This window comes from Bradyrhizobium sp. (genome assembly GCF_035935975.1).
In the GTDB taxonomy this organism is placed as follows: domain Bacteria; phylum Pseudomonadota; class Alphaproteobacteria; order Rhizobiales; family Xanthobacteraceae; genus Bradyrhizobium.
Genome location: NZ_DASYWN010000005.1, coordinates 1 through 56,661, shown reverse-complemented (window position 1 = coordinate 56,661; position 56,661 = coordinate 1). Strand labels below are relative to the sequence as shown.

50 protein-coding genes and 1 pseudogene (1 of these 51 only partly in view) are annotated in these 56,661 nt (G+C 66.1%); 23 read left to right on the top strand and 28 right to left on the bottom strand.

Annotated elements, in window-relative coordinates; translation table 11 throughout:
- Together VGR99_RS00915 and VGR99_RS00910 are read left to right on the top strand one after the other, a co-directional pair.
- Positions 1 to 568, top strand: partial view of a CoA transferase gene (locus VGR99_RS00915; protein ID WP_326896415.1) — the end only. It extends 638 nt beyond the left edge of the window; only the last 568 of its 1,206 coding nucleotides appear in the window; its start codon lies beyond the left edge, outside the window; the stop codon is at positions 566 to 568.
- 156 nt (positions 569 to 724) lie between these two features.
- Complete coding sequence (locus VGR99_RS00910; RefSeq protein ID WP_326896414.1) at positions 725 to 1,372, top strand: glutathione S-transferase family protein; 648 nt, start codon at positions 725 to 727, stop codon at positions 1,370 to 1,372.
- A gap of 3 nt (positions 1,373 to 1,375) precedes the next feature.
- Here the strand turns inward: VGR99_RS00910 and VGR99_RS00905 are convergent, their stop codons facing one another.
- The 6 genes from VGR99_RS00905 to VGR99_RS00880 form a co-directional block, all read right to left on the bottom strand.
- On the bottom strand, positions 1,376 to 1,540 hold the full coding sequence (locus VGR99_RS00905; RefSeq protein WP_326896413.1) for a hypothetical protein: 165 nt from the start codon (positions 1,538 to 1,540) through the stop codon (positions 1,376 to 1,378).
- Between the two features lie 28 nt (positions 1,541 to 1,568).
- Entirely contained in the window at positions 1,569 to 3,095 is a 1,527-nt protein-coding gene (locus tag VGR99_RS00900; protein WP_326896412.1) for a hypothetical protein, read from the bottom strand.
- A 154-nt stretch (positions 3,096 to 3,249) separates the two neighbouring features.
- Positions 3,250 to 4,254, bottom strand: coding sequence for a hypothetical protein (locus VGR99_RS00895; protein WP_326896411.1), 1,005 nt, complete (start codon positions 4,252 to 4,254; stop codon positions 3,250 to 3,252).
- Between the two features lie 354 nt (positions 4,255 to 4,608).
- Complete coding sequence (locus VGR99_RS00890; protein ID WP_326896410.1) at positions 4,609 to 5,106, bottom strand: TPM domain-containing protein; 498 nt, start codon at positions 5,104 to 5,106, stop codon at positions 4,609 to 4,611.
- A gap of 5 nt (positions 5,107 to 5,111) precedes the next feature.
- Positions 5,112 to 6,005 (bottom strand): YgcG family protein, encoded by an 894-nt coding sequence (locus VGR99_RS00885; RefSeq protein WP_326896409.1) that lies wholly within the window; start codon positions 6,003 to 6,005, stop codon positions 5,112 to 5,114.
- Between the two features lie 204 nt (positions 6,006 to 6,209).
- Positions 6,210 to 6,818 (bottom strand): LemA family protein, encoded by a 609-nt coding sequence (locus VGR99_RS00880; protein ID WP_326896408.1) that lies wholly within the window; start codon positions 6,816 to 6,818, stop codon positions 6,210 to 6,212.
- 145 nt (positions 6,819 to 6,963) lie between these two features.
- Here VGR99_RS00880 and VGR99_RS00875 point away from each other — a divergent pair, with 145 nt between their 5' ends.
- Genes VGR99_RS00875 through VGR99_RS00865 form a run of 3 tightly spaced genes read left to right on the top strand, consistent with a single transcriptional unit; the run spans position 6,964 to position 10,180 of the window.
- Positions 6,964 to 7,818: an enoyl-CoA hydratase gene (locus VGR99_RS00875; RefSeq protein WP_326896407.1), complete on the top strand. Its 855-nt coding sequence runs from the start codon at positions 6,964 to 6,966 to the stop codon at positions 7,816 to 7,818.
- Positions 7,819 to 7,821: 3 nt separating this feature from the next.
- Complete coding sequence (locus tag VGR99_RS00870; RefSeq protein ID WP_326896406.1) at positions 7,822 to 8,970, top strand: acyl-CoA dehydrogenase; 1,149 nt, start codon at positions 7,822 to 7,824, stop codon at positions 8,968 to 8,970.
- 13 nt (positions 8,971 to 8,983) lie between these two features.
- The gene (locus VGR99_RS00865; protein ID WP_326896405.1) at positions 8,984 to 10,180 is read left to right on the top strand and encodes an acyl-CoA dehydrogenase family protein; all 1,197 of its coding nucleotides are present in this window, start codon (positions 8,984 to 8,986) and stop codon (positions 10,178 to 10,180) included.
- Between the two features lie 103 nt (positions 10,181 to 10,283).
- On the opposite strand, the gene VGR99_RS00860 is transcribed toward VGR99_RS00865, so the two are convergent.
- Entirely contained in the window at positions 10,284 to 12,608 is a 2,325-nt protein-coding gene (locus VGR99_RS00860) for a xanthine dehydrogenase family protein molybdopterin-binding subunit (protein WP_326896404.1), read from the bottom strand.
- A 156-nt stretch (positions 12,609 to 12,764) separates the two neighbouring features.
- On the bottom strand, positions 12,765 to 13,640 hold the full coding sequence (locus VGR99_RS00855) for a dihydrodipicolinate synthase family protein (RefSeq protein WP_326896403.1): 876 nt from the start codon (positions 13,638 to 13,640) through the stop codon (positions 12,765 to 12,767).
- A gap of 204 nt (positions 13,641 to 13,844) precedes the next feature.
- Here VGR99_RS00855 and VGR99_RS00850 point away from each other — a divergent pair, with 204 nt between their 5' ends.
- A complete protein-coding gene (locus VGR99_RS00850) occupies positions 13,845 to 14,045 on the top strand; it encodes a hypothetical protein (RefSeq protein WP_326896402.1) in 201 nt (66 codons plus the stop codon).
- Positions 14,046 to 14,130: 85 nt separating this feature from the next.
- Positions 14,131 to 15,261, top strand: coding sequence for a diguanylate cyclase domain-containing protein (locus tag VGR99_RS00845; protein ID WP_326896401.1), 1,131 nt, complete (start codon positions 14,131 to 14,133; stop codon positions 15,259 to 15,261).
- Positions 15,262 to 15,284: 23 nt separating this feature from the next.
- Here VGR99_RS00845 and VGR99_RS00840 read toward each other — a convergent pair whose 3' ends face one another.
- Positions 15,285 to 16,250: a VOC family protein gene (locus VGR99_RS00840; RefSeq protein WP_326896400.1), complete on the bottom strand. Its 966-nt coding sequence runs from the start codon at positions 16,248 to 16,250 to the stop codon at positions 15,285 to 15,287.
- Between the two features lie 213 nt (positions 16,251 to 16,463).
- On the opposite strand from VGR99_RS00840, the gene VGR99_RS00835 reads away from it, so the two are divergent.
- Both VGR99_RS00835 and VGR99_RS00830 read left to right on the top strand, forming a co-directional pair.
- Positions 16,464 to 17,330 carry a S1C family serine protease gene (locus tag VGR99_RS00835; RefSeq protein WP_326896399.1) on the top strand — a complete coding sequence of 289 codons (867 nt, stop codon included), beginning with the start codon at positions 16,464 to 16,466 and terminating at the stop codon, positions 17,328 to 17,330.
- Positions 17,327 to 17,692 carry a helix-turn-helix transcriptional regulator gene (locus tag VGR99_RS00830; protein ID WP_326896398.1) on the top strand — a complete coding sequence of 122 codons (366 nt, stop codon included), beginning with the start codon at positions 17,327 to 17,329 and terminating at the stop codon, positions 17,690 to 17,692. The genes VGR99_RS00835 and VGR99_RS00830 overlap by 4 nt, the downstream gene beginning before the upstream one ends.
- On the opposite strand, the gene VGR99_RS00825 is transcribed toward VGR99_RS00830, so the two are convergent.
- The 4 genes from VGR99_RS00825 to VGR99_RS00810 form a co-directional block, all read right to left on the bottom strand.
- Positions 17,687 to 18,757, bottom strand: a complete 1,071-nt coding sequence (locus VGR99_RS00825) for a HAMP domain-containing sensor histidine kinase (RefSeq protein ID WP_326896397.1) — start codon at positions 18,755 to 18,757, stop codon at positions 17,687 to 17,689. The two genes, VGR99_RS00830 and VGR99_RS00825, sit on opposite strands and share 6 nt — an antisense overlap.
- On the bottom strand, positions 18,744 to 19,436 hold the full coding sequence (locus VGR99_RS00820; protein WP_326896396.1) for a response regulator transcription factor: 693 nt from the start codon (positions 19,434 to 19,436) through the stop codon (positions 18,744 to 18,746). Before VGR99_RS00820 ends, VGR99_RS00825 begins: the two co-directional genes overlap by 14 nt.
- Before the next feature lie 100 nt (positions 19,437 to 19,536).
- On the bottom strand, positions 19,537 to 20,088 hold the full coding sequence (locus VGR99_RS00815) for a hypothetical protein (protein ID WP_326896395.1): 552 nt from the start codon (positions 20,086 to 20,088) through the stop codon (positions 19,537 to 19,539).
- A 174-nt stretch (positions 20,089 to 20,262) separates the two neighbouring features.
- Complete coding sequence (locus tag VGR99_RS00810; protein ID WP_326896394.1) at positions 20,263 to 22,599, bottom strand: Tex family protein; 2,337 nt, start codon at positions 22,597 to 22,599, stop codon at positions 20,263 to 20,265.
- A 1,243-nt stretch (positions 22,600 to 23,842) separates the two neighbouring features.
- Here VGR99_RS00810 and VGR99_RS00805 point away from each other — a divergent pair.
- Together VGR99_RS00805 and VGR99_RS00800 are read left to right on the top strand one after the other, a co-directional pair.
- A complete protein-coding gene (locus tag VGR99_RS00805; protein ID WP_326896393.1) occupies positions 23,843 to 24,949 on the top strand; it encodes a ring-opening amidohydrolase in 1,107 nt (368 codons plus the stop codon).
- Positions 24,950 to 25,159: 210 nt separating this feature from the next.
- The gene (locus VGR99_RS00800) at positions 25,160 to 26,629 is read left to right on the top strand and encodes an amidase (RefSeq protein ID WP_326896392.1); all 1,470 of its coding nucleotides are present in this window, start codon (positions 25,160 to 25,162) and stop codon (positions 26,627 to 26,629) included.
- A 15-nt stretch (positions 26,630 to 26,644) separates the two neighbouring features.
- Here VGR99_RS00800 and VGR99_RS00795 read toward each other — a convergent pair whose 3' ends face one another.
- Positions 26,645 to 27,859: an LON peptidase substrate-binding domain-containing protein gene (locus VGR99_RS00795; RefSeq protein WP_326896391.1), complete on the bottom strand. Its 1,215-nt coding sequence runs from the start codon at positions 27,857 to 27,859 to the stop codon at positions 26,645 to 26,647.
- 184 nt (positions 27,860 to 28,043) lie between these two features.
- The gene (locus tag VGR99_RS00790) at positions 28,044 to 28,361 is read right to left on the bottom strand and encodes a hypothetical protein (protein WP_326896390.1); all 318 of its coding nucleotides are present in this window, start codon (positions 28,359 to 28,361) and stop codon (positions 28,044 to 28,046) included.
- A 144-nt stretch (positions 28,362 to 28,505) separates the two neighbouring features.
- On the opposite strand from VGR99_RS00790, the gene VGR99_RS00785 reads away from it, so the two are divergent.
- Both VGR99_RS00785 and VGR99_RS00780 read left to right on the top strand, forming a co-directional pair.
- A complete protein-coding gene (locus VGR99_RS00785; RefSeq protein WP_326896389.1) occupies positions 28,506 to 29,414 on the top strand; it encodes a PaaI family thioesterase in 909 nt (302 codons plus the stop codon).
- Between the two features lie 68 nt (positions 29,415 to 29,482).
- Positions 29,483 to 29,848, top strand: coding sequence for a hypothetical protein (locus tag VGR99_RS00780; RefSeq protein WP_326896388.1), 366 nt, complete (start codon positions 29,483 to 29,485; stop codon positions 29,846 to 29,848).
- Positions 29,849 to 30,136: 288 nt separating this feature from the next.
- Here VGR99_RS00780 and poxB read toward each other — a convergent pair whose 3' ends face one another.
- The 3 genes from poxB to VGR99_RS00765 form a co-directional block, all read right to left on the bottom strand.
- Positions 30,137 to 31,873 carry a ubiquinone-dependent pyruvate dehydrogenase gene (gene poxB / locus VGR99_RS00775; RefSeq protein ID WP_326896387.1) on the bottom strand — a complete coding sequence of 579 codons (1,737 nt, stop codon included), beginning with the start codon at positions 31,871 to 31,873 and terminating at the stop codon, positions 30,137 to 30,139.
- A gap of 80 nt (positions 31,874 to 31,953) precedes the next feature.
- Complete coding sequence (locus VGR99_RS00770) at positions 31,954 to 32,586, bottom strand: 2-dehydro-3-deoxy-6-phosphogalactonate aldolase (protein ID WP_326896386.1); 633 nt, start codon at positions 32,584 to 32,586, stop codon at positions 31,954 to 31,956.
- Positions 32,587 to 32,599: 13 nt separating this feature from the next.
- Positions 32,600 to 33,514 (bottom strand): 2-dehydro-3-deoxygalactonokinase, encoded by a 915-nt coding sequence (locus VGR99_RS00765; RefSeq protein ID WP_326896385.1) that lies wholly within the window; start codon positions 33,512 to 33,514, stop codon positions 32,600 to 32,602.
- Between the two features lie 219 nt (positions 33,515 to 33,733).
- On the opposite strand from VGR99_RS00765, the gene VGR99_RS00760 reads away from it, so the two are divergent.
- Complete coding sequence (locus VGR99_RS00760) at positions 33,734 to 34,831, top strand: LLM class flavin-dependent oxidoreductase (protein ID WP_326896384.1); 1,098 nt, start codon at positions 33,734 to 33,736, stop codon at positions 34,829 to 34,831.
- Positions 34,832 to 34,889: 58 nt separating this feature from the next.
- Positions 34,890 to 35,459, top strand: coding sequence for a flavin reductase family protein (locus VGR99_RS00755; protein WP_326896383.1), 570 nt, complete (start codon positions 34,890 to 34,892; stop codon positions 35,457 to 35,459).
- A 5-nt stretch (positions 35,460 to 35,464) separates the two neighbouring features.
- Here the strand turns inward: VGR99_RS00755 and VGR99_RS00750 are convergent, their stop codons facing one another.
- From VGR99_RS00750 to VGR99_RS00730, 5 genes are all read right to left on the bottom strand, one after another.
- Positions 35,465 to 37,315, bottom strand: coding sequence for a sigma-54-dependent Fis family transcriptional regulator (locus VGR99_RS00750; protein WP_326896382.1), 1,851 nt, complete (start codon positions 37,313 to 37,315; stop codon positions 35,465 to 35,467).
- Positions 37,316 to 37,459: 144 nt separating this feature from the next.
- Positions 37,460 to 40,765 (bottom strand): acetyl-CoA carboxylase family protein, encoded by a 3,306-nt coding sequence (locus tag VGR99_RS00745; protein WP_326896381.1) that lies wholly within the window; start codon positions 40,763 to 40,765, stop codon positions 37,460 to 37,462.
- A gap of 12 nt (positions 40,766 to 40,777) precedes the next feature.
- Positions 40,778 to 42,499 (bottom strand): AMP-binding protein, encoded by a 1,722-nt coding sequence (locus tag VGR99_RS00740; protein ID WP_326896380.1) that lies wholly within the window; start codon positions 42,497 to 42,499, stop codon positions 40,778 to 40,780.
- A 138-nt stretch (positions 42,500 to 42,637) separates the two neighbouring features.
- Positions 42,638 to 43,294: an aspartate/glutamate racemase family protein gene (locus VGR99_RS00735; RefSeq protein ID WP_326896379.1), complete on the bottom strand. Its 657-nt coding sequence runs from the start codon at positions 43,292 to 43,294 to the stop codon at positions 42,638 to 42,640.
- A 1-nt stretch (position 43,295) separates the two neighbouring features.
- Positions 43,296 to 44,066, bottom strand: coding sequence for a GntR family transcriptional regulator (locus VGR99_RS00730; protein WP_326896378.1), 771 nt, complete (start codon positions 44,064 to 44,066; stop codon positions 43,296 to 43,298).
- A 199-nt stretch (positions 44,067 to 44,265) separates the two neighbouring features.
- Here VGR99_RS00730 and VGR99_RS00725 point away from each other — a divergent pair, with 199 nt between their 5' ends.
- Genes VGR99_RS00725 through VGR99_RS00705 form a run of 5 tightly spaced genes read left to right on the top strand, consistent with a single transcriptional unit; the run spans position 44,266 to position 49,000 of the window.
- Positions 44,266 to 45,390 carry an ABC transporter ATP-binding protein gene (locus VGR99_RS00725; protein ID WP_414645077.1) on the top strand — a complete coding sequence of 375 codons (1,125 nt, stop codon included), beginning with the start codon at positions 44,266 to 44,268 and terminating at the stop codon, positions 45,388 to 45,390.
- 1 nt (position 45,391) lies between these two features.
- Positions 45,392 to 46,441, top strand: a complete 1,050-nt coding sequence (locus VGR99_RS00720; RefSeq protein WP_326896377.1) for an extracellular solute-binding protein — start codon at positions 45,392 to 45,394, stop codon at positions 46,439 to 46,441.
- Positions 46,442 to 47,299: an ABC transporter permease gene (locus VGR99_RS00715; protein ID WP_326896376.1), complete on the top strand. Its 858-nt coding sequence runs from the start codon at positions 46,442 to 46,444 to the stop codon at positions 47,297 to 47,299.
- Positions 47,289 to 48,098 carry an ABC transporter permease gene (locus tag VGR99_RS00710; protein ID WP_326896375.1) on the top strand — a complete coding sequence of 270 codons (810 nt, stop codon included), beginning with the start codon at positions 47,289 to 47,291 and terminating at the stop codon, positions 48,096 to 48,098. The genes VGR99_RS00715 and VGR99_RS00710 overlap by 11 nt, the downstream gene beginning before the upstream one ends.
- A gap of 2 nt (positions 48,099 to 48,100) precedes the next feature.
- Positions 48,101 to 49,000, top strand: coding sequence for a polysaccharide deacetylase family protein (locus VGR99_RS00705; protein ID WP_326896374.1), 900 nt, complete (start codon positions 48,101 to 48,103; stop codon positions 48,998 to 49,000).
- On the opposite strand, the gene VGR99_RS00700 is transcribed toward VGR99_RS00705, so the two are convergent.
- Entirely contained in the window at positions 48,997 to 50,679 is a 1,683-nt protein-coding gene (locus VGR99_RS00700; protein WP_326896373.1) for a methyl-accepting chemotaxis protein, read from the bottom strand. The two genes, VGR99_RS00705 and VGR99_RS00700, sit on opposite strands and share 4 nt — an antisense overlap.
- 337 nt (positions 50,680 to 51,016) lie before the next feature.
- Between VGR99_RS00700 and VGR99_RS00695 the strand changes: the two genes are divergently transcribed.
- Entirely contained in the window at positions 51,017 to 51,517 is a 501-nt protein-coding gene (locus VGR99_RS00695) for a hypothetical protein (protein ID WP_326896372.1), read from the top strand.
- Positions 51,518 to 51,528: 11 nt separating this feature from the next.
- Positions 51,529 to 52,002, top strand: a complete 474-nt coding sequence (locus tag VGR99_RS00690; protein WP_326896371.1) for a hypothetical protein — start codon at positions 51,529 to 51,531, stop codon at positions 52,000 to 52,002.
- Positions 52,003 to 52,144: 142 nt separating this feature from the next.
- On the opposite strand, the gene VGR99_RS00685 is transcribed toward VGR99_RS00690, so the two are convergent.
- Positions 52,145 to 52,744: a TetR/AcrR family transcriptional regulator gene (locus VGR99_RS00685; RefSeq protein WP_326896370.1), complete on the bottom strand. Its 600-nt coding sequence runs from the start codon at positions 52,742 to 52,744 to the stop codon at positions 52,145 to 52,147.
- 166 nt (positions 52,745 to 52,910) lie between these two features.
- Here VGR99_RS00685 and VGR99_RS00680 point away from each other — a divergent pair, with 166 nt between their 5' ends.
- Entirely contained in the window at positions 52,911 to 53,288 is a 378-nt protein-coding gene (locus VGR99_RS00680) for a tautomerase family protein (RefSeq protein ID WP_326896369.1), read from the top strand.
- A gap of 13 nt (positions 53,289 to 53,301) precedes the next feature.
- Here the strand turns inward: VGR99_RS00680 and VGR99_RS00675 are convergent, their stop codons facing one another.
- From VGR99_RS00675 to VGR99_RS00665, 3 genes and pseudogenes are all read right to left on the bottom strand, one after another.
- Entirely contained in the window at positions 53,302 to 54,228 is a 927-nt protein-coding gene (locus VGR99_RS00675; protein WP_326896368.1) for a GTP-binding protein, read from the bottom strand.
- 3 nt (positions 54,229 to 54,231) lie between these two features.
- Positions 54,232 to 55,722, bottom strand: a complete 1,491-nt coding sequence (locus VGR99_RS00670; protein ID WP_326896367.1) for an amidohydrolase family protein — start codon at positions 55,720 to 55,722, stop codon at positions 54,232 to 54,234.
- A gap of 617 nt (positions 55,723 to 56,339) precedes the next feature.
- Positions 56,340 to 56,661 (bottom strand): annotated as a pseudogene (locus VGR99_RS00665) (hypothetical protein); the annotation flags it as partial.

Genomic DNA, 56,661 nt, shown 5'->3' with positions numbered 1-56,661 from the left:
GGCGAGCGTGCTGGCCCAGGCCAAGCTCTGTGGCGCCAAATTCGCCGAGAGACGGCCCCGCGAGCGCGCGCTCAACGCCGTCGCCAACCACTATCAGTGCAAGGATGGCCGCTGGCTGATCCTGTCGCTGCTGAGCGAGGAGAAGCAGTTCCCGACGCTGGCCAAGTGCCTGGGACGCGAGGACCTCATCACCGATCCGCGCTTCGCCACCAAGGCCGACCGCCACGCCCGCTCGGTGGAGCTGATCAAGATCTTCGACGAGACGTTTGCCACCAGGGACCTCGCCGAATGGCGCAAGATTCTCGACGGCAACGGCCTCGTGTTCGGCATCGTCGGCATCCTCGACGACATCCCCAACGACAAGCAGATGCTCGACAACGAGGTGCTGGTGCCGTTCGAGAACGACACCATGCTCACCATCTCCAGCCCGATCTGGATCGACGGCGCCAGGAAAGTCCAGCCGCGCAAGCCGCCCGCCGTCGGCGAGCACAGTGACGAGATTTTGCGCTTGGCGGGATACGACGAGAAGGCGATCAAGCAGCTGCGGTCGTCGGGGGCTGTGGGGTAAGGTAGAGCCGCCCCAACCTCCGTCATTGCGAGCGCAGCGAAGCAATCCAGACTGTATCCGCGGATGCATTGCTGGATTGCTTCGCTGCGCTCGCAATGACGGGGAGGGACCATCTCGTTATAACAATCGGCAAACACCAAATGCCGCGAGATCCCCATGCCCAGCTATCGCCTGCACTACTTCCCGGAATCCGGTAACAGCTACAAGCTGGCGCTGATGCTCACGCTGTGCGGCGAGACGTTCGAGCCGGTGTGGACCGATTTCGGCGGCGGCGTCACGCGCACGGCGGAGTGGCGCAAGGCCGTGAACGAGATGGGCGAGATCCCCGTGCTCGAGGTCGACGGCGTGAAGATGACACAGACGGCGCCGCTGCTGCTCAAGCTTGCCGAGCAATACGGCCGCTTCGGCGCCGAGACGGAGGCCGAAAAATTCGAGCTGCTGCGCTGGCTGTTCTGGGACAACCAGAAGCTCACCGGCTATATGGCGACCTATCGTTTCATGCGGGCCTTCACCGAGAAAAACGACCCGCAGGTGCTAAAACATTTTCGCCGGCGGCTCGACGACTTCCTCGGCATTCTCGACGGCCATCTCCAGCACAACACTTTTGCGATCGGCAGCAAGCCAACCGTCGCCGATATCTCGATGATGGCCTATCTGCACTATCCGAGCGACGAGCACGGTTTTGATTTCGCCGCGAGCCATCCCGCGATCCACGCCTGGCTCCGCCGCATGGCCGCGCTGCCCGGCTGGAAGCCGGCCTACGAGCTGTTGCCCGGCAAGCGGATGACGAATTACGCGAAGTGAGGGCTACCTCAGCGCCAGCCAGCCGAGCGTGAACAGGATGCCGCCGACGATGACGACCACCGCGACCGCCCAGGTGCTGACGCGGATGCTGCCGGCGACCTGCTTGGCTTCCTCATTGCGCGCGATCTCGCGATTGCGCTCCTTGTTGGCTTCGCTCGTGTCCGTCATGGGTCATCCGAACCTGTTGAGGGCGGGCCTAACGCGTCTTGATGAAGCACATGCCGATGCGGCTCGAGGCCGCGGCAGCCTGACAGGTCAAACCCTTAGCACAGCTCCATGACGTAAAACTCCTGTCGGGCGTTCCCGATCCCGCAATTTGCAGGGAACAATGCGCGCCCCAGCCGTCCTGATATTCGGTGCCGGCGAGCTCCTGGCTGCCGCGGGTCTGGGGCCGGCTGGCGAATCCGCGCGAGAAATCAGGACGTTTGCCTGCGGCGAACGCGGTCAGGATGTCGCGGCGGCGGACCTGGTCGCCGAAGAAATGCGGCGAGGCCGGCACGATGGTGGAATTGGACGGCTTGTCCGCCAGCCAGTCGACACCGGGGAAATGGAAGCCGCCGATGCCGCGGGTCTGGTGGCAGCCGGCGCAGGTGACGTCGTTGAGACGGCGCTGGAAACCCGCGACCGAACGGATGTTCTGCAAGTCCCCACGCGCGGCGGCCTGCTTCAGCGCGCCGACCACGTCGTCGTCGGAGAACACCGGCTCGCCCTTTGCTTCTCCTTGCATCATGCCGAATTCCGGCTGCATCGCCGACGCATCGAGACCGGCGGGGGTCGGCACCAAGGCGGCTTTGGCCAGGAATTTCTCGGGGATCAGCACGGTGCCGCGATCGAACGCGCGCAGATTGTCCGGCGCAAGCAGCCAGGCCTTGAAATCGCGCCGGAGCGCGTCGTCCGCGACAATGCGGTCACGATCGATCTGGTTCTCCAGCGTCGATTCCTCAAAGGTCTTCGTCGCGGCATTGTACTTGAACACCTTGAGCAGATAGTCGGAGCGGAAATCGTGCAGCGCCGATTTCGGCGCGATCGAGATCTGGATGTTGGTCTCGATGCGGTCGAGCATCGCATCGGAGCTGCTGCCGATCAGGCCCTGCCAGTCGCCATTGTCGAGCCAGCGCCGTGCGACCTCGGCGCAGGTGACCGGCTTGCCGTTTGCATCGGTCTGGCGTGCATCCCGCGCCTTCATCACCAGATTGAACGTCATCGGCAGGCGCGCTGCGGTCTTGCCGCCGTCCGGCCTGTTCTCGAAACGCGCGAGACGGTAGATCAGCCGGATCTCGCCGCAGGGCTCTTCCGAGACATAGGCGCGGTCCATGCGGTTGACGATGCCGGCAAGCACGAAGCGCGTGTCGGGGGATTTCAAGTTGGCGCGGTCGAACAGCTGCACGTCAAAGCCTTCACCGACGCCGATGGTCTCGGTCGGATAGGCCGCCTTCTGACGGGCAACGTAACGGTCGAACTCCGCATCGATCGCGGGCTGGATCTCCTTGAGTTGCGGCAGGGATGCGAACAGCAGATCGGTCGTCAGCGGAGTGTTCGCGCTGCGCTCCGGCCATAGCAGGCGCGAGATCGTGAGCGTGTCGTTCTGGTCGAGCTTGCGCAGCAGATCGGGATCGGTGATCGCGGTGCCGCGCGTCAGCGGCACGCTCTCCGCTGCGAACAGCGAGACGGTGCCGCCCAGCAAGACGGCGGCAGCAATTAGAATTCGCAACGCGCGGCTCATGCCTTCAGTAACACCGCACGCGCGCGCCTATTCAAGCAAAAAGGCGCTTCACATGGTGGTGAAGCGCCTCCTTGAAGATCGGATGTGAGCCGCTCAGGCTACTGTTTGAGCATGATCTTTTCGGAAAACCGCTTCGCACTTTTCCGGATCATGCTCAGCGCGCCGTGATCAGGCCCTTGCTGGTGACGACCACCCAGCGGCCGTCCTGGCGGCGGATCGCGTCGACGCGGCCGACGCCGGGGATGGGATCGCCGGCATAGACCTCATAGAGGCCGTCGCGGCCCTCGATCAGTGCGCCGCCATTGGAGACGTCGCGCAGCCTCCAGCCTTCGATCGTCGGCAGGCGGCCGACCTCGGTCTTGGGCGCGGCGGATACCGGTGCGGCGGCAGCGGTCGCAACCTGGGTCGGCGCGATCGAGCCGGTGGCTTCCTTGGACGCAGCAGCGGCGGCCTGTGCCGGGGCGGCGGGCGGCGTGGCGCGGAGCTTGTCGACGGTCTCCGACAGCTTTGCGATCTTGGCCATCGGCTCGGCCTGCGCCTTCTCGAGCTTGTCGAGGCGGTCGTTTGCGCGGTTGAACTGGCTGAGGCCGGTCTTGGAGGTGTGCTCGACATTCGCCTTGAGCGCGACGACGTCGGCATCGATCCGGGCCACCGAGGATTCCAGCGCGCTGGTGTCGGCGACCTGCGCCGGCGCGGCGGCCGGCGCGGCGAAATGCATCATGCCGGCGGTCGCGAGCGCGCCGCTGATCGCACCGACGCCGGCGGCGATCGCCACCACCGCGGCCATTGCCGACAGGCGGCGCTTGCTGCCGGTCTCGCGCACTTCGTCCGCCTTCACATGCGGGGCAAACTCTTCGCGATCCCAGGAGCGCTCCGAGGGCGCCATGACGATGAGCTTGCCGGGCTTCGGCTCGGGCTTGGTCTCGGCCTTGATCTCGGCTTTCGGCTCAACCTTGGCTTCGAACTTCGGCACCTCGATCCGCGGTGGCTCGATCTTGGGAGCTTCGACCTTGGGGACCTCGGCCTTCACCGGATCGGCCTTGGGCAGCGTCTCGTGGTCGGGGGCAATCGAGGGAGCCTCGATGCCGGCAGCCTCGACAGCCTGCGGCGCGGTCGCGGCGGCGTCGACGCTGTTATCCTGGGCAGCCTGCTCAGCCATTGGTTCGCTCACAGTTCAAATACTCCACGCTGGATTGACCTTTTGGTAACTTTCATTGCTTGCGAAATCCTTACCTCGGGACCCGCTTACCGAAATTTTAGGAAGTTATCCGGGGCCGAATTTGGCCGGGAAAGTGGAACCGGTGTGGCGGGCGTGAAACAATTTGTCACTGCGAAGATGAACGGCGGCGCAACGGCCAGGCCGGCGCGCATCTCCATCGTCATTGCGAGGAGCGAAGCGACGAAGCAATCCAGACTACTTCCACGGAGAGATTCTGGATTGCTTCGCTTCCGCCGTCGCTCTTCGAGCTATGGCGGACAAGCCGCTCGCAATGACGGCGGCTAGAATGGAGGACTACATCACCACCGGCGCATCCGGCAGCTCGTTCGGTTGCGGGCCGCTTGGCGGGAAGTGGCGTGCCAGCTCGCGCGACACCGCGGCGATGCCGCTGGTGACGCCATGCTCGAACCGGCCCGACCTGAACTCGGCTTCCATGGCGCGGCAGATGGTTTCCCAGCCCGCAGGCCCCACCTTGGCGTCGATGCCGCGGTCGGCGATGATCTCGACGTCGCGATCGGCAAGCAGGAGATAGATCAGGACGCCGTTGTTGTGCGCGGTGTCCCAGATCCGTAAGTGCGAGAACACGTCGAGCGCCCGCGCGCGCGCCGGCTGGTTGCTGAACAGCGGACGGCCGTCGAGCGCACCTTCGACGACGAAACGCACTTGACCGGAATGGGTGCTCTCACCCTGCCTGATCGCCTGTTCGATACGGCCGAGCACCGCCGGCGGAAAGATCTGTTTCGCCCGCCAATGATGCTGCACGAGATGTCTGGCAATGCGCTTGATGCTCATGACCGCTACCAGCTCCCCGAGGCGCCGCCGCCGCCGAAACTGCCACCGCCGCCGCTGAAGCCGCCGCTGTCGCTCGACGATCCGCTGCTCCAGCCGCCGCCCGACGAGCCGCTCGACCACGAGCCGCGGCGCGACGATCCCGTGCTTGGCGTCATCGCTGCAAACAGATCCGCGACGAACCCGATGATGAAGCCGACGGCGCCGAGGGCCAGCGCCAGCGCGAACGAGCCGAGAATGATCCAGCTCAGCACCGCGATGATGCCGCCGGTCGCCAATGATCCGACCAGCCGCCCCAGCATGGCGCGGAAGAATCCGCCGACGCCGATGGCGGCGAACAGCGTGACGATGAAGAGCGGCGCGAGATCGTCCAGATTGCCGAAATTCACGGTGGGTGAAGGAACCGGCAGCGGCTCGCCGTCGATGACGCGGATCATGCGGTCGACGCCGTCCGAGATACCGCCGGCAAAATCGCCCGTCCTGAATTTCGGCGTGATGATCTCGTCGATGATCCGCCGCGAGGTGACGTCGGTGAGCGCGCCTTCGAGACCATAGCCGACCTCGATGCGCAGATGCCGGTCGTTCTTGGCGACGACGAGGATCGCGCCGTCGTCGACCTTCTTCCGGCCGATCTTCCAGGCCTCTCCAACACGGATCGAGAACTGCTCGATCGTCTCCGGCTGCGTGGTCGGCACGATCAGGACAGCAATTTGGCTACCCTTGCGCGTCTCGAAATCGCGCAGCTTTTGCGACAGCGCGGCGATGTCGCCGCTGGACAGCGTGCCGGTCTGGTCGACGACGCGGCCGGTGAGCTGTGGGACTGCGACATCGGCGAAGGCGGGGGCGACGAAGGTGAGGAGGAATGCGAATACAACAAGCGCCCGCGACAACCTCGCTGTCATCGCCCGGCTCGACCGGGCGATCCAGTATTCCAGAGACGTTCGTGGCCTACGGAAAGGCCGCGGCGTACTGGATTCCCCGCTTGCCGCCTGCGCTAAAGCTTCGGCGCGCCCAAGACCGAAACCTCGGCGAAGCCTTGGCGTAGCCGGGTCGCGGGGAATGACAGCGGTGGGTGGGGTGAAGCCCATGCGCAAAACAACGCGCGCTTACTTCGACGGCGCGGGCGCCGGGTTGAAATCGACCTTCGGCGCGGTCGAGATCTCCTTCTCGTTCTCGACCGTGAAATTCGGCTTCTCCTTGTAGCCGAACACCATCGCGGTGAGATTGCTCGGGAACGAGCGGACGGTGACGTTATAGTCCTGCACCGCCTTGATGTAGCGGTTGCGCGCTACCGTGATGCGATTCTCAGTGCCCTCGAGCTGCGACATCAGATCCTTGAACAGCGCATCCGACTTGAGCTGCGGGTAGTTTTCCGTGACCACAAGCAGGCGCGAGAGCGCGCTGGACAGCTCGCCCTGGGCGGCCTGGAATTTCTGGAAGGCCGCGGGATCATTCAGCACCTCCGGTGTCGCCTGGATGCTGCCGACCTTGGCGCGCGCATTGGTGACGCCGAGCAGCACGTCCTTCTCCTGCTGCGCAAAGCCCTTCACCGAATTGACGAGGTTGGGCACGAGATCGGCGCGGCGCTGATACTGGTTCACCACCTCGGACCAGTTCGACTTGATCTGCTCGTCCTCGCTCTGGATCGCGTTGTATCCGCAATTAGTCAGGCTGAGCGACGCCAGCGCCGCCAGCACGGTCAGGATCTTGCGCATCAAATTTCTCCCGGTGGAATCGGAAGCAACCTATCAGATTGGGCGCGAAAAGCAGCCGATTTACGCAAGCCTCTTGCCTATCCCTGGCCGACATAGTCAACTCGACGGAACAACAAGACGAATTGGAAACGCCAGGGGGAACGCGATGTCCTCGTTCGAGACCATCCTCGTGGAGCGGCCGGAGCCGACGATCGTCCGGATCGTGATGAACCGGCCCGAGGCGCGCAACGCACAAAACCTGCAGATGACCTACGACCTCAACGCCGCCTTCGACGAAGCGGTGCAGGACGACGCGGTCAAGGTCGTCATCCTTGCCGGCAACGGGCCGCACTTCTCATCGGGCCATGACCTGCGCCCCGGCGGCAAAAATGCCGCAGGCACGGATTTTCCGCCGATAGGAAATTGGGGCGGATTTGCCGAGCCGAATGCGCACGGCCGCTTCGCTCGCGAGCAGGAAATTTATCTCCAGATCACGCGGCGCTGGCGCAATCTCGCCAAGCCCACGATTGCCGAGGTACACGGCAAGTGCATCGCCGGCGGACTGATGCTGGCCTGGGCCTGCGACCTCATCGTCGCCAGCGACGACGCGCAGTTCTGCGACCCCGTGGTGACGATGGGCGTCTGCGGCGTCGAATGGTTCGTCCATCCCTGGGAGCTCGGCCCGCGCAAGGCCAAGGAATTTCTGTTCACCGCCGATAGCTGGAGCGCGCAGGAGGCGCATCAGCTCGGCATGGTCAACCAGGTGGTGCCGCGCGCGGAGCTGTCATCGCGCGTGCTGGAGCTGGCGCGCCGGATCGCATCGAAGCCCTCCTTCGCGCTGAAGCTGACCAAGGAGGCCGTGAACCGCTCGGTCGACGTGATGGGCCAGCCCGCCGCGATCGACCAGGCCTTTGCGCTGCACCAGCTTTGCCATGCCCACAACCTTCAGGAATTCGGCATGGTGGTTGACCCATCGGGCCTGCATCCCTCCGTGCGCAAGCCGCCGGCGGCCGCGGAGTAAAACATGGACCTCAATCTCAGTGACGAGCAACGGCTGCTGCGCGAGAGCGCGGAACGCTTCGTGGCCGAAAGCTACGATGCCGATCACCGCCGCAAGATGGCGAACGACCCGCTCGGCTTCAGCCCTGCGGTGTGGAAGCAGTTCGCCGAGCTCGGCTGGCTGGCGCTGCCGATCGCGGAAGAGTTCGACGGGCTCGGCGGCGGTGCAGTCGAGATCGGCATCTTGATGGAAGCGTTCGGCCGCGGGCTGGTGTCCGAGCCGTATCTCGCGACCGTGGTGCTCGGGGCTGCGCTGATCGAGAGATGCGGCAGCACGGCGCAGAAGCAGGCGCGGCTGCCGAAGGTCGCCGATGGAACGCTGAAACTCGCCTTTGCGCATTCCGAGCGCGCGGCGCGCTTCGATCTCGCCAAGGTCGCGACCACCGCCCACAGGACGGCGCAGGGCTGGCGCCTTGCCGGCAGCAAGATCGCGGTGCTCGACGGCCACGCCGCCGACGAGATCATCGTCTCCGCGCATGTCCATGATCATCAGGGGCGGTCGGGCCGCATCGGCTTGTTCCTGGTGCCGGCGACAACACCGAGTGTTGCCGTCAGCGACTATGAGCGCCTCGGCGGTGGACGGGCCTGCAACATTGAGATGTCGGGCGTAGAACTGCCGGAGGACGCGCTCCTCAGTGACGGCAGCGATGCGCTGCCCGCGATCGAATGGGCCGTCGATCGCGCCATGGCTGCGCTCGGGGCGGAAGCCGTTGGCATCATGCAGACACTGCTCGACACCACGCTCGAATATACCAAGATCCGCAAGCAGTTCGGCCGGCCGCTCTCGGCCAACCAGGTGATCCGCCACCGCCTCGCCGACATGGCGATGCAGGTCGACGAGTCCCGCTCGATGGCGCTGCGTGCCGCGCTGAAGGCCGACAGTCCGCCGGTCGAGCGGGCGCGGGCCGCGTCGGGCGCGAAAGCCAAGATCGGCAAATGCGCGCGCTTCGTCGGCGAGCAGTCGATCCAGCTTCACGGCGGCATGGGCGTCACCGAGGAGCTCGAGGTCGGCGCCTATTTCAAGCGGCTGGTCGCCTTCGACACGCTGTTCGGCGGCAGCGCGCATCATTATGCCCGCCACGCCCAGCTCGGCCGCACCACCCAACCCGCCTGACGAGGAGCGCATCATGGACCTGTCGTTCAATGCCGAAGAGCGCGCCTTCCAGGACGAGGTGCGCGGCTTCATCGCGAAGAATCTCACCGAGGAGATGAAGCGTGCGACGGCGCTGACGCCGTCGGTGTTCTCAGACCCTCCGATCGGCATGGCCTGGCAGCGCGCGCTGCACAGCCGCGGCTGGGGCGCGCCGGGCTGGCCAGTCGAACATGGCGGCCCCGACTGGACGCCGGCGCAGCGCTGGATCTTCGAGACCGAGAGCGCGCGGGCCGGCGTGCCCAATGTGAACGTGATGGGCGTGAAGATGGTCGGGCCGGTCATCATCGGTTTCGGCTCGGCGGAGCAGAAAAATTTCTACCTGCCGCGGATTCTGTCTGGCGAGGATTACTGGTGCCAGGGCTATTCCGAGCCGGGCTCGGGCTCCGATCTCTCGTCACTGAAGACGCGCGCGGTGCGCGACGGCGACGACTACATCATCAACGGCACCAAGATCTGGACCACGCATGCGCATCACGCCAACCGCATGTTCGCGCTGGTGCGCACCAGCGACGGCCCGCGGCAGCAGGACGGCATCAGTTTCATCCTGATCGACATGAAGACGCCGGGCATCACGACGCGCCCGATCCTGACCATCGGCGGCGACCACGAGGTCAACCAGGTGTTTTTCGACGACGTGCGCGTGCCCGTCGCCAACCGCGTCGGCGAGGAAGGCAAGGGCTGGACCTACGGCAAATATCTGCTCGAGTTCGAGCGCGGCTCCGGCATTGCGTCCGCGAAGCTGCGCGAGGGATTGAAGGCGGTCGCGGAGCTTGCCGAATCCGACCTGACCGGCCGCGCCATCGACAGTCCCGATATCGCGACGCGCATCTCGGAGGTCGAGGTCGACATCGACGCGCTTGAGATGACCGAGCTGCGCGTGCTCTCGGCGCTGCAGACCGGGCAAAATCCCGGCGCAGTGTCGTCGATCCTGAAGCTGCGCAACAGCGAGATCCGCCAGGCCGTGACGAAGTTAGGGGTCGACGTGATCGGCCACGACGCGCTTGCCGTCGAGCCGATGCGCCCGCTCTACAAGCTCAACCACGAGCCGGCGTTGCCGGAGGACATGCTGACTGTGGTGCCGGAATATCTCAACGGCCGCGCCTACACGATTTTCGGCGGCACGTCGGAGATCCAGCGCGATATCATCGCGAAGATGATGCTGGGGATTTGAGGCACGGATTCGTAGCCCGGATGGAGCGCAGCGCAATCCGGGACGACAATGACGAGCGGCCCCGGATTTCGCTGTGCTCCATCCGGGCCACGCACCGTCTCTCTTAACTCGCCACCTTCGCGTCCTTGATCGCCTTCCAGATCTTCTGCGGCGTCAGGGGCGTGTTGAGCTGGGTGATGCCGAGCTCGGCGAGTGCGTCCATGACGCCGTTGGTGACGCAGGGCGGGCCGCCGATGGCGCCGGATTCGCCGCAGCCCTTGGCGCCGAGCGGATTGGTGCGGCAGGGTGCGGAATCGTCCAGCGTCACCTCGATCGGCGGCACGTCGTCCGCGCGCGGGATGCAATAGTCCTGGTAGCTCGCGGTGAGGAGCTGGCCGTCGGCATCGTAGGACACGCCTTCATACAGCGCCTGGCCGATGCCCTGCGCGACGCCACCGTGGATCTGGCCGGTGACCAGCATCGGGTTCACGGCGACGCCGACGTCGTCGACGGTGGTGTAGCGCACGACCTTGGAGACGCCGGTCTCCGGATCGATCTCGACCTCGCAGATATGCGTGCCGTTCGGCCAGCTCGGACCATCGACCTCGCCTTCGGAATCGACGCTGAGCTGGGCGCCGCTCTCCTTCTCGGCGATGTCGAACAGGCTGATGCGGCGGTCGGTGCCGACCACGGTGAGCATGCCGCCCTGGTACTCGATGTCCTCGACCGAGGTCTCCAGCACGTTCGCCGCCTTCTCGCGCGCCTTCTGGATCAGATCGTTGGAGGAGACGGCGACCGCGGTGCCGCCGACGAACAGCGAGCGCGAGCCGACGCTGCCGAAGCCCATGGCGAGATCGGTGTCGCCCTGGACGACGTCGATCTTGTCCATGGGGATGCCGAGCGTATCGGAGATCATCTGGGTGTAGGTGGTCTGCAGCCCCTGCCCCATCGCCATGGTGCCGGAGTGCAGGATGACGCGGCCCTGCGAAGTCGCGTGCAGGCTGACCTTCTCGGTGTGGGCGCGACCACCGGTCCATTCGATATAGGAGGTGAGGCCGCGGCCGTAGAGCAGACCCTTCTTCTTCGCCGCCTTCTTGCGCGCGGCAAAGCCGTCCCAGTCCGCGAGCTTCACGGCGCGGTCGAGCATGTGCGCGAAGGCGCCGGAATCGTAAACCTGGCCCGCCGCATTGGTGTAGGGCAGCTGCGCCGGCTTGATGTAGTTGGCTTTCCGGATCGCGCGCGGATCCATGCCGATCTTTCGTGCGGCGGCGTCGAACAGGCGCTCGACGATGAACACCGCTTCGGGTCGGCCGGCGCCGCGATAGGCGCCGACCGGCGCGGTGTGGGTCATCACCGACTTGATCTCGAAATGCACCAGCGGCAGGTCGTAAACGCCGGTCTGCACGAACGGCCCGAGCACCAGCGGAATGATGTTCGCCGCGCCTGAGGAGTATGCGCCGGTGCAGCCGATCGAGGTGACACGATAGGCCAGCACCTTGCCCTTCTCGTCCAGCGCAAAGGACGCAGTCGAGGTCAGATCGCGGCCATGGGTGCCGCCGACGAACTCGTCGGTGCGGTCGCCGCGCCAGCGGATCTTCTTGCTCAGCTTCGTCGCGGCGTAAGCGACGATGCCGTCTTCCGGATAGAGATTGGTCTTCTGGCCAAAGCCGCCGCCGATGTCGCCGACCAGCACGCGGACGCTGTCCTTGGGGCGCTTGAGCACGGCTTCCGCGAGCACGTCGCGGGTCGAGGCCGGGGTCTGCGACTGCACGTGCAGGAGGAGACGGCCGGTCTTCTTGTCGATCTCGGCAATGGTCGAGCGCGGCTCCATCGCCGAGGGGACGAGGCGCTGGCTGACGAGGTCGAGCTCCACGGTGTGCGCGGCCTTGGCGAAGGCCTCGTCCACCTTGGCGGCGTCGCCATAGCTCATCGCGCCGACGATGTTGTCGGGCGCCTCCGGCCACACCACGGGCGCGCCGGGCTTGACGGCCTCGACCGGATCGACCACCGCGGGCTGCACGTCGTATTCGACCACGATCGCTTCGGCCGCGGCCTGCGCTTCCGCGCGCGAGGACGCCACCACCGCCGCCACGGCCTCGCCGGTGTAGCGCACGATCTCATGGGCCAGCAGGCGGCGCGGCGGCACCGTCATCGGCTTGCCGTCCGGGCGCTTGAAGATGCTCAGGGTCGGGATGGTGCCGATGTCGTCCTTGATCAGATCGGCGCCGGTGTAGATCGCGGTGACGCCGGGCATCGATGCCGCAGCGCCGGTGTCGATCGAGACGATCCTGGCGTGGGCGTGCGGCGAGCGCAGCACGTGCAACCACAGCGCGCCGTCCTGCGGCTTGTCGTCGATGAATTGCCCCTTCCCGGTGAGCAGCCGCTGGTCTTCCAAACGCTTGACGGGCTGGCCCGCTCCGAAACGCAAATTGCCGGGAAGGATGTTCATTCCGCTGGGTCCTCTAAGCCTCAAAGTGCGGGCGCCTTTTAGCGGATCGAGGCAGGCGAGACCAGCCGCGCTTTTGGGCGGAAATGCCGCGATTTCGGCATGTCCCAAAGGTCATCGTCATTCCGGGCGTCCGAAGGACGAACCCGGAATGACCGATCAGGCCAGCTCCCTGAGCGCCGCTTCCACGACCTTGCGCGCATCGGCCGTCAGCGGGGCCTGCGGCGGGACGGGGTCGCCGACGTCGTAGCCCTGGATGGCGAGGCCCGCCTTGATGCAGGCGGCGAGGTTGAAGCGGGCAAAGGCCTCGTTGATGCGCCACAGCCGGCGCTGCAGCGCCATGGCTTCGTCCCAGCGTCCGGCCTTGCCGAGGTCGTAGAGCGCAACGCTCTGGCTCGGGATGATGCAGGCCGGGCCCGCCATCCAGCCGAGGCCGCCGATCAGCATCACCGCGGCCGGGATATGGGCGGAGGCCGAGAACACGCGCAGGGAATCGCCGCAGCGATTCATGATCGAGAGCAGCCGGCCGGTGTTGGTCGAGGCGTCCTTGATGTAGCCGATGCGCGGATGCTCGGCGAGGCGCGCGATCACGTCGAGCGTGAGATCGGAGCGCTGGAATTGCGGATTGGTGTAGATGACGACGGGAATGTCGACGGCGTCCGCGATGGCGCGGAAATAGGATTCGACCTGGGCATCGCTGAGCGGGAAATACGCCTCCAGGATCGCCAGGATGCCGTTGGCCCCGAGCTTCTGATACGCCTTCGCCTGCGCCACCGCATCCGCCGTCGAGGTGGAAGCGACGCCGGCCACGACCGGCACCCGGCCCTTTGCGGCCTCGATGGTCGTCTGCACGATCGCCGTGCGCTGCGCGGCATTGAGATAGGCGAACTCGCCGGTCGAACCGAGCGGCGTCAGCCCGTGCACGCCGGCGCCGATCAGATCGTCGCAGAGCTTTGCGAGCACGTTTGTTCGCACCGTGCCGTCGGCATCGACGGGCGAGACGAGATAGGGGAAAACACCGCGAAAATCGGACATGGCGGGAATAAATTCCGGGGAGCTCGAGTCTTGTTCGGCAGGCGTGCGATCCAGCTATCACGGGGCATTGGTGCCAGCAAGCGAGCGGCCTGCGACGAGCGCAATTGTGGTTTTGGGGATTGTCCCGCGGCGTGGGCGGGCCTCGTTGCGTTGCGCCGGTCTCCTCGCGGCTGCGCTGCTCGGGGGCCGAGCTCACGCTGGGGAATGTCCGTCACCGCGTACGGCGCGAGCACTGCACTCGTCAATATCGGTGGCGGCTATCTCCTCAACCGGACCGAGCAACTCGATGTCCATCTGGCCTTCGGCCTCAACCGGAACTCACCGGATTACATCATCGGCGTCGGCTATTCCTATCGCTGGGACAACGCGCTCGGCACCACGACGCCACCACCGCTGAGACATTGACCACTCCTTAAGGACGTTACCTGCCGGCCATCATGTCGCGCCCATCCCCTACGCCTTGTTAGGGAGTGACGGTGATGGTGCCCGCATGCCTCTCACAATGTTGTCCAGGTATCTGCATCCCGATCCGCGTATCAGGCGCGAGCTCGTCGATCTCCTGTACACGTCGCTGCCGCAAGTGTTCGCCATCGGCGTCACATCGGTGACGGGAGCCGCGTCGCTCGCCGTCATGAGTGGCGATGCCGGCTACGCCGTGATCTCGGTCTTCATCTTCATCACGGCCGCCGCCCGCATCTATTCCCTGTTTCGCTACAAGTCGCGCGCGGCGCACTTCTCCGATGCCGACGTGATCCGCTGGGAGCGGCTCTACGGTGCCGGCGCGTCCGCTTTCGGCCTTGCGCTCGGCATGCTGTCCTACCGCGCGCTGGAGATCGACGACGCACCCGGTGCCTGGATCGCCTTCGGGCTCTCGATGTCGTTCTGCGTCGGCATGGTCTCGCGCGCCGCGATCCGTCCGTGGATCATCCTCAACACCGCGGCCATCCTGCTGATGCCGACCATCGTCGGCGGCCTGCTCCGGCCCGAATTCGCCTACAAGATCGGCGCGATCATGCTGGTGTTCTTCTGGCTGACCTTGCGCGAGGCCTCGAAGCATCTCAGCGCCGCCTTCGTCGAACGCCTCGAAGCGAAACATCGCCTGGCGCGACAGGCGACACACGACTTCCTCACGGGATTGCCGAACCGCGCCGCGTTCTTCCAGGCTCTTGCGGAGACGCGTGACGACTTCGCCATCATCGCCATCGATCTCGACGGCTTCAAGCCGGTCAATGACCGTCACGGCCATCATGCCGGCGACGATCTGTTGCGCCAGGTCGCGGAGCGATTGTCATTCTGCATCGGCCACAATGGCATCGCCGCACGCTTCGGCGGCGATGAATTCATGATGCTCAAACAGGTTGCCGCCGGCGATGACGGCCGCGAGGAAGCGCTCGCACTGGCGCGCCAGGCCATTCGCGACCTCTCGATGCCGTTCTTGCTGACGGACATTCCCGTCCGCATCGGCGCCAGCGCGGGCATTCTCGTCAGCGTCGATGCCGCAGGCAACGCCTCGCAACTGCTCGAACGCGTCGACCGTGCGCTCTACACGGCGAAGCGCGCCGGAGGCGGCCGCTTCGCCTGGTCGGATGACGAGGCCGTCCCTGAACGCCAGGCAGGCTGATCTCCCGCGCCTCTACAAGCGGCTCACACCTTGAGCAGCCGCACCCGCGTGCCCCACGGATCGATCGCCTCCAGGCCATCCGCCAGCGCCGTGACCTTCGCCCCGCCCTTGCGCAGGCGCTCCTCCTGGGCGGCGAGCAATTCCTGCTTCGCCATCACCAGCGAGAACCAGGCAAGGCCGGTCGCCTGATCGTCGCGCTGGCCGGCGCCCTGACTCTGCCAGACATTCATGCCGAGATGATGGTGGTAGCGGCCCGACGACAGGAACGCGGCACCGTTGCGGCTGCGGGTCGGGTCGAGACCGATCGTGCCGTGATAGAATTTCTGGGCTTCGGCGAGGTCGCCGACGCGCAGATGCATGTGGCCGACGCGCATCCCGTCCGGCGCCTTGGCATAGTCGGGGACGCGCGGGTTGGTGAGCGACAGCAGGTCGGGGATGTTGAGCTCGTCGGTCGCCATCTTCACGCTGCCCTCGCTCCACTGCCATTGCGAGGGATCGCGGTCGGCATAGACCTCGATGCCGTTGCCTTCGGGGTCGTCGAGATAGACCGACTCGCTGACGAGATGATCGGCAAAGCCCGACAGCGGCACGCGATGCGAGGCGGCGTGTACCAGCCAGCGCGCGAGATCCTTGCGGGTCGGCATCAGGAAGGCGGTGTGATAGAGGCCGGCGGCGGTGCGCTGCTCGATCGCGGCATCGGGGCGGGCCTCCAGCACGAGCAGCGTGAGGCCGGCGGTGCCGAGCCTTGCGGCGGTCGCCGAGCGCTCCATCACGGTTAGCCCGATCACGTCGCGGTAATAGTCGGCGACCTTGTCGAGGCTCTTCACCCGCAGCGTGACCATGCCGACCCGCATCGGGGTGCGGCTGGCATAGGTCGGCCCACCGCCTTGCGGAGTGCCCTCGGCACGCGCCGCAGCCGCCGCGGCCATCGCAAGCGAGCTGGCGCCGGCGAGTTGAAGCAGGGTGCGGCGGGTGAGGTCGATGGTCATCGGTCGGGGCTCGCGGAAACGATTTGAAGCCGGGCAGCGCAATTTTACGGATTGCTACACGTTCCCGTGAGCGGCTCCCAATCACATGTTCGTCGGCCGTGGTCCTACGGGAAGCGGCTTCCTGACCTTTTTCTTGCCGCTTTCCTGCCCACCCGGCCAGTTTCGCAATCGGCCGCAACATCCCAGATTGGGGACAGCTTACAGGAGCTTCCCATGCCCGACTTTACTCCCCTCACCTCGCTGTCATCCGCGCTCGCGGACGTCGTGGCGCTCACCGCGCCCTCCGTCGTTTCCGTGCATTCGCATCGCTCCCGCGCCACCGGTTTCGTCTGGAAGCCGGGCCTGATCATCACCGCCGACGAGGCATTGGCCGACGAGGGCGACGTGCAGATCGTGCTTGCCGACGGCAACACGGTGGCTGCGACGATCGCCGGCCGCGACCACACCACCGATATCGCGCTGCTGCGCACCGAGGCCAACCTCACGCCGATCAAGCTCGCCGCGACAGTCCCTCCCCTCGGCTCGCTGTCGGTCGTGGTCGCCACCAATCGCGACACGCCGAGCGCAGCGCTCGGGATGGTGTCGGCGTCAGGCAAGGGCTGGCGCTCCCTGCGCGGCGGCGAGATCGACGCGCGGATCGAGCTCGACGTTCGCCTGCGCCCCAGCCAGGAGGGCGCGCTTGCGCTCAATGCGTCGGGCGAGGCCTTCGGCATGGCTGTGCTCGGCCCGCGGCGCGTCCTCGTCATTCCCACAGCGACGATCGAGCGCGTCGCGCCGCAGCTCGAAGCGCGCGGCCGCATCGCGCGCGGCTATCTCGGCCTCGGCCTCCAGCCGATCCGGCTCGACGACGGCATTGGCGCCATGGTGATGAGTGTCGACAAGGCAGGTCCGGCGGCCACCGCCGGCATCCGCCAGGGCGACGTGATCGTGGCGGTCAATGACCAGAAACTGTCCGGCGTACGCGCGCTGTCGCGGACGCTGGGGCCTGCGAGCGTCGGCACGGTCGTGGATGTCGCGGTCCACCGCGGCGGCGAGCCGGCCAGCTTCAAGGTCACGATCGGCGAGAGGCCCGAGGCGTGAGCGCGGACAACGAGATCGTGCTGTCGCTCGAGATCGACGATCCCGCTCTCGCGGGCCGCCTCGCGACGCTGCTCGGCAGTGTCGCGGGGCTTCGCCTTGCCGCGCCGGGCGAGGCCGCCACGGCGACGATCGTCGCCCGCGATCCGCGCGCCATGCCGGAGGACATTGCGCTGACGCAGCGCGAACTTGATGTACTGGCGTTGATGGCGGAAGGCGCCTCCAACAAGATGATCGCGCGGCAGCTCAACATCTCCGTGCACACCGTGAAATTCCACGTCGGCTCGCTGCTCGACAAGCTGGATGCCACCGGCCGCACCGACGCGGTGGCGCATGCGGCGCGCCGCGGCGTGATCGAGCTATGATGTTGCGGAGAAACTGAGCCGGACCGTGAGGCCCGGCGCATTGTCGTGCAGCGTGATCTCGGCGCCGTGAAGGCGCGCGACCGCGGCGACGAGGCTGAGCCCCAGGCCATTGCCCGGCGTGTAGCGGCTCTGCTCGAGCCGGTAGAAGCGCTTGAACACGTGATCGCGCTCCTCATTGGGAATGCCCGGACCGTCGTCGCTGATCGCGATGTCGGCACCGCCATCGGTGCTGCGGCAAATCACCGTCACCTGCCCGCCCTTGCGGCCATGCTTGATCGCATTGTCGACGAGATTGGCGACGGCGTCGAACAGCAGGTCGCGGTCGCCGGTGATCGCGACCTCGCGGTCGCCGCCGAGGCTGAGACGGGTCTCGACCTGCTCGGCGGCGGCATCGTAGAGCTCGACCACCTCGCCGGCGATCTCGGCCAGATCGAGCGCGCGAAAGGCGCTGCGGCGGGCGCGGGTCTCGATCTCCGAGATCCGCGTGATCGAGGCGAACATGCCGAGCACGGCGTCGAGATCGGCGATGGTGTCGCCGATCAGCACGGCATCGGCTTCGCTGTTGCGCTGGACATGATAGGCCTTCTCCAGCCGGCCGCGCATCCGCGTCAGCGGCGTGCGCAGATCGTGGGCGACGTTGTCGCTGACCTGCTTGACCTCGCCCATCAGGGTCTCGATGCGGTCGAGCATCTGGTTGAGATTCTCGGCGACGCGGTCCCACTCGTCGTGGCTGCCGCGCAAGGGAATGCGCCGGTCGAGGCCGGACAGCATGATTGCCCGGCTGGTGGCGTTGATCTCCTCGATCCGGCCGACCGTACGCCGCGTCACCAGCACGGCCGCGAGCCCGGCGAGCACCGCCAGCAGCACGGCAACTGCGACCATCGCGAGCTCGATCATCGCAGTGAAACCGCTGTGATCGCCGACGTCGCCGACGCGGCTTCGCACATAGGCGAGCGTGCCGAAATAGACATAGGCCATGATCGCCGCGACGATCAGCCCGAACGTCGCGATCGCGATCAGCGCCAGACGGAAGGTCGAGGAGCGGAGCGTCTTAGCCAGGAGCACGGAGACAATATCCGATGCCACGGATGGTATGGATCAGCGGATAGGCCTGGGCATCGTCGACCTTGCGGCGGACACGGCCGACATAGACGTCGATGATGTTGGTGGAGGGATCGAAATGCAGGTCCCAGACATGCTGCAGCAGCATCGCGCGCGAGACGACACGGCCCTCGTTGCGGACGAGATATTCGAGCAGCTGGAATTCGCGCGGCAACAGCGGAATCTTGCGGCCGTGGCGGGAGGCGCTGCGAGCGATCAGGTCGACGGCGAGATCGCCGACCCGCAGGACCGTTTCCTTGGCGACGGTCTCGCTGCGGCGGCCCAGGGCCTCGAGACGGGCGAGCAGCTCGACGAAGGAAAACGGCTTGACGAGATAGTCGTCGCCGCCGGCGCGCAAGCCGCGGACGCGGTCGTCGACTTCGCCGAGCGCGGAGATGATCAGGAAGGGCGCGGCGATGCCGTCGTCGCGCAACTGGCGCATCACGGCGATGCCGTCGATGTCGGGCAGCATGCGGTCGATGGTGATCACGGCATAATCGCGGGCAACGCCCTGGCTCAGGGCCTCGCGTCCCGTGGCTGCGAGATCGACCTCATAGCCGGAGGTCGTCAACTCCTCGACGAGCTGGCCTGCGGTTTCCGGATCGTCCTCGACGACCAGAATGCGGCGGTGACCTCCAGTCATGCAAGACTCCGCGCGACGATCGCCATCAGACTATCCCGTTCCGGGGCTGAGCGGAACTGCCCGATGGCGATCGCGACAATGGTGCGGTACGGTGATGCGACTACCAATAGTCTCCGCACACATTGACCCATTGCCATCCATAGGACGTCCAGCCCCTGCGCCAGCAACCATCGTCGTAGTAATTGGCGTAGTAGAACGGCGCGCCGAAGACGGCGAAACGACGGAAGTGATTGCGGTGGAAGAAGGCATGCCGGCCGATGAAGGGACGGCCGTGCCAGCCGGCGCCCGCGAAGCCCGGCCTCATCGCCGCATGCGCGAAGCGCGCGCCGCCGAAAGCCGGGCCCCCGACATGGGCGAAGCGGGCGCCGCCGAAGGCCGGGCCGACAGCGGCGAAACGGGCACCGCCGAAGCCGCCCCCACGCATGCCACCGAAGCCGCCCGCGTGCATTCCGCCGCCGAAATGCCCGCCGCCACCGAAATGTCCGCCACCGAAGCCACCGCCACCGAAGCCGCCGTGACCGCCACCGCCGAAGCCGCCACCGCCGTGGCCGCCGCCACCACCACCGCCGCCACGCGCCAGCACCGGTGAAGCGACCGCCACCATCGCGGCAAGCGCCGCCGCGGTGAGGCCTTTGAGAAGCCTGTTGTTCATCGAAGCATCCTCCGTACAGCGCGGCAGTCTTCATGCCGTGCGAGGAGGACCAGATGAAAGGAAGCGACAGGCCGCTTCAACTTACAAAGGCGCCAGATTCTGACGCGGAAGTTAGGGAGAGGGCCCCCGCTCTATCGCTCCCTCTCCCCGTTCTTACGGGGAGAGGTTAAGGGGTCACGCCCGCTTGCCGTTGTTCTTCTCGGCCGCGCGGCGCATCGCTTCGGCGAGGGCGCCGCCGCCGGACGATTCCTGCTTGCGCGGGGCCGAGGAGGTCATGCGGGCGGGATTGCGCGAGCTGTTGTCGCGCTGCATGCCGGGGGCGTCCTTCTTGGCGCCGACCTCGTCGTCGAGGCGCAGGGTCAGCGAGATGCGCTTGCGGGCGACCTCGAAGTCCAGCACCTTGACCTTGACGATGTCGCCGGGCTTCACCACCTCGCGCGGATCCTTGATGTAGTTCCTGGACATCGCGGAGATGTGCACGAGGCCGTCCTGGTGCACGCCGATGTCGACGAAGGCGCCGAAGGCGGCGACGTTGGTCACGGTGCCCTCGAGGATCATGCCCTTCTGGAGATGCTTGATCTCCTCGACACCTTCCTTGAACACCGCAGCCTTGAACGCCGGACGCGGATCGCGGCCAGGCTTTTCCAGCTCGCGCAGAATGTCGGTGACGGTCGGCAGACCGAAGGTCTCGTCGACGAAATCCTTCGGCTTCAGCGTGCGGACGATCTCGCTGCTGCCGATCAGCGCCTTGATGTCGCTCTTGGTCGCCTCGAGGATGCGGCGCACCACCGGATAGGCTTCGGGATGCACGCCGGAGGCGTCGAGCGGATCCTCGCCGCCGAGGATGCGCAGGAAGCCGGCGCACTGCTCGAACGCCTTCGGCCCGAGCCGCGGCACCTCCTTGAGCGCCTTGCGCGACTTGAACGGGCCGTTGGCGTCGCGGTGCGCCACGATGCTCTGCGCAAGGCCCGAGCCGACGCCCGACACGCGGGCGAGCAGCGGCGCCGAGGCGGTGTTGACGTCGACGCCGACCGCGTTCACGCAGTCTTCGACCACGGCATCGAGCGATTTTGCCAGCTTGGCCTGGCCGAGATCGTGCTGATACTGGCCGACGCCGATCGCCTTGGGCTCGATCTTGACCAGCTCGGCGAGCGGATCCTGCAGCCGCCGCGCGATCGAGACCGCACCGCGCAGGGTGACGTCGAGGCCGGGCAGTTCCTCCGAAGCGAAGGCGGAGGCCGAATAGACCGACGCGCCGGCCTCCGACACCACGATCTTGTTCATCTTCAGCTCAGCGAGGCCCTTGACCAGCTCGCCCGCGAGCTTGTCGGTCTCGCGCGAAGCGGTGCCGTTGCCGATCGCGATCAGCTCGACGCGGTGCTTGATCGCAAGCTTGCCGAGGATCGCGAGCGCCTCGTTCCATTGCCGCTGCGGCTCGTGCGGATAGATCACCGCGGTATCGACCACCTTGCCGGTCGCGTCGGTCACCGCGACCTTGACGCCGGTGCGGTAGCCGGGATCGAGGCCCATGGTGGCGCGGGTGCCGGCGGGCGCGGCGAGCAGCAAGTCGCGCAGGTTCGAGGCGAACACGCGCACGGCCTCGGTCTCGGCCGCATTCCACAGCCGCATGCGCAGATCGATGTTGAGATGCACCTGGATCTTGGTGCGCCAGGCCCAGCGCACGGTGTCGATCAGCCAGCGGTCACCGGCGCGCTTGAGGTCGGCGATGCCGAAGCGCTTCATGATCTTCAACTCATAGGCGCCCGGCACGCCGGCCGGCGGCGCCTCGGCTTCAGCCTGGATCTGCAGGTCGAGGATCTCTTCCTTCTCGCCGCGGAACATCGCGAGGATGCGGTGCGAGGGGAGTTTCGTCAGCGGCTCGGAGAACTCGAAATAGTCGGCGAACTTCTCGCCCTCGGTCTTCTTGCCGTCGCGCACCTTGGAGGCCATGCGCGCATTGGTCCACATGTCCTCGCGCAGCGCGCCGATCAAATCGGCGTCCTCGTCGAAGCGTTCGACCAGGATGGCGCGGGCACCGTCGAGCGCGGCGACGGCGTCGGCAACGCCCTTCTCGGCGTTGATGAAGCTTTCCGCCACGACCTTGGGATCGTTGCCGGGCTCGGCGATGAGCTGATTGGCGAGCGGCTCGAGGCCGGCTTCCTTGGCGATCTCGGCCTTGGTGCGGCGCTTCGGCTTGAACGGCAGGTAGATGTCTTCGAGGCGCGCCTTGCTGTCGGCAGCCATGATCGAGGCTTCGAGCGCGGCATCGAGCTTGCCCTGCTCGCGGACTGATTCGAGGATCGCCTTGCGGCGGTCTTCCAGCTCGCGCAGGTAAACCAGGCGTTCCTCCAGGGTCCGCAATTGCGCGTCGTCAAGCGCACCGGTCGCTTCCTTGCGGTAGCGCGCGATGAAGGGAACCGTGGCGCCGCCGTCGAGCAGCGTCACCGCCGCCTCGACCTGCTCCGCCCGTACCCCAAGCTCCTGCGCAATTTTCTGGTTGATATTTGCCACGCGAGATTTCCTCTAAATTCCAAGCACGCGACGCAGACCGAAATCCGGCCGCGGGACGCCGCTTATGGACCAACCGAGGTTGATTCATCAAGGTGCGGCGCGCAACCGTCGACAGAGGATTTTTTTGTTGATCCGATGCGATCTCGCCACAATCGTGGGGATGCCGCGGAGATCGGTGGCCGCGCGCTCGTGCCCCGGACGCGCTGCAGCGTTCCCGGCGATGCGAAGCATCGTCCGGAACGCTGCTGCGCAGAGGCGGGACCCAGAAAGCGGCACGCGACGCGGCGAGATGGGCCCCGGCTCTGCAGCGCACCGCCAAAGGGCGCTCCGCTGCGTCCGGGGCACACGAGACTGAGGTTTGACGCGACAATCTCTCAACGTCATTGCGAGCCAGATCGTAGGATGGGTAGAGCGAAGCGAAACCCATCGATCTCTTGTGCGGGCAGCGGCATGATGGGTTTCGCAAGTGCTCTACCCATCCTACGGCCTCGCAGACGCACCTCCGCATCCTCGCGGCTGATTTCGCCCGAGCTTTGCCTGGTCACATCACCCTCCTTTGTCAGAGGGCGCAGGGAAGACCGGGTGCCGGCCGGGCACCCACGGTCCACTGTGCAAAAGGTGGCGACAAGAAGCTGCACAGCGGCATACAGGTGAAGCCTGACAACCGGCCTTCCCTGCGCAGTGGTTTTACGGCTTATGCCGGGCTCTCCCCGGGGAGCGATGCACTAGTGCCCCCGTCGCCTTGCGGATGGCTGACACGCGACCCGGTTGGGCCGACGCATCACCGCAAGACTTGGCGCACAGACCCCGGGCGCCAGGACGACACGGTTTTACCGTACGCAGGGCCCACCGGTCGTATGCGCGAGGTGTTTCGCTCACGGTTGCCCGCCCTGCAAAACCCTTCGCGCCGGTGTGGTCCTGCGTCCACCACGGCTCACCCCGCGTTCGTGACGATCGCGATACGCCCCTCTGACAGGGGTGAGGTGGCGGGAGAATGCGATAAAGCCGAATTTCTGTAAAGGCGAATATTTTGCGGGTGGCGATTGACCCGCCAATTGGGTGTTTTGCCCGTCGGGCAACGCAAGGTCTCGTAGCCCGGGTGAGCGGAGCGACACCCGGGACAACATCGGCACCGCCCCGGATATCGCTTCGCTCATCCGGGCTACGGACCGTTCGAACCTTGACATCGCCCCCTGTTCCACGGCTGGTGGGCCTGCCGGACCACTGAACTCCAGGGACTATCATGCGCACCACATCGGTCGGCGTGTTCAAGATCGCCACCAAGGGCCCCGGCGACGTCTCGGGCCTGATGGCCCTGATCGGCTCCGGCGCGATCGATCCGTCCTCCATCCTGGCCATCCTCGGCAAGACCGAGGGCAATGGCGGCGTCAACGATTTTACCCGCGAGTATGCCGTCGCCGCGCTGTGCACGGCGCTGGCGCCGAAGCTCGGCCTGTCGCCGGAGGCGGTCGAGCAGCGCATCGCCTTCGTGATGTCCGGCGGCACCGAAGGCGTGCTCAGCCCGCATATCACCGTGTTCACACGCCGCGAGGCCGAGCGTCCGGCCTCCATGTCGGGCAAGCGCCTGAGCATCGGCATGGCGCATACCCGCGATTTCCTGCCTGAGGAGCTCGGCCGGTCCGCGCAGATCACGGAGACGGCGAAAGCCGTGCAGGCCGCCATGGCGGATGCCGGCATCGGCGATCCCGCTGACGTCCATTTCGTCCAGATCAAGTGCCCGCTGCTCACCAGCGAGCGTGTCGAAGCCGCGAACGCACGCGGCAACAAGACCGCGACGATCAGCTCCTACAGCTCGATGGCCTATTCGCGCGGCGCCTCCGCGCTCGGGGTTGCGGTCGCGCTCGGTGAAGTTGCCTTCGATATCCACGACGAGGACGTGCTTCGGCGCTACGATCTGTTCTCGAAGGTGGCCTCGACATCGTCCGGGATCGAGCTGATGCACAACGTCGTCATCGTGCTCGGCAACTCGGAATCTTCAGTGAGCGAATTCGAGATCGGCCATGCCGTGATGAACGACGCCATCGATGCCCCGGCGGTGGTGTCGGCGTTGAAGAGCGTCGGCCTTGGCATCGCGCCGCAAACCGTCGTGGGCCGCGAGCTCGTCAACATCTTCGCCAAGGCCGAGGCCTCGCCCGATGGCAGCGTGCGCGGCTTTCGCCACACCATGCTGGAAGATACCGATATCAGCTCGACACGCCATGCCCGCGCGGCGGTCGGCGGCCTGATCGCCGGCCTTGCCGGCACCAGCGCGGTCTATATTTCCGGCGGCGCCGAGCATCAGGGCCCCGCCGGCGGCGGGCCGGTTGCGGTGATCGCACGGCTGATCTAAAGCGCGATGAGATCGGGATCCATCGTCATCGCGCTTCAGGTCGTTTTTTGAGCATGATCTTGCGGAAAAGCGCGGCACACTTTTCCGGATCATGCTCCCGCACGCGCCGACCTCTCCGCCCGGCGCAACCCTGCCCTTCGTGCCGGCTCAGTTGATTCATGCGGGCCCTTGCGAAAAAGGTGACGCCGCTACCCAAGGGGATTTGACTTCATGACTTTGCCGATGAGCTGGAACGAATGGACGCAGCACGATGGCGTTGGCCTTGCGGCACGCGTCCGCAAGGGTGAGCTGTCGGCGAAGGAACTGGCGCGTCAGGCTGCGGCCGCCGTTGCCAGGGTCAATCCGACGCTGTCGGGCGTGGTCGAGCTGTTCGAGGACGTGATCGCCGATCCCGCCAAGGATGGCGCCAACCTCGCCGGTCCGTTCGCCGGCCTGCCCTTCCTGATGAAGGATCTGGGGCCGACCATGAAGGGCCGGCTGCAGGAGATGGGCTCGCTGCTGATGCGCGGCAATCGCGCCGCGGCCGACACGTTTCTCACCGGCAAATTCCGCCAGGCGGGGCTCAATTTGATCGGACGCACCACGACGCCGGAATTCGGCGTGTGCAGCTCGGCCGACAATCCCGCGGTCTACGTCACCCGTAACCCCTGGAATACCGACTACACCACCTGCGGCTCGTCGGCAGGCAGTGCCGCGATGGTTGCCGCCGGCGTGGTGCCGATCGCGCATGCGACCGACGGCGGCGGCTCGATCCGCATTCCCGCCGGCGTCAACGGCAATATCGGCCTGAAGGTGTCGCGCGGCGTGTTCTCGCTGGCGCCCCACATGTCCGACCTCACCGGCCTCGTCTCGATCCAGGGCTGCCAGTCGCGCTCGGTGCGCGACACCGCCGCCTTCGTCGATCACGCCCGCGGGCCCGCACCCGGCGAGTTCATGCCGTTCTGGACCACGGCGCAGCCCTATTCCGAGATGATCAAGCGCGATCCCAGCAAGCTGCGCATCGCGCTGTCCCACACCTGGGGCGACTACACCGCGACGCCGGAGATCGCGGCCGAGTTGGAGAAGACCGGCCGCTTCCTCGAGGGTCTCGGCCATCACGTCGACTACGCGCTGCCCGAGCTCGACTTCCGCGCTGCGTTCGCGGCGCAGACCACCTGCTACATCTCGAACTTTTCGGTCGTGATCTCCAACATGCTGGCCGCGCGCGGGCTGGAGAAGCCGCCGGAAGACCTGATCGAGCCGATGAACATCCGGATCTGGGAAGCCGGACTTCACACCAGCTTCGCCGACCGGGCCAGGATGCAGGGCGTGTTCAACACGACGTCGCGCGGCTTCGGCAGCTTCTTCGAGCAGTGGGACGTGATCCTGACGCCGATCACGGCGCTGCCGACACCCAAGGTCGGCACCAAGGAATATCTCACCATCTCCGACAACCCCGATGTGCTCGACTGGTTCGGCAATCTGTGGCGCTTCTTCGCCTTCACGCCGCTCGCCAACCTCTGCGGCATGCCGGCGATCTCGATGCCGATGGCGAGCCAGGATCACGGCCTGCCGCTCGGCATCCAGGCGATCGCCAAGCAGGCCAATGACGGCCTCTTGCTGCAACTCGCCGCCCAGATCGAACGCGCGCTCGACGGCAAGTGGAACGGCGGCAAGAAGCCGAAGGTGCATGTCGGCTAGGATCGACTGTGCGTGCTAGCCGGCACCTCGCGCGATCGCCTTAATAGCGCGGCCCCGCGAGACGCCGTGCTCCGCGAGCAGGCGTGCCGCCGGACTTCGCGTTTCGGCAAACAAGGCAATAAGCGCATTGGCGCCGGTCACCGCGGCATTGCCGACCTCCTGGGCATGGAGCGAGGCGCGCTCATCCACGCGTTTGAACGCCGCCGTGGGCTCCGCGCTCTCGCTATCGATCACGGTGTGCTGGAGCTCGCTATCGAGATATTGCACGAGGCTTTGCCTCAGCTTGCCAAGATCGGCGTCGCAGGCGCGCATCACCGCGGACGCGTCCGGATCCTCCATCAGAGCGAGCAGAAAGTGTTCTAGCGTCGCATATTGATGCCGGCGCCGATTAGCGTAATCGAGCGCCTGCCGCTTCGTGGCCGCGTAATTCGCCGAGATCGGACGCTGCGACAGGTCAAGCAGCGCCTCGATCCGCTCGAGCCGTGTCACGGGATCGAGCGTCGCCAACAGCTCGTATTTGTCCCTGATGGGCAATTTCATTCGCGTCGCAACGGTGTCGGCAATCTGCCCGGGATCACGGGTTTGATCGAAGAACATCCAGATGTCGGGCACAAGAATTCCGTGCGCCGCCGTGTAATCCTGGAAGCGCTGATAGATTCTTCGGATCAGATCTCGCGCATCGCGGGCCGCTCCCTCGCTGACTTCAGCGACCTCGGCCTGATAGGCGGCCGACTCGGCAGTGAAGCTGCGTAGCGCGACACGTCGAAGTCCCCGCGTCAACACCCTGAGCGTGCCATCGCCGAGCGTTTCGAGCTCGAGCAGCTGGGCCAGGATGCCGATCTCGTAGACATCGGAAAATCGGGGATCATCGACGGCCGCCTCCCGCTGGATCGCCACCACGACCTCCCGTCCACCTTCGAACGCCTGGTTCAAGGCGCGCATCGTTTTCTCCCGTCCCACAAACATCGGATAGGTCGCGTTCGGAAACGGAACGAGATCGCGCAGCGGAATGGCTGGATAAAGCGCCGTCGTCGCCTTGAGCCGCGCAGCCGGCGCGATGGGGTCACGCCGCTCGGCGTGAAGCAGCGCCGACAATGTATTCCAGTCGGCAACGCCCAACATCCTCGACACCAGTTCGAGGCTCTCGCTGTGGCTGATGGTGACGGCTTTGGTGGTCAGGGATTCGCGCAGGGTCTGCGCCATAGCCTTGGCATCGCGAAAATCGCGCATCGGTTCGTCCTCTGCATGAGCGATCCAGATGTATCAGGCGGTTGCGTTGCTGACCCGGACGCTCGGGCAAAGGGGAGGCCGACGAGGGCTCGATACGTTCACCATTCCACAGAGGGTGCAACCGGCAGGTCGTATCAACCTCTGCGGAAGGTGGCGCAAAGACAGAAAGCTGTCAATTGCGATCTCAATTCTTCACTGCCGGGATGTGCTCCGCCGGCTGCTGCTGGCCCTGCTTGTACATCGCCAGCGCCTTGTCGAGCGCTTCGCGCAGCGCCAGCGCGGCGGCGACGCTACAGCGCAGATGCGCGGTCTGGACCACGTCGACCCTGACGGCGGCGCCGACCGGCATCAACAGGTTGGCGGCAAGCTCGATCTGGATCGCGCCGTTGTGGTGGCCGAAGCAGGAAGCGCCGTCGAAATAGATGATCGGTGCCCGCTCCGAGCTCGAGCTGGAAATAATGACGGGCCCCGGGTTGATGGCGGGTGTCTCGGGGTCAGCCATGGCATACTCCTTGGGGCATTGGACGAACGCCCACCATCGTTGCTTCGGCCGGCCCTGTCGAGGCCAAACCGGCCGTGCAGGGCGCCCGTGCGGCGATGCATGCGGGGTTTTGCGCGGCACCCAACACTGGTCTACAACGTTGTCATGTCCACGTTGCCCACCACGCTCCCATTCGAGGAACTCGCCGAGGCCATCAAGGGCCGCCGCTCCGATTACGGCCACATCAGCGGGCTCCAGCTCGACCGCTTCGCGCCCGGCGAGGCCTGGTCCAGCCTGCCCTACCGTCCCGTCTTCGTCGGCGACACCGAGACCGGCGTGCTGCATGGCGGCGTCGTCACCGCGATGCTGGACGAGAGCTGCGGCATGGCCGTGCAACTTGCGCTCGACGGCACGCGCGCGATCGCAACCCTGGATTTGCGCATCGACTATCAGAAGCCGGCAACCCCGGGCCTCGCCATCAAGGCGCATTCGGTCTGCTACCGCACCACGCGCTCGATCGCCTTCGTGCGCTCCACGGCCTATCAGGAGTCCGAGGACGATCCGGTCGCGACCGCGACCGCCTGCTTCATGATCGGCGCCAATCGCACCAACATGCTCGCCGACCGCAGGATGGATACGCGCAGCATCCCGATGCTGGAGGCGCCGGACGATCCCGAGGGTCCGTTCGCGAACAGCCCGTTCGCACGCTGTCTCGGCATCCGCATCAACGCGGACGGCACAACGACGATGCCGTTCTCGCCGAAGATCATCGGCAATCCGATCCTGCCCGCGATCCATGGCGGCATGACCGGCGCGTTCCTGGAGACCACGGCCATTTTCGGCGTCAGGCGCGAGCTCGGTATCGCCGGGCTGCCCAAACCGATCGGACTCACTGTCAACTATCTGCGCTCGGGGCGCGCGCTCGATACCTTCGCCAACGTGTCGATCGTGAAGCAGGGCCGCCGCATCGTCGCCTTCGAGGCGCGCGCCTGGCAGGATGATTCGGACAAGCCGATCGCCACCGCCTTCGGCCATTTCATGCTGCGTCCTGCGCCTGGAAATGACGTGGAATAGGCGTATTTTACTTGACGGCCGGGGTATGGAACCACAACGATAGCGCGTTCCCTGCGAGAGGTATTGGGTTGCGGCATCCGATCGACATCGTCGCCATGTTCGCCGCCATCTGGCTGCTGGCGTCGATGGTGCTCGACGCCTTGACGCCGAAGGAGCTGACGGCGGTTATGATCGCCATCGCCATCGGCCCTGCCGTCGTCATCACTGCGGTCTTCTATTATCTGCGCTGCCCGCGCACGGATTTCGCGGTGATCTTCGCCGCCCTTTGGCTGATCTCGGACATCGCCATCGCCTTCATCTCGCCGAAGGAGCTGCCGTATTTCCTGATCGCGCTCGGCTTCGTCCCGGCCCTGCTGATCGGCATCGTGCTGCACTGGCAGCGCTTCCAGCGCCGCCACGAGCAGCTGCCCGCGCCGTCGGTGAAGCGCGGCTAAAGCGAGACACGCCTGGCAACGCCGGTGCTCTCCCGCTTGCACGATCTGAGCGCGCGCCTCGTCCTTCGAGACGACCGCTTCGCGGTCTCCTCAGGATGAGGCTAAGCGGCATAGGAGCTCGTCAAAACTACGGCCGCGCACTCCGTCCTCATCCTGAGGGCCCGCCAACGGCGGGCGTCTCGAAGGATGGCCACAGCGGAATCGCTGCCAAATGCGATAGCCCTGCGCTTGCGGGAGAGGTGAACCGCGCTCCTGGTCAGCACTGGTGCAGCCAATATTCGCAGTGCTTCAGCGCGATAGCAGGTTGGTCTTTGCGAGGTCGATGACCTCGTCGCCGCGGCCGCTCATCACCGCGCGCAACACCCACAGGCTGAAGCCCTTGACCTGTTCGGCCGTGATGGTCGGCGGCATCGACAGCTCCTGCTTGGCGGTGACGACGTCGAGCAGCGCCGGGCCGTTATGGGCGAGCACCTCCTTCATCGCACCCGGAAGCTCGCCGGGATCCTCGACGCGCTTGGCAAAGATGCCCATCGCGCGCGCCATCGCGGCGAAATCGGGATTCTCCAGATCGACATTGGTGTCGACAAAGCCAGCGGCCTTCATCTCCAGCGCGACGAAGCCGAGCACGCCGTTGTTGAAGACCACCAGCTTCACCGGCAGCTTCATCTGCGTCAGCGTGATCAGGTCGCCCATCAGCATGGTGAAGCCGCCGTCGCCCGAGAGTGAAATGACCTGACGGCCGGGCTGCGCAGCCTGCGCGCCGATCGCCTGCGGCATCGCGTTGGCCATCGAGCCGTGCACGAAGGAGCCGATCAGCCGGCGGCGGCCGTTCATATTGAGATAGCGCGCGGCCCACACCGTGGGTGTGCCGACATCGGCGGTGAAGACGGCGTCTTCGGACGCGTTGTCGCTGATGACTTTTGCAAGGTACTGCGGATGGATCGGCTTGCTGCCGGGCGTACCCTTCGCAAGGGAGTCGAGACCCTCGCGCGCCTTCTTGTAATGCGCGATGGCATCGTCGAGATGCTTGCGCTGCGTCTTGGGCTTGAGCAGCGGCAGCAGTGCCTCGATGGTGAGCTTGACGTCGCCGACGAGGCCGAGATCGATCTTGCAGCGCCGGCCCAGATTTTCCGGGCGGATATCGATCTGCGCGACCTTCGCATCATCAGGGAAGAACTGCTTGTAGGGGAAATCGGTGCCGAGCATCACCAGCGCGTCGCAGGCATGCATCGCGGCGTAGCCCGAGGAGAAGCCGATGAAGCCGGTCATGCCGACGTCGTAGGGATTGTCGTATTCGACATGCTCCTTGCCGCCGAGGGCATGCACGATCGGGCTCTTGAGGCTTTCCGCGAGTTGCATCAGCGGCGCATGTGCGCCGGCGCAGCCACGGCCACAGAACAGCGTGATGCGCTCGGCGCCGTTGAGGAGGTCCGCCAGCGCCTTCAGCTCGTCAGCCTGCGGCACGACCTTTGGCGCTGCGAGCGAGAGCCCGCGCGTCGTCGACAGCGCGCGCTTGGGCGGCGCGCGAAAGGCGACATCGCCGGGCATGGCAACGACGGCGACGCCGCGCAGGCCAACCGCGGCGCGGATCGCATTCTCCAGCACGAAAGGAAGCTGGCTCGAATCCGAGACCAGCTCGCAATAATGGCTGCACTCGCGGAAGAGATTCTGCGGATGGGTTTCCTGGAAATAACCGCCGCCGATCTCGGCGGTCGGAATCTGCGCCGCGATCGCCAGCACGGGGACGCGGCTGCGATGCGCGTCGAACAGGCCGTTGATCAGATGCAGATTGCCGGGACCGCAGGAGCCCGCGCAGACCGCGAGGCTTCCCGTCATCTCGGCTTCGCCGGCGGCCGCGAATGCCGCGACTTCTTCGTGCCGGACATGGATCCATTCGATCGTGCCGCGCCGGCGCAGCGCCTCGGTAAGGGCGTTCAGGCTGTCGCCGACGATGCCGTAGATGCGCTTGACGCCCGCCTGTTCGAGCGTTGCCACGAACAGATCGGCCACGTTGTTGATCGCCATGTCGGTCTCCTGATCTCGCTGATGCGGCAAGATAGGATAATGCGCGACCGTGACGGCATCACGGCTTGTTTATTGCCGGTTCAGTCTTTCACAATCGCCCGATCATAGGCCGCGATGGTCACTTTCGCGCGCGCGGCGACATCGGCCGCGGTCATGCCGGGCTTGTAGAGGCTGGAGCCGAGCCCGAACGCGGTGACGCCGCCCTTGATGTATTCGGCGAAGTTCTGATCGGAGACGCCGCCGACCGCGGCGATCATGATGCCTGCCGGCAGCACGGCGCGAATCGCGGCGATGCCGGATGCACCCAGCACGCTCGCAGGAAAGAACTTCAGGCCCGATGCGCCGGAGCGCGCCGCGAGCAGCGCCTCGGTCGGCGAGAACACGCCCGGCAGCGTGATCATGGCGTACTGATGTGCACGCGCCAGCACCTGTGTATCCACATTCGGCGAGACCATCAGCGTGCCGCCGACGTCGTTGAGACGATCGACATCCGCCGTGGCCAGCACCGTGCCGGCGCCGATCAGCACGCCGGCCGGCGCCTGCTTCACCGCGAGCCCGATCGAGCGGAACGGATCGGGCGAGTTCAGGGGGATCTCGATCGCGGTCATGCCGGCCTCGATCAGCACGCTGACGATGGCTTCGGTCTCCTCCGGCTTGACGCCACGGAGGATCGCGACCAGCGGGCGCTGCATCGGCGGAAAGGGAACGCTCATCTCAAAGATCCTTCTATTTCATCCAGATCGCCGCCGCCGCCATCGACAGGCCGCGACGAACTGCGTCATCCGCATCGATCGGCTGCACGGTCACCGACACTGCGTCGAACGCGTGCCGGTACAGCGCGGCCAGCCGCCCCGACGCAATCAGCGTGATGCCGGCCTTCGGCAACGTGCCGGAGAGTCCTGCGGCAAGCTCGGCGCCGATCAGCGTGCCCGACAGCGTCTCGCGCGCAGCAGCCGGCGTGCCGCCGAACAGGAGCTGCCGCGACCGCGCCGTGAACAGCAGATTGGCCGCAAAGGCCGGCGCCTCATACGCGGATTTCACCGCCGCCTTGAAGCTCGCGATATCCTCGGCCTCTTCGGCACCTGCGACCGCGAGCGACAGAATCGTCTCGCGCGAAACGACGCTGAAGAGCTCGCCGGTCATGAAGGTGGAGAAATGCGCGACCGTGCCGTCTTTCACGCGCACCCATTTCGAATGCGTGCCGGGCATGCAGACCAGCGCTTCGCCCGCGGCATCGAGGCCGACCGCGCCGAGCAATTGCGTCTCCTCGCCGCGCATCACGTCCGGCGCAGCGACCTCGCGCTGCGCGATGCCGGGCAGGATGCGGATGTCGCGCGCCTCGCCCGGCACGCGCACCGCCTGCTTCAGGACGGCGGCGAGCGGCGCCGGCGTGTCGACATAGCCAGCCTCGACCCAGCCGGTCTTGGCCCCGGCCATGCCGCAGACGAGAACGGGCAGATCAGCGGGCGCCTCGACCGCGGCAAGATGCGACTGCAGCACGCCGGCAAAGCCGGCCTTCGCCGCCGCCAGCATGCCCTCGCCGCTGCGACGCTCGGCCAGCACCTGACCCGCGCGGTCGGTCAGCCACAGGCGAAAACTCGAGGTGCCCCAGTCCACCGCGACATAGGCGGGTTCGGTCATCGTCACGAATATCCTTCGTCTCACGGGCAAGACCCCGTCTCGCGACAATGAGACGGCTCCTTGCAAATCTGCCCCGGGATATCGGGGATTGCGGCCGCAAACCAGCGTTTTATCGCGGGGTCAGGGGTGCGGGGCGCGCTGGCACACCGCTTGCTGAAGCCACTCCACTCACATCCGTGAACCGCGCAACAAGACGCGTCAATTGTGGAGAGGAAATCCATGGAGATCGGCTATTTCACGATGCCTTCGCATCCGCCGGAGTGCGGCCTGAAGGAAGGAAACGACTGGGACCTGCAGGTCATGCGCTGGCTCGACGAGCTCGGCTATCAGGAGGCCTGGGTCGGCGAGCACCACACCGCGCCCTGGGAACCCAATCCCACGCCGGACCTTCTGATCGCGCAGGCCCTGATGCAGACCAAGCGGATCCGCATCGGGCCGGGCGGCTTTCTGCTGCCCTATCACCATCCGGCCGAGCTCGCCAACCGCGTCGCGATGCTCGACCATCTGTCCGAGGGCCGGCTCAATTTCGGCGTCGCCGCATCCGGCCTGCCGAGCGACTGGGCGATGTTCAACGTCGACGGCATGAGCGGGCAGAACCGCGACATGACGCGCGAGGCGCTGGAGATCATCCTCAAGATGTGGACCGATCCCGCGCCCTGGACCTACAAGGGCAAGTTCTGGACGGTGACCAAGCCGGACACGATGTTCGATTTCCTCAAGCCCCACATCAAGCCGCTGCAGGCGCCGCATCCGCCGATCGGCGTGGCCGGGCTGTCGAAGAACTCGGACACGCTCAAGCTCGCGGGCGAGCGCGGCTTCATCCCGATGAGCCTCAACCTCAACCCGGCCTATGTCGGCAGCCATTGGGACTCGGTCGAGATCGGCGCCGCCAAGACGGGGCGCAAGCCGAACCGCCAGGACTGGCGGCTGGTGCGCGAGGTGTTCGTTGCCGACACCGACGAGGAGGCCTGGAAGCTCTCGACCGGCGACATGATGGGCCGGATGATGAGCGAGTACTTCCTGCCGCTGCTCGGCCATTTCGGCTTCAAGGACTATCTGAAGCACGCCCCTGACGTCCCCGACAGCGACGTCACGGTCGAATATTGCGCCAAGCGGAACTGGATCGTCGGCTCGCCGGCGACCGTCGCCGAGAAGATCGAGAAGATCTACGATGAGGTCGGCGGCTTCGGCGTGCTGCTCGTGTTCGGCTTCGACTACAAGCACAAGGCCGAGGCCTGGCACCACTCGCTCTCACTGCTCGCCAACGAGGTGATGCCCCGCCTGAAGCATCTCGGCTCCGCGCAGAAGGCGGCTTGACCCGATGCGGGTGCGGCGCGAACCTGCCGCACCCGCTTCCATTCTCGGAGATTTCCGCGTGACGGTCGACGCCAATCCTCTCGACGCGAAGGAATTCAAGCAGGCGATGCGCCAATGCGCCGGTGCAGTCGCGCTGGTCACCGTCGGCACCGAGCACGGCAAGCGCACGGGCCTCACGGTGACCTCGGCCTGCTCGCTGTCGGACAATCCGCCCTCGCTGATCGTCTGCGTCAACCGCAACGCCAGCGCGCATGCGCGCATCCGCGAGGAAGGCGCGTTCGCGATCAACTTCCTGCACGAGGATCACGCCCTGCTGGCGCTGACCTTCAGCGGCCAGAAGGGCGTCAACGGCGACGACCGCTTTGCGTTCGGCCAATGGACGCGCGGCGCCACCGGCGCGCCGGTGCTGACCGACGCCGTCGCGGCGTTCGACTGCGTGCTGGCGCAGGAGTTCGAGACCAAGACGCATTCGATCTTCGTCGGCGAAGTCCGCAGCGCATCGCATTTGGCCACGGCCAAGCCGCTGGTGTACTTGCGCAGCAGCTTTCACACGCCGCAGGAAATCCGCGAGACCGTTTCAGTCGGCGACCTCGATTCGCGGCATCTGAGCTGGACGGATTTTTCGTAAGAGCGCTACTGCGCCGTCTCGATCTTCAGCAGCTTGATCTTGCGATAGAGCGTGGCGCGGCTCAGCTTCAGCGCGCGGGCTGCCTCAGTGACGCGGCCGCCGTGCTTGCGCAGGGCCTCGACGATCGTGGCGCGCTCGGCTGCTTCGAGATCAGGCTCCGTCGTCCGCCCACCAAACGGCGGCAGATCCAGATCCGCATCCGTGATGATTCCGCCCTCCGCGGTGCAGCCGGCGAGCCGCAGCACATGGCGGAGCTGGCGCATGTTGCCGGGATAGGAATAGGCCTCCAGCAGCGCCCAGGCCTCGTCCGACAGGCGGCAGTTCGGCGCCTCCTCGCGCGCGATCTGGCGGATGATATCGTCCCGGTCGGCGCGCTCGCGCAACGCCGGCAGCCGCACCTCCATGCCGCGCAGACGGAAATAGAGGTCGGCGCGGAAGGCGCCCTCCTCGGCCATGCGGCCGAGATCGCGATGGGTGGCGCTGATCAGGCGGATATCCACCGGCACCGGCTTGAGCGCGCCGAGCGGCCAGACCTCGCGATTCTCCAGCACGCGCAGAAGCCGCGTCTGCAGCGCGATCGGCATATCGCCGATCTCGTCGAGGAACAGCGTGCCGCCGTCGGCCTGCACGATCAGGCCTTTCGAGCCATCGCGTCGCGCGCCGGTGAAGGCGCCGGCCTCGTAGCCGAACAGCTCGGCGTCGATCAGGCTCTCCGGCATCGCCGCGCAGTTCAGCGCGACGTAATTGTTGCGCGCGCGGTTGCTGGCGGCGTGAATGGCGCGCGCGAACACGTCCTTGCCGACGCCGGTCTCGCCATGCAGCAGCACCGGCAGATTGTGATCGCCGATGCTTCGCAGCCGTTTGACGCTCTTGATCAAGCCGGGATCGCGGCCGGCCAGCCGGTGCAGCGCGTCGAAGCGATCGACGGGCGCATCGCGGCGCGGCGCATGCGACTTCGCGCGCAGCGGCGGCGCGACATGACCCTGGCCCAACGGACTGCCGTCGGCCCGGCGCAGCTCGACGATCTCGTCCGCGTTGCGCGAATGATCCAGCTTGATGTAGCGCGACAGGTCGATGCCCGATGCAATCAGGCCGTCGGTGAGGCCGAGCAAGGCGCGCGCCGAGCGGCAGGCGCCGACGATGCGGCGGTCGTCGTCATAGGCGAGCAGGCCGCTGCCGCCATCGCCAGGCACGGTCGCGATCCAGGCGCTGCGGAAATGGCCACGGAAGATCGCCCCCTCCATCCGCCGCGTCGCTTCCATGGTGACCGCGAGCGCGAGCTGATGCGCGGCGCGCTCCAGATCCTCGCGGCAGGAGGTGATGTTGATGGCGCCGGCGAGCCGGCCGGCCTGGTCGAACAGCGGCGCCACGGCGCAGGAGAACATGTGCCATTGCGCGCGAAAATGCTCGTCGCGATGCACCAGGATCGGCTTCTGCTCGGCGAGCGCGGTGCCGAGCCCGTTGGTGCCCTCGAAGGCTTCGGCGAAGTTCGAGCCGGTGTAGATCTTCCAGTCCATGAACATGCGCGCGTCGGCCTCGCCGGGCAGGCGGCTGAACAGCATGGTCGCGTTCGCATCAGCGAGATTGACGCAGTAGCCGGCGTCACGCAGCACGCGGGCGAGATCGTCGAGCTCCGGCGTGAGCAGCCGGATCGTCTCCGCCAGGGGCTCGGCGACGTGACGGATCTCGGATTCGGTCAGCGTCTGCGGCGGTCCCTGGCGGGCGGGATCGAGCTTGTGGCTGATCAGGCAGCGCCGCCACGAATTGGCAATCCGCGAAGAGGCGTCGACGTCGGCCACGTGATTGGCGACGGACAAGACACGGGCGACATGGTTCGAGGCCGAAAGGCTGGCCATCGCGGACGTCTCCACCCTGTATTATTGTGCAAAGTCTGGCAGCACGGGCGGGGATGTCAATCGGGAACCGGTTTCGCTGTCATTCCGGGGCGGCTCAAAGAGCCGAACCCGGAATGACGTCAGATCACGATTGCTGCACTGCGCTCACCACGTATCGATGCACGGGCGCTTCTTCTCGGTCCGCGCCGGCGGCTTCGGCACCGAGCGCACGCCGGCCATGATCCAGCACCGCGTCTCGGCGGGGTCGATGACGTTGTCGATCTCGAACACCGAGGCGATCGAGACCGCCTTGCCGTTGGCATAGAGCTCGGCGACCTTGTTGCGGTAATAAGTCTCACGCTCCTCGGGATCGGCAATCGCCTCCATCTCCTTGCGGAAGCCGAGGCGGACATAGCCTTCCAGGCCCATGCCGCCGAACTCGCCGGTCGGCCAGGCCGCGGTGAAGAACGAGGCGTGGAAACCGCCGCCGATCATCGACTGCGCACCGAGGCCATAGCCCTTGCGCAGCACGATGCCGAACAGCGGCACGGTGAGGCTCGCACCGGTCACGAACATGCGCGAGACGTGGCGCACGATGGCGGTCTTCTCGGCTTCCGGGCCGACCATGAAGCCGGGCGTGTCGCAGAGCGAGACGATCGGCAGGTCGAAGGCGTCGCAGAGCTGGAGGAAACGCGCGGCCTTGTCGCCGGCGTCGGCGTCGATGGCGCCGCCGAGATGGCGCGGATTGTTGGCGATCAGGCCGAACGGCTTGCCTTCGATGCGGATCAGCGCGGTGATCATGCCGACGCCGTAGTCGCGGCGCAGCTCCAGCACGCTGTCCTTGTCGGCGACGAGATCGATCACGCTGCGGATGTCGTAGACGCGCAGGCGGTTCTCGGGGATGGCGCGGCGCAGCAGGCGCTGGTCCGCGGCCTCCCAATCCGTCACCGCCCCCTGGAAATAGGACAGGTATTTTTGCGCGACCGATGTCGCTTCCTCCTCATCCTCGACGAGGATATCGATGACGCCGTTCGGCGACTGGAACGAGACAGGGCCGACCTCGGCCGGATGATAGACGCCGAGCCCGCCGCCCTCGATCATGGCGGGGCCGCCCATGCCGATCGAGGCGTTCTTGGTGGCGATGATGACGTCGCAGCAGCCGAGCATCGCGGCGTTGCCGGCAAAGCAATAGCCGGAGACGACACCAATGACCGGCACGAGGCCGGAGAGCCTTGCGAACTGCACGAAGGATGGGCCGTCGAGGCCGGTCATGCCGAGCCGGTCGGTGTCACCGGGCCGGCCGCCGCCGCCTTCGGCGTAAAACACCAGCGGCACGCGCCAGTCTTCCGCAAGCGTCAGCATGCGGTCGATCTTCTTGTGGTTCATGTGGCCCTGCGTGCCCGCGAGCACGGTGTAGTCATAAGCCACGACGATGCAGCGCGCGGCTTCGCCGCCGAACTTCTCGGCGTTGACGGTGGCAACGCCCATCACGAGACCATCGGCCGGCGTGTTCTTGATGAGATCGTCGAGCTTGCGGCGGCGACGCTGCGCCGCGATCGCAAGGCTGCCGTACTCCATGAAGGAGCCTTCGTCGACGAGCTGGGCGACGTTCTCACGCGCCGTGCGCTGGTTGGTGTTGCGGCGGCGCTCGACCGAGGCCGGGCGGTTCGCATCGAGCGTGTTCGCCTGGCGCGCGATCAGCTCGGCGAGATCTGGACGGATGTGATCCAGATCGATGTCGACTTCCGCTGCCGTGTGATCGGCCGCGACGTCCAGCGGCTCCAGATACAGGATCGGCTCGCCATGCATCAGCGTGACGCCGTCGCCGGCGGCAAGCTTCATGACGCGACCGCCCTGCTCGGCCATGACGAGGTGCTCCATCTTCATGGATTCGATCACGGCGAGCTGCTGGCCCGGACGGACGACCTCGCCCTCCTTCACCTGGATGGTGACGATGGTGCCTTGGAGGGGCGCGGCGACCATCACCGCACCCTCGGGCACGACTTGCGCGACGTGGGCCTCGGCGCCGTGAGTGCCGGTCCGCTCGGCCGCGGCAAAGTAAAGCGGCTTTGCGGCGCCGTCCGCCGCCTCGACCAGCTTGGCGATGTTGCGATCGATGAAGTCGGTCGCGATGCGGTTGGTCCGGAAATCGGGATGCGCCAGTACCGCCTGGAGGAAAGCGATGTTGGTGATGACGCCGTCGATCCGGAACTCGCGCAGGGCGCGCGAGGCTTTTGCGACGACGTCGTGCCAGGCCTCGCCGGGCGTATGCACGATCACCTTGGCCAGCAGCGAGTCGAAGGCCGCGCTGGTCTTGTAGCCGGCATAGCCAAAGCTATCGACGCGGACGCCGGGACCTGACGGCGGCTCGAACACGGCGAGCACGCCGCCGGTCGGATGCGTCGCGCCGGTCTCGTCCAGCGTCTCCATGTTGACGCGGAGCTGCATGGCATAGCCGCGCGGCTTCGGGATCGATCCTTGCGCCAGCCCAAGCGAGGCCAGCGAAGCTCCTGCGGCGACCGCGAGCTGGGCGCGAACGAGGTCGAGGCCCAGCACCTCCTCCGTCACGGTATGTTCGACCTGGAGCCGCGGATTGGCCTCGATGAAGGCAAAGCTGTCCTCGGCGGTGCCGTCGACCAGAAATTCGAACGTGCCGAGATTGTCGTAGGACGCAGCCGTCGCGAGCTGCCTGGCCGCCTCGATGATGCGGCCGCGCAGGGGCTCGCTGAGCGACGGGCTCGGCGCCACCTCGACCAACTTCTGGTGCCGGCGCTGGATGGTGCATTCGCGCTCCCAGAGATGGGAGATCGCGCCGTGATGGTCGCCGATGATCTGCACCTCGATATGGCGCGCCTGCCTGATCAGCCGCTCGGCATAGACGCCGTCATAGCCGAACGCCGCCTTGGCCTCGGACTGGCAGCGCGCATAGGCTTCCGCGAGATCGGCAGCTTTCTCCACGACGCGCATGCCGCGGCCGCCGCCGCCGGCCATCGCCTTGATCACGATCGCCGCATTGCTGCCGAGCGAGGTGAAGAACGCCGTGATCTCCTCGAGGCGCGACGGCCCGCTGGTGCCGGCGATGATCGGTACGCCGCAGCGCTTTGCGAGTTGTCGTGCGGCGACCTTGTCGCCGAACAGCTCGAGTGCCGCCGGCTTTGGCCCGACGAAAATGATGCCCGCATCGGCGCAGGCCTTGGCGAATGCCGCGTTCTCGCTGAGGAAGCCATAGCCGGGATGCACGGCGTCGCAGCCGGCGCCCTTCGCCGCCTTCACCACGGCCTCGATGTCGAGATAGGCCCGCGCGCCGCGGCCGGGGATTTCGACGGCCTCGTCGGCGACGCGCACATGCAGCGACAGTGCGTCGTCCGCGGGGTGGATCGCGACCGTGGCGATGCCGGCGTCGGCGGCCGCGCGCGCGATGCGGATGGCGATCTCGCCGCGATTGGCGATCAGGAGCTTCTTGAACGACATCGTATCTCTCAACTAAACGGCAGCAGGAAGGTCTGGATTGAGGTCCTGCTTCCTCACCTTGCCCGTCGCCGTCAGCGGCAGGGCCTCGATGATGCGGACTTCCGGAACTTTGTAGACGGCCATGCGCTCGGCGCACCAGGCGCGCAGATCTTCGGCAGAGATGGTGCCGACCGCCTCGGGCTTGAGCTGGATATAGGCCACCGGCACCTGCCCCTTGTCAGGATCGTCGCGCCCGACCACGCCCGAGCCCAGCACCTTCGGATGCTGTCCGAGCAGCGCCTCGATCTCCGGCGGAAACACGCTCATGCCCTTGACCTTCAGCATCTCCTTGCGGCGGCCGAGGAAGTGCAGAAAACCGTCCTTGTCGATGGTGCCGATGTCACCGGTGCGCAGCCAGCCGTCGATCAGCGACTCCGCGGTCGCCTCCGGCTTGTTCCAGTAGCTCTTGAGTAGCGACGGCGTGCGCACGCGGATCTCGCCCTCCGCGCCGAGCGGCAGCAGTGCGCCGGTCTCGAAATCGGTGATCTTGAACTCGGCGCCGGGGACCGGCAGGCCGACGAAGATCGGCTGGTTGTTGAGATCGAAATCGTCGTCCTGGAAGCCGGCCGTGAACGTGTTGGAGGTGTGCGTCTCCGTCATGCCCCAGGCCGCCTCCATCAGGATCGTGCCGGTGAGATCCTTCCAGCGCTTGCGATAGTCGGCGTTGAGCTTCTTCACGAAAGACACGACGCGGACCTGCTTCAGCGAGGACAGGTCGAACTCGCTCCAGCGCGGATGATCCATCAGCTCGACCGCGCCATCGACCGGCATTGCCGTGATCGTGACCTTGTACTTGTCGATGGCGGCCATCGCGCCGACGGCATCCCAGCGCGCCAGCAGGATCAGCGTCCCGCCGGAGAACAGCGGGAAGATCAGCCCGAAGTTTTCGCCCGCGATCCAGAACTCCGGAAAGAACGACAGGAACACGCTGCTCTCGTCCGACAGCACCGAGATGCCGTAATTGGCGGCGGCCGTATAGACCATGTCGCGATGGGTGTGGACGCAGCCCTTCGGCATGCCGGTGGTGCCGCCGGTGTAGTTGAGCGCGGCGACCTCATCGAGGCCGCGCGGCGGCAGCGGCGATGGTGCGGACAGTGCTGCGAGCGCGGGCAGCAGATCGATCGCACCGGAGATCGCGATGCGCGGCGCGCGGATCGAGTCCGGCGTCGGAAATGCCGGCGTCGCGGGAACGACATCGGCAAAGCTGGTGACGATGATCTCGCGCAGGCTCGCCTCGCCCCGGACCTGCTCGACGACGGGAATGAGCTGGTCCAGCGCCACGATCACTTCGGCCTTGGTGTCGTTGAGCTCGTAGGACAGCTCGAACGCACGCGACAGCGGGCTGACGGGAACGTGGACCGCGCCGAGCTTCAGGATGCCGAAAAACACGATGTGGAATTGCGGGCAGTTCGGCAGGAAGACCGCGACGCGATCGCCCTTGCGCACGCCCTTGGCCTGCAACAGCGCGGCAAAGCGGTCGCTCTGCTGGTCGAGCTCCGCATAGGTGGTGACGTGACCGTAGAAGATCACCGCAGGCCGCGTCGGGCTGCGCTTCGCCCAGGCGCGCAGATATTCCGTCAAGGGAACTTCGCCGTGCAGATAATTCGGCGCGCGCGGCATGCCTTTCGGCCAGGCCTTGTCCCACAACCCGCGCAAGGTGGCGAGGTAGTCCTTCTCATTGAGGCCTGCACTCATGGCGTCTTTCCCGTGCTTCTTATTATTGTGACGGCACGCGCGCGCCGTCACCCGACATCGCTACAGGTCGAGCACGGCAGAGTTCATGTCAAGGAAAACAGTTTTCCGCCGCACGGCCGATGCCGCGACGCGGAAAAACTACGCCGTCACGAGGCGAATGATCCGCGCCACCGCGGACGGGATCGGCGCGATGACCGGCACGGTGAATAGCGGCCGAAGCTCCCGCGCGGCTTCCCCCAGCGGCCCGCCGCCGATGATCACCGCTTCCGCGCCATCCTGCGCGATGCAGGCCTCGACCGCGCCGGCAAGCGCCTCGCGCAGCCGCGCGGGATCGCGCATCAGCTCCTGCGGATCGCCGCCCGCAAAGCGCGTGCCGGTGTAGCGCGACCGCAATCCCAGCGTATCTGGCAAAGCGTCGATCTTCGCCTTGAGCAGCGGCGTCGTGGTCGCCACGCCGAAGCGGCGGCCGTTCGCCGCGGCCTCCCGCATCGCGGACTCGCCGATGCCGACCGCAGGCAGCGTCATCGCCGCCTTGATGCCGGCAAGACCGGGATCGCCGAATGCGGAGACGATAAAGCCGTCACAGGAATCTTGATGCGCAAGCGCGATCTGTTCGACCTCGGGTGCAGCGGCTTCCAGCGCCTCCGCCGAGACGATCATCGTCGGCGCGCGCGTGGCCGTCGCGCCCACGATATCGAAGCCATCCGCGGCTGCGGAACTCGCGATCGCCACCATCATCGCGGTGGTCGCCTCGTTGCTGTTCGGATTGATCAGGAGGATGCGGCGGGGCGCCATGTCAGCCATCCGCCCGCGCCCGTGCGCCGATCTCCTGGAAGATCGCGGTGAGCTCGTCGACCTCGTCCTCGCCCTCGTGCGGCCTGATCCGCTGCTCCATCTCCTCGATGTGATGGCGCATGGCGTGGATCGCGCCGGCCTTGTCCCGGGCCAGGATCAACGCGCCGATGTCTGGATGCGCATCCGGCGAGCAATCCGGCTCACCCGGCTGCTCGAAGGTGGCGATCGCCAGCGACGTCCGCAGCATCAGCTCGCGCGACATCTCCAGCAGCACGCGGTTGCCGGCAAGCTTGGCGACCAAAATGTGGAATTCGGCCGTAAGCGACAGCGAGGCCCAGCGGTCGTTGCGGTCATGGCGCGCCTCGAGCTCCATATGCGCCTTCAGCTCGGCCTTGCCGGATTTGTCGAGCCGGTCGATCGCCGCACTCACGGTCGCGGCCTCGATGATGCGGCGTGCCGCAAAGATGTCCTGCGCTTCCTCCCAGCTCGGCCGGTACACGAACGCGCCGCGGTTAGGGATCTGCATCACCACCTTGCGCGAGGCGAGATGGGCGAGCGCCTGGCGGATGTGAATCCGCGTGGTGCCGAACGCGGATGCGAGCTTGTCCTCGCCAAGCTTGGCGCCGGGCTTGAGCCGCTTCTGGCTGATCGCGGTCAAAATGCCCTGCACGACCGGATCGTCGTCGATGCTGCGGAGGTCGACGGCCTCAGGCTCCTCGCGCTTCGGCTCGGGGCGCTTCGGCTTGCGCTTGAGGGGACGGCTTCGCTTCATGTCACGCTTTTACAGGATTCTGCCATGTTGCCGGAGCCCATTTTTTGCACAAACGAACCGCCATACTGTTTACAATATAGACATTGGATTGGCGCCAATTTTTGGCGCCTAAAAATTGACGCAGCACTTGCAGTGCCTTAGCGGGCGGGCCGCGCTGGCACGTCGCTTGCTAACCCCCTCGCGCAGGACAACGCGAAGGATGGAGCTGGCGTTGAGTGACGTGCGCGGACATTCGCTCGATCTGAAAGGCATCGGCCACGCCTTCGGCGCGACGGTTGCGCTGGACGAGATCGATCTGGCGGTCTCGGCCGGCGAGCTGATCGCGCTGCTCGGGCCGTCCGGCTGCGGCAAGACCACGATGCTGCAGATCATCGCGGGCTTCCTGCGTCCGTCCAAAGGCGAGGTCCGCTTCGACGGCGCGCGGGTCGAGCACATCCCCGCCAACCGCCGCCGCATCGGCATGGTGTTCCAGAACTACGCGCTGTTTCCGCATCTCACCGTGTTCGAGAACGTCGCCTACGGATTGCGTGCGCGCAAGCGCCCGAATGCCGAGGTCACCGCCAAGGTCGAGCAGATGCTCGGCCTCGCGCAGATGGCGCAATTTGCGCGCCGACTGCCCGGAGAATTATCCGGCGGGCAGCAGCAGCGCGTCGCGCTGGCGCGGGCGCTCGCGATCGATCCGGGTCTCGTCCTGCTCGACGAGCCGTTCTCGGCGCTCGACAAGAATCTGCGCCTGGACATGCAGATCGAGATCAAGAGCCTGCTGAAGACCTTTGGTGTCACCTCCATCATCGTCACGCATGACCAGGAGGAAGCGCTGTCGATGGCCGACCGCATCGTCGTCCTCAACAAGGGCCGCATCGAGCAGATCGACAGCCCGGATGCGCTCTACGACCGCCCGGCGAGCCTGTTCATCTCAAGCTTCATCGGCCACACCAACCTGCTCCGCGGCACCGTCACGGAGACCGATCGCGTGCGGCTCGACGCTGGCCCCGAGATCGACCTCGGACGCTCGGCGCAGCGCCGGCGCGGCACGCCGGTCACGATCTCGGTCCGCCCCGAGAATGTCGCCTTCGGTGCGAGCGAACGGCCCGGCGCCATCCCCGTCACGATCCGCGCCACCGTGCCGCTCGGCGCCGTCAGCGTCACCGAGGGCGTCGCCGCGAGCGGAGAGGCCGTGAAGGTCAGCCAGGCCCGCGCCGCCGGCATCGCGAAGGCGCAGGCCGGAGAGACGGCCTGGCTCTCGATCACCGACACTTCGCGCGTCAGCATTTTCAGCACGCCGGTCGACGATCTTTCAACGCATCAGCAAAGGAGTGTTTGACATGAGCCTATCCCGGAGATCGCTGCTCACCTCAGGTTCGGCCGCGCTTGCAGCCGCAAGCCTGGGATGGCCGACATCGTCGCGCGCGGCGTCCTCGATCGTGGCGACGACCTATCCCGGCAGTTTCGACGAAGCATTCCGCTCCGTGGTTGGGCCGGCCTTCAAGAAGACCAGCGACGGCGGCGTCACCTTCACGCCGCTGCTCGGCGTCGACCAGATCGGCAAGATCCAGGCCTCGCGCAACGCGCCGCCGTTCGACGTCGTGCTGTTCGACGAGGGACCGCTGATCCCGGCGATCGCCAGCGGCGTGCTGGAGAAATTCCCGGCCGAGCAGTCGAAGTCCTATGCCGACATTCCGAACGCGTTCCGCCATCCCGACGGCTACGCGCCTGTGATCACCTGTCAGTTGATCGGCATCGCCTACAATCCGAAGAAGATCACGACGCCGCCGACCTCGTGGGAGGATCTCTGGAAGCCGGAATACAAGGGCCGCGTCGGCATCACCGGCCTCGGCTCCAGCCTCGGCACTGCCTTCATGGTCGAGATCGCGAAGCTGAACGGCGGCTCCGAGACCAACATCGAGCCGGCATTCGAGGCCATGAAGAAGCTGCTGCCGAATGTCGGCGCGATCGCGGCCTCGCCCGGTGCGCTGGCGGCGCTGTTCCAGCAGGGCGAGATCGATATCGCCTTCAATTTCTGGAACAACGTCGCGCTGCTCGCCGCCAAGGGCGTCGACATCGCCTTCGCCAAGCCCAAATCCGGCGCCGTCGTGATCCGCACCAGCGCGCAGATCGTCAAGAACAACCAGGACCCGAAGGCGGTGCTGGACTATCTCGACACGGTGATGTCGGTCGAGACGCAGAAGGGCATCGAGGCTTCGCCCTGGGTGATGATGCCGACCAACGCCAAAGTGGCGCTGACCGGTGCCAACCTCACCGTGGCCAAGAGCGTCGACGACCTCGTCGCCAACAACGTGCTGCTCGACTGGACCAAGTTCCAGGCGATGCGGGGCGAATGGATCACCCGCTTCAGCAAGGAAGTGAAGATCTAGATGAATCCGGCCGGCACGACCGCATCACGACAAATGCTGCCGGTGGTCCCACTGGCGGCGTTGTTCCTGGCCGCCTTCGTGCTGCCGCTGATCGCGCTCGTCGCGATCAGCCTGTTCCGGACCCCGCAATTCGCGGAGCTGTCGCCGGCGCAATATCTGCGCTTCTTCTCCGACCCGTTCAGCATCAAGGTGTTGTCCGACACCCTGTGGCTCGGGGCGGAGGTCGCGCTGGCGACGCTGATCCTCGCCTACCCGCTCGCGCTGGTCTATGTCGCGAGCGGGCAATTCTTACGCACCCTGATCACCTTCCTGATCATGCTGCCGCTCCTGACCAGCACGGTGGTGCGCACCTTTGCCTGGATCGTCATCCTGGGGCGCGACGGCATCATCAACTCGGCGATGCTCTCGCTCGGGTTCTGGCAGGCCCCTGCCCGGCTGCTCTACACCTGGGAGGGCATGGTGCTGGCGCTGACGCAGATCCAGCTTCCGCTGATGGCACTGCCCGTGATCAACAGCCTGCTGCGGCTCGACGGCAATCTGATGCGGGCGGCGGAAGGACTGGGCGCGAGCCGCGCCCGCATCTTCCTCACCATCATCCTGCCGCTGACCCTGCCGGGCGCGATCGCTGGCTGGCTTCTCGTCTTTGCCGCCGCCGCGACCGCCTTCATCACCCAGACGCTGGTCGGCGGCGGCCGCATCATCCTGATGCCGTCCTATATCTACCAGCAAGCGGTCGGCGTGCAGGACTGGCCGTTCTCGGCGGCGCTGTCGCTGATCTTCACGCTGGCCGTCACCGGCATCGTCTTTGCCATCGGCGCAATGTCTCGCCGCTACGTGCGAGGCGTCGATGCAGCGTAGCTTCATCGACCGCCTCTATTCCGGGATCATCGGCGCGATCACCGGCTTCGGGATGCTGCTCCTGCTCGCGCCGACGCTGGTCGTGCTGATCATCTCCTTTACCGGCGGCATCACGCTGAAATTTCCGCCGCCGCGCTGGTCGCTGCGCTGGTATGTCGAGCTGCTGCAGTCGCAGGAGATCATCGAGCCGGCGCTGACCAGCCTGAAGGTCGCAGCCATCGCGACGATTCTCTCCGCTGTGCTCGGCGGCGCGGCGGCGCTTGGGCTGGCGCGCAGCAAGCTCAGAGTAGCGCGCGTGCTCGATGCGCTGTTCATGTCGCCGATGGTGCTGCCGGCCATGGCGTTCGGCCTGTCGCTGCTGCTGGTGTTCAACCTGCTCGGCATCCGCCTGTCGGCGGCAACCCTGGTGCTCGGCCACACCATCATCTGCGTGCCCTTCGTGATCCGGATGGTCGGCGCCTCGGTGCAGCAGCTCAATCCGGTGCTGGTCACCTGCTCGCTGAGCCTGGGCGCCAGCCGCTGGTACACGTTCCGCCGCATCACGCTCCCGCTGATCCGCCGCGGCATCGTCGCGAGCTGCTTCGTGGCGTTCCTGACCTCGTTCGACAACGTCCCGGTGTCGCTGTTCCTTGCCGATGCGCGCACTGAAGTCTTGCCGATCAAGCTGTGGGCGATCCTCGAAGGCAGCCTCGACGTGCGCGTCGCCGCCGTCTCCGGCGTGATCGTGCTGCTGACGCTGGCGGGGCTCGTCTGCGCCGAACTCTTCGGCGGCGTCAGCCGTCAGATCGGGAGCCGCTGACCATGCCGATCGAACGCGACCTTCGCGGTTATGGACGAGCACGCCCGGATATCGTCTGGCCCAACGGCGCCCGCGTCGCGGTGTCGCTGGTGGTGAATTTCGAGGAAGGCGCCGAGCTCGCGGTCGAGCAGGGCGACGCCGAGACGGAGCGCTATGGCGAGGTCGTCTCGACATCGCCGCCGGGCGTCCGCGATCTCGTCCAGGAGCAGGTGTTCGACTACGGCATGCGCGCGGGCCTGTGGCGCTTCCTCGACGCCTTCGCTGAGGCCAATATCCGCTCGACCTTCATGATGTGCGGCCGCGCGGTCGAGCGCGTGCCGGACCTTGCCCGCGCCGCCATCGAGGCCGGGCACGAGCCGGCGGTGCATGGCTGGCGCTGGCTGCCGCATGTGCTCTATGGCGATGCCGAGACTGAGCGTCGTGACATCGAGAAGACCCGCGACGTCATCACCCGCGCGACCGGCGTCACGCCGGTCGGCTTCATGACCCGCGGCAGCCAGAGCGCGTGGACCCGCGACCTCCTGATCGAGCTCGGCTTCGCCTACGATTCCAACGCGCTCGACGACGATCTGCCCTATTGGAGCCGGTCATCACGGGGATCGATGCTGATCCTGCCCTACGGCTTCGACACCAACGACATGAAATTCTTCCACCCGAACGGCTTTGTGCAGCCGGAGGATTTTTCGAACTATGTCGGCGCCGCGCTGGCGACGCTGGTCGAGGAGGCCGGGCGCGGCCGTTCCTCGATGCTGTCGGTCGGCTTCCATTTGCGCATCTGCGGCCGGCCGGCGCGGTTCCGTGCCGTGAAGGCCATTCTCGCCGAGCTGGCGCGGCTGGAAGGCCGCGTCTGGGTCGCCACGCGCGCCGACATCGCGACGCATTTCCGCGAGGCTGTGCGCTAGGCCGCCCGTACGCCCGCAACGAAGGTGCTGACCTCGTTCTCGAGCGATTGCAGTTTTTGCGATAGCCGGCCGCTCGACTGCAGCACGAGGCCCGCGGCCTGGCCAGTCTCCGCGGTCGCGTCGGTGACGCCGGAGATGTTCTGCGAAACCTGGTCGGTGCCGGAGGCCGCTTCTTGCACGCTGTGGGCGATCGCCTGCGTCGCAGCGCCCTGCTCTTCGACCGCGGCGGCGATCGACGAGGAGATCTCGTTGACCTCCATGATGGTCTTGCGAATGCTCTCGATGTTGCCGACCACCTGGTTGGTCTCGGCCTGGATCGCGGTGATCTGCGCGCCGATCTCGTCGGTCGCCTTCGCGGTCTGGCTCGCCAGCGATTTGACCTCGCTCGCGACGACCGCAAAGCCCTTGCCGGCTTCGCCCGCACGCGCCGCCTCGATGGTGGCGTTGAGCGCGAGCAGATTGGTCTGCGAGGCGATCTGGTTGATGAGGTCGATGACCTCGCCAATCTTGTTCGCGGCGGCAGCGAGCCCCTGCACGGTGTCGTTGGTGCGCTGGCCGTCGGCAGCGGCCTTGTCGGCCACGCTCGCGGCCTGCGCGACGCGCTGGCTGATCTCGGTGATCGAGGCCGACAGCTGGCCGGCGGCGGAGGCCACCGTCTGCACATTGCTCGAGGCCTGCTGGCAGGCCGAGGCGACGAAGGTCGCGCGGTCGGTCGCCTTGTTCGCGGTCTCCGACATGCCCTGGGCGGCCTGCTGCATCGCGCGCGCCTCGTTGAAGACGTCGCGGACGACGGCCTGCACGCTCGCCTCGAACTTGCCGGCGAGATCGGCCATCGTCCTGCGCTTCTCGTCGTCGGCCCGCTGCTTCGCCACCTGCTGCTCGGTATGCATCCGGCCCACGGCGGCTGCATTGTCCTTAAACACGGCCAGCGCCTTGGCGAGCCCGCCGACCTCGTTGTTGCGATCGGTGTAGGGCACCTCGAACGCGCTGTCGCCGGCGGCGAGGCGTTCGGTCAGCGCAGTGATCTTGGCAAGCGGCTTGGTGACGCTACGGCCGATCACGAAGGACGCGCCCAGCACGAGCACGAACACCGAGAGGCACACCAGCGCGAAGGTCATCGCATCCTGGCGGAACACAGCGTCGACATCGTCGAGATAGATGCCGGTGCCGATGATCCAGCCCCAGGGCGCAAAGCCCTTCACATAGGAGATTTTCCCGACCGGCTGATCGAAGCCGGGCTTCGGCCAGAGGTAGCTGTAGAAGCCGGCGCCCTGTTTGTTGACGACATCAACGAAACCCGAGAACAGCCGGTTGCCGGTGGGGTCCTTCATGTCGGAGAGATCCTTGCCGTCAAGCTCGGGCTTGATCGGGTGCATGATCATCTTCGCGGCCATGTCGTTGAGCCAGAAATACTCGACCTTGTCGTAGCGAAGGCTCTTGATCTGCGCGATAGCGGCGGCCTGCGCCTGTTCGCGCGGCAGTTTTCCGTCGCTCTCGAGCTTCTGATAGTGCGCCAGAATGCCGTAGCCGACATCCACCATGTGCTGCGTCTTGGCCTGGCGATCGGCGATCATCTGCGCGCGCAGGGTCGAAAGCGCGATCGGCGCCAACGCGATCATGCCGAGAAGGCTGATGCCGACAATCAGGACCAGCTTGAAACTGATGCGGGAGAAAATCATCGGTGCTCGCAAGAATTGGCGGGGCTGATATGCCATTTTATCCCGACTGCCTTAGCAAAGCTTTAAGCATCCGGGTTCTCGAAATCCCGCAGAAGTACGCGAGCCAGCGACAGCCTGTCGCGCGCCTGCCGGATGATTTCCAAATCGGACAACAAGATCGACGTCGCGTTCGTGTGACGCGGACTTTAGAATTCGTCGACATTGGCGCCGCCGCGCAATCTAGAAGACCTCGATATCGGCCCTCGCAGCGTTGACTTGCGCGGGCCTCTGGCGGAACGATCGCGCAGATATTCGGCGCCAGCCGGAGCGTTGCGCGCTGCCAGAGGCGAGAGGCTCCATGCATCGATCGACATCCGCCAAGACCCTCGACCTTCCCGCACTATGCGCGGCCGAGCGTCTGTTCATCTGGGGTTTCCGGGCGAAGGCACGCAGCGGAGGCGCGGTTCCGACCGCAGCCGACATCCAGCAGGTCTACGACCATTTTCGCGTCGGCGATGCCGTGCCGTCGCTGGACTCCATCATAGAGATCTTTGCCTGCACCGCGCATACCGCAATCGAGGTGCACTGCCCGACCTGTCCGCGCATGTCGGAGAGCGAACATGGAATCTTGCGTGCGATCGCCGCCGCGCAGAAGGAGCGCGACGATGTCGCTCGCGAGCAGTTCGAATGCTGGCTGCCGCCGGTCGGCGCGGATTGGGCGCTGGCGCCGGTCCGCGGGCTGGCAACGATCTTCCGCATGGCCGGCCTCATTTTGCCCGATCGACAGGTCCAGTCGTTCGACCGCGACCGGATGATGGCGATGAAGAGCTGGTTTGTCGGCAGTCCCACGCTGCACTGACGAGATCGGTCATGACGCAGGATAATTGCAGCTCCGTGGCGGCCTCCGAGACCGGCCCAACGCGACTTTGCCCGCTGCAGGCCGCGCTGGCGTCGTCGCGAAGCGTCGAAGGCTATGACGATTTCTGCCGCGTCGCGCTGTCGCTGTTCCGCTTCATTGGAGCGGCCTACGCGACCGGCGCATCCGATTGCTGGGAGGCGGCCTATCGCTTCGCCGACGAGGCGCCCGGCATTGCCGACAGTCCGCTGCTGGTCGCGCGGGCTGCCGCGCTGGTCAGGATCTTGCGCAGCGGCCGGCCATGCGCGCTGTGCTTCATGCCGCCGTCCTGCCGGCGGCTCTCCAAGGACGAGGCCGAGTTGATGCGGCTCGTGGCGGTCGCACGCCGCAAGCAGCCCGGGGAACTCGAGTCCGTCGTTAGCCAGTTCGTCGGCAATGAGAGCGAAATCGCGACGACGCGCGCGGTCAACGCGCTGGCGTGCTGCTGACGCTTTGATGGGTTCTACTCGCAGCTTGCAGGATATTGCTGTATCGATATCGCCATGGAGACGCAGTGCTCGTTGCCCTCCATGAAACCTCCAGACGGCCCCAGGGATCACCACCGCTGGGGTCGTCGTTTCGCGTCACGGCTTAGCGACCGCTCTTGCCGAGCACGAGATCGATGGCATGAGCCGCGATCTTGCGCAGTTGCGGCTCGTCACCGAAGGCACGTTCGAGCACCCCAAGACCGCGCGTCACCGTGATGATGTGCAGCGCTGCGGCGGCCGGATTGCCGCTGAATTCGCCACGCTCGACGCCCGCCGACAGCGTATCCTGAACCAGAGCGGTGATGCGCGCAATGAGGCTCGCAAAAGCCTGGCGCGCGTCCTCATCCAGCCCCTCGCCTTCCACCGCGCCGAGCTCCATCAATCCGCGCGTGGTCGGACAGCCGCGCGGCGGCGAGCCGGAGCGGAAATTGGTGATGGTCAGGTCGAAGAACGCGGTGAGGCGTTTTCGCAGGGAGCCCGAGCCGAGCGCCTTCTCCAGGGCGAGGAGATAATCGCCCGCATAGCGCTCATAGGCCTGCAGGAACAGCGCTTCCTTGCTGCCGAAGGCATTGTAGAGGCTGCCGCGCTGGACACCGGCGTCGCGCGCGATGTCCGACAGCGAGGTGCCGCGCACGCCCTTGCGCCAGAACTGGTCGAACGCGATGCGCAGGACGTCGTCGTGATCGAACTCGCGCGGTCTCAAATCCCGACTCCCTGGGAAAGTATTTGACACGATGTCAAGAATATGGTTTCTCGACATCGTGTCAAAAACAAAATGGGATTGATGGCCCGTCACGTCAATGGGCTGAACGGCCGAGGCTCGTCATGCGAGTCTGGCTGATCGATCCACCATGCAAAGGGACCAGCTCATGCCGCTCCTGCACATCTCGATGCGCGCCGGAAAACCGGAAGCCTACCGGAAAGCGATCCTCGACGGTCTCTATCGCGCCATGCGCGAGGCGCTGAACGTCCCCGAAGGCGACGAGTTCATGACCATTAGCGAGCTTTCGCCGGAAAACTTCCGCTGCGGCAATGCCTATGGTGTGAGCCGCAGCGACGACGCCGTGCTGATCCAGATCACGGTGTTTGCCTCGCGCACCCCCGAGCAGAAGAAGGCGCTGTACCGGCGGATCGCGGCGCTGCTCGGCGAGAACCCGGGCATCCGCCCCGAGGACGTGTTCATCAACGTGCTCGATGCACCCGCGGAGAACTGGTCGGTCGGAAACGGGATCGCGCAATTCGCGTGAGGCGGCCAAGGTTTCAGCCCGCAACACACGTCGTCATGATTTCATCGAGCTCGGTCTTCGAGAGCACGCCGAGTTCGGCGATGAAGACGATGCGGGTCCGCGGCACGTCCGGCGGAGGCGGCTCGCCCGGCGCCAGCGTCGCGCGGCCGCCGGCGAACTGAAACACCATCTGGCGGCCGGGCTGCTCGATCGTCTCGAACAGACCCTTTGCGCGCGCAAGCTTTGGCGCGAGGCGGCCGATGGCCTGCTGCAGGCGCGGCAGCGAGATCGGCTGATCCGAGGTCCAGCTCAGCGTTTCGAAACGCTCCTCGGATGGCCGCTTCGGCCCCGGATTGCGCGGCGCCGACGTGCGATCGGCGCCCGCGGGAAACAGCAGCGCCGACGGAAGCTCGCCATGCCTGGCATCGACCACCACAGCAGGCACGCGCTGCGCGCGGATGGCTTCGCGCAGGCGGACGCCTGCGCCGTCATCCGCCATATCCAGCTTGCTTAGCGCCACGATGTCGGCGACGCGAAGCTGCGAGCGCAGCAGCGCATCGTCGAGAGCGGCCGGCGATGTCCCCGCGTCCATCACGCAGAGCACCGTCTCCAGCGGCGCCTCGCGCAGGATCACGGGATCCATCAGGTTGCGCACGATGTCGGAGGGATCGGCAACGCCGCTGGTCTCGATGACGATGTATTCCGGCTTCGGGTCACGCCGCAGCAGCGTCGAGAGCGTGCGGAGCAGATCGCCTTCGAGCGAGCAGCAGATGCAGCCATTGGCAAGGCTGACCACGCCGTCGCTCGCGCCCGCGATCAGCTCCGCATCGATGTTGATGGCGCCGAAATCGTTGACGACGGCGGCGATCCGCCGTCCCTCCGCGTTCGCCAGCAGATGGTTGACGATCGTGGTCTTGCCAGCCCCCAGAAAGCCCGTGACCAGGAGAACGGGGACCGGCATGGATCAGTTCTCGACCACGGGGCGGCGCACGGGCTTGCCGGGCCGCGCCGTGACGTAAAGAATGCCGTCGCTGATCAGCGGCTGGCCGCTGACGACGAGATGGCGCACGCCTTCGGACGGCCGGTTCATCGCCGTGAAGGTCGCGCGGTCCGAGAGTTTTTCGTAGTCGAACACCACGATGTCGGCATCGGCATCCTTGGCGAGCCTGCCCTTGGCGCGCATCGCGGGCGTGCTTTGCGACAGGATTTCCGCCGGGATCAGCGCACATTTGCGCACGCCTTCCAGCAGCGACACGGTCTTGCGCTCGCGCACCCATTCGCGGATGAATTTCGTGAAGCACCCGGCCGAGCGCGGGTGCGAGGTGGCATCGTCAGGCAGCGGCCAGGCATCACCAGTGTAGGTCTTGCCGTCCGACGTCGTCCACGGCATCGCGTCGGACGCGATCGCGCCGCCGGGATAGAGCACCGACAAGTCGAGCAGGTCGCGATGATGCGCATTGTGCTCGGTGTCGAGGATGTGCCAGAGCACCAGCGAGGACGGCTCCTCGGCCTGCGCCTTGAGCAGTTCCTCGCGGTCGTGGAAGCGATAGCCGTCGGTGACGCGCTGCACGGAATCGTAGCCGGTGCCGTTGCGCTCGACGAATTGGGGATCGCTGAAGAAGGCGGCGGCCAGCACGGTCGAGCCGGTGCCGTAGGGATAGGCCTCGACCGTGATCGGCAGGCCCTGTGCCTGCGCCTTCGCGATCAGCACGCGGCAGCGCTCGATGTCGGTCTTGCTCGACGAGTTGAAATGGCAGATGTGCATGTGCGCGCCGGTGGCGCCGGCATAGCCGATCAGGCGGATATAGGCTTCCACCGCGCTTTCGGGGTCGATGCGCGACATGAAGGCGACATGGGTGAAGGTCGGCACGTCCTTGGCGGCCGCAAGCTGGCACACGGCTGTCAATTCCTGCACGCCGGCGCCCGGCGCATAGGCGTTGAGAATGCCGATGCCGATGCCGCCCTCGTTCAGGCCGCGGGTGAGGCGCTCGAGCACGCCGGCGACCTCTGCATCGGTTGCCACATTGTCCATCCAGCGGCGATCGCGCATGGCGTTGCCGAACGCCTCCAGCGAGCTCTCCGCGTTGGAGCCGGTCATCGCGCCGATGCGCGCAAAGGCCCAGTTGGTGGCGGCGCCGTAGTTCAGCACGCGACCCTTTCGGGCCTGGCGCTCGTACCAGGAGCCGACGGGCAGCACACCGGCTTCCAGATCGAGCGTCGTCGTCACCCCATCGAAGGCCTGCATGCGGTCGGCCGGAATCGACTGGCCATGGGCGTGCAAATCGATGAAGCCGGGCGCGACCACGAGGCCGGTGGCGTCGATCACCCGCTCTGCGCCGCCGAGGCCGGTGCCGACGGCGGCGATCTTGCCGTCCACCACCGCCACATCGCCAACGGCATCCATCCCGCTCGCGGGATCCACCACCCGGCCGCCAGAGATCACCAAACCGCTCATGTCGTCACTCCAAAAGCTATTGCCAAACTCTCCAAAGGCCCGGCAGCCGCTTCGGAGGCGCAAGACCGGCCGCATCGCGCCGTCTCGGCGCGCATGTTGCAGATTTTGGGGAGAACGACCACCGCCGCTGATGCCGATGCTGCATGCTTGCAGGTGAGGCCAGTCCACGCAGGGCGCGTATCGGGACCAGAGTGCAACGCCGCGGCGTCAATTCGCCGCTCCAGCTGGCATACGCTCGCATCCTCGCGGCAGGGTTTGCCCGAGCTGTGCTTTTCGTCCCACCCTCGCGAAAGAAAGGGCGCGGGGAAGACCGGGCGCCGGCCGGCACCCATAAAACCCCCGTGCTGAACGGATGCACGCGCAGTGCACAGGGGAAACACAGGGCAGCCGAAACCAGGCCTTCCCTGCGCGATGGTTTGACGGCCTATGCCGCGCTCTCCCGGGAGCCGAGTTCCTTCTGGCCTCCCTCGCCCCCGCGAAATTCACGGCACCGCGCCGGTTGGCACGATGACGCCTTCGCCGGGGCTTGACCGTAGCAACGACGGCCAGGACCACACGGTTTCGCCGTACGCGGGAGCGCCGTCCGTCGATCGCGGTTCGTACCATGCTCACGAAGTTCATCTCGCCCTGCACGCCACACCCGCCTTTGACGCCGCCCGCGTCCACCGCAACTCCCAGCCCGCGCTCGCGACGACGTACGACCGCCCCTTTGGTGGGCTGGGATGCGCGACACATACGATATTTCCGAATTTCGGTAAAGTGGAATATTTTTGGCAGGCCGGCTTGACAGCGGCCTGGCTGTTTTGCCCGTCGAGGCCGAGCAAGAACTCGGCATTTCGGGGAGTTGATGTACGATTCTGTTCATGACGAATCGCACATTCAAGTCCGGCGAGAGCCGAGAGCAACTCAGTCTGCTTCCAGCGCGGGTTGAGGACTATG

What these genes read in the sequence shown, in the direction of transcription:
- VGR99_RS00910 (WP_326896414.1), top strand. Translation starts at nt 725, where the DNA reads ATGCCCAGCTATCGCCTGCACTACTTCCCGGAATCCGGTAACAGCTAC.
- VGR99_RS00905 (WP_326896413.1), bottom strand. Translation starts at nt 1,540, where the DNA reads ATGACGGACACGAGCGAAGCCAACAAGGAGCGCAATCGCGAGATCGCG.
- VGR99_RS00900 (WP_326896412.1), bottom strand. Translation starts at nt 3,095, where the DNA reads ATGAGCCGCGCGTTGCGAATTCTAATTGCTGCCGCCGTCTTGCTGGGC.
- VGR99_RS00895 (WP_326896411.1), bottom strand. Translation starts at nt 4,254, where the DNA reads ATGGCTGAGCAGGCTGCCCAGGATAACAGCGTCGACGCCGCCGCGACC.
- VGR99_RS00890 (WP_326896410.1), bottom strand. Translation starts at nt 5,106, where the DNA reads ATGAGCATCAAGCGCATTGCCAGACATCTCGTGCAGCATCATTGGCGG.
- VGR99_RS00885 (WP_326896409.1), bottom strand. Translation starts at nt 6,005, where the DNA reads ATGACAGCGAGGTTGTCGCGGGCGCTTGTTGTATTCGCATTCCTCCTC.
- VGR99_RS00880 (WP_326896408.1), bottom strand. Translation starts at nt 6,818, where the DNA reads ATGCGCAAGATCCTGACCGTGCTGGCGGCGCTGGCGTCGCTCAGCCTG.
- VGR99_RS00875 (WP_326896407.1), top strand. Translation starts at nt 6,964, where the DNA reads ATGTCCTCGTTCGAGACCATCCTCGTGGAGCGGCCGGAGCCGACGATC.
- VGR99_RS00870 (WP_326896406.1), top strand. Translation starts at nt 7,822, where the DNA reads ATGGACCTCAATCTCAGTGACGAGCAACGGCTGCTGCGCGAGAGCGCG.
- VGR99_RS00865 (WP_326896405.1), top strand. Translation starts at nt 8,984, where the DNA reads ATGGACCTGTCGTTCAATGCCGAAGAGCGCGCCTTCCAGGACGAGGTG.
- VGR99_RS00860 (WP_326896404.1), bottom strand. Translation starts at nt 12,608, where the DNA reads ATGAACATCCTTCCCGGCAATTTGCGTTTCGGAGCGGGCCAGCCCGTC.
- VGR99_RS00855 (WP_326896403.1), bottom strand. Translation starts at nt 13,640, where the DNA reads ATGTCCGATTTTCGCGGTGTTTTCCCCTATCTCGTCTCGCCCGTCGAT.
- VGR99_RS00850 (WP_326896402.1), top strand. Translation starts at nt 13,845, where the DNA reads ATGTCCGTCACCGCGTACGGCGCGAGCACTGCACTCGTCAATATCGGT.
- VGR99_RS00845 (WP_326896401.1), top strand. Translation starts at nt 14,131, where the DNA reads ATGCCTCTCACAATGTTGTCCAGGTATCTGCATCCCGATCCGCGTATC.
- VGR99_RS00840 (WP_326896400.1), bottom strand. Translation starts at nt 16,250, where the DNA reads ATGACCATCGACCTCACCCGCCGCACCCTGCTTCAACTCGCCGGCGCC.
- VGR99_RS00835 (WP_326896399.1), top strand. Translation starts at nt 16,464, where the DNA reads ATGCCCGACTTTACTCCCCTCACCTCGCTGTCATCCGCGCTCGCGGAC.
- VGR99_RS00820 (WP_326896396.1), bottom strand. Translation starts at nt 19,436, where the DNA reads ATGACTGGAGGTCACCGCCGCATTCTGGTCGTCGAGGACGATCCGGAA.
- VGR99_RS00815 (WP_326896395.1), bottom strand. Translation starts at nt 20,088, where the DNA reads ATGAACAACAGGCTTCTCAAAGGCCTCACCGCGGCGGCGCTTGCCGCG.
- VGR99_RS00805 (WP_326896393.1), top strand. Translation starts at nt 23,843, where the DNA reads ATGCGCACCACATCGGTCGGCGTGTTCAAGATCGCCACCAAGGGCCCC.
- VGR99_RS00800 (WP_326896392.1), top strand. Translation starts at nt 25,160, where the DNA reads ATGACTTTGCCGATGAGCTGGAACGAATGGACGCAGCACGATGGCGTT.
- VGR99_RS00795 (WP_326896391.1), bottom strand. Translation starts at nt 27,859, where the DNA reads ATGCGCGATTTTCGCGATGCCAAGGCTATGGCGCAGACCCTGCGCGAA.
- VGR99_RS00790 (WP_326896390.1), bottom strand. Translation starts at nt 28,361, where the DNA reads ATGGCTGACCCCGAGACACCCGCCATCAACCCGGGGCCCGTCATTATT.
- VGR99_RS00785 (WP_326896389.1), top strand. Translation starts at nt 28,506, where the DNA reads ATGTCCACGTTGCCCACCACGCTCCCATTCGAGGAACTCGCCGAGGCC.
- poxB (WP_326896387.1), bottom strand. Translation starts at nt 31,873, where the DNA reads ATGGCGATCAACAACGTGGCCGATCTGTTCGTGGCAACGCTCGAACAG.
- VGR99_RS00770 (WP_326896386.1), bottom strand. Translation starts at nt 32,586, where the DNA reads ATGAGCGTTCCCTTTCCGCCGATGCAGCGCCCGCTGGTCGCGATCCTC.
- VGR99_RS00765 (WP_326896385.1), bottom strand. Translation starts at nt 33,514, where the DNA reads ATGACCGAACCCGCCTATGTCGCGGTGGACTGGGGCACCTCGAGTTTT.
- VGR99_RS00760 (WP_326896384.1), top strand. Translation starts at nt 33,734, where the DNA reads ATGGAGATCGGCTATTTCACGATGCCTTCGCATCCGCCGGAGTGCGGC.
- VGR99_RS00750 (WP_326896382.1), bottom strand. Translation starts at nt 37,315, where the DNA reads ATGGCCAGCCTTTCGGCCTCGAACCATGTCGCCCGTGTCTTGTCCGTC.
- VGR99_RS00745 (WP_326896381.1), bottom strand. Translation starts at nt 40,765, where the DNA reads ATGTCGTTCAAGAAGCTCCTGATCGCCAATCGCGGCGAGATCGCCATC.
- VGR99_RS00740 (WP_326896380.1), bottom strand. Translation starts at nt 42,499, where the DNA reads ATGAGTGCAGGCCTCAATGAGAAGGACTACCTCGCCACCTTGCGCGGG.
- VGR99_RS00735 (WP_326896379.1), bottom strand. Translation starts at nt 43,294, where the DNA reads ATGGCGCCCCGCCGCATCCTCCTGATCAATCCGAACAGCAACGAGGCG.
- VGR99_RS00730 (WP_326896378.1), bottom strand. Translation starts at nt 44,066, where the DNA reads ATGAAGCGAAGCCGTCCCCTCAAGCGCAAGCCGAAGCGCCCCGAGCCG.
- VGR99_RS00725 (WP_414645077.1), top strand. Translation starts at nt 44,266, where the DNA reads ATGGAGCTGGCGTTGAGTGACGTGCGCGGACATTCGCTCGATCTGAAA.
- VGR99_RS00720 (WP_326896377.1), top strand. Translation starts at nt 45,392, where the DNA reads ATGAGCCTATCCCGGAGATCGCTGCTCACCTCAGGTTCGGCCGCGCTT.
- VGR99_RS00715 (WP_326896376.1), top strand. Translation starts at nt 46,442, where the DNA reads ATGAATCCGGCCGGCACGACCGCATCACGACAAATGCTGCCGGTGGTC.
- VGR99_RS00710 (WP_326896375.1), top strand. Translation starts at nt 47,289, where the DNA reads ATGCAGCGTAGCTTCATCGACCGCCTCTATTCCGGGATCATCGGCGCG.
- VGR99_RS00705 (WP_326896374.1), top strand. Translation starts at nt 48,101, where the DNA reads ATGCCGATCGAACGCGACCTTCGCGGTTATGGACGAGCACGCCCGGAT.
- VGR99_RS00700 (WP_326896373.1), bottom strand. Translation starts at nt 50,679, where the DNA reads ATGATTTTCTCCCGCATCAGTTTCAAGCTGGTCCTGATTGTCGGCATC.
- VGR99_RS00695 (WP_326896372.1), top strand. Translation starts at nt 51,017, where the DNA reads ATGCATCGATCGACATCCGCCAAGACCCTCGACCTTCCCGCACTATGC.
- VGR99_RS00690 (WP_326896371.1), top strand. Translation starts at nt 51,529, where the DNA reads ATGACGCAGGATAATTGCAGCTCCGTGGCGGCCTCCGAGACCGGCCCA.
- VGR99_RS00680 (WP_326896369.1), top strand. Translation starts at nt 52,911, where the DNA reads ATGCCGCTCCTGCACATCTCGATGCGCGCCGGAAAACCGGAAGCCTAC.
- VGR99_RS00675 (WP_326896368.1), bottom strand. Translation starts at nt 54,228, where the DNA reads ATGCCGGTCCCCGTTCTCCTGGTCACGGGCTTTCTGGGGGCTGGCAAG.
- VGR99_RS00670 (WP_326896367.1), bottom strand. Translation starts at nt 55,722, where the DNA reads ATGAGCGGTTTGGTGATCTCTGGCGGCCGGGTGGTGGATCCCGCGAGC.